The organism is Nostoc sp. FACHB-892 (assembly GCF_014698795.1).
GTDB lineage: Bacteria > Cyanobacteriota > Cyanobacteriia > Cyanobacteriales > Nostocaceae > Nostoc.
Window position 1 is genome coordinate 230,687 of sequence record NZ_JACJTR010000008.1, and the last position, 57,671, is coordinate 288,357.

Below are 57,671 nucleotides of genomic sequence, written 5' to 3' on the forward strand. Positions count from 1 at the left end.
AATTCTGGATACATTGTGGTATATTCGTAAGTCTCCCCCTCAATTGCCAAAGATAAACAGCGAGATACAATTTCCCGTTTTTGTTCATCACTTAAAGCAGCCGAATCTTCTACCACAAGTTCTGGATGCAGCAATTTAAAATGTGCAAAAGCGTGTTCGGTTTCTTGGTCTGCTGTTTCTTTAAAAAGTTTCGCCAAGTCTGTAAACCCGAGTTGACGCGCCACATCTGCAAAAAACAGATACTTGCGATTTGCCATCGATTCACCACCGAAAGCAGCTTCTAAGTTTTGAAGTGTAGTAAAGTTGGACAAATCCATAATTTTTGGATGCCTGCAAAGTGATGTTTATCATGAAAATACAGACTCTACAACCGGATAGATGAACCATTCTTTGTACAATTTTAGAAACGTTTTATACAAAGTTGATTGGCTCATATTTAGTAACCCGTTTTGTGAGCTGCTCTTGGACAATTATAAAACTGAAAACTTTTGCATCTGACAAATTTTATTCTGAATATACACTTGAGGTTTCTAGCAAAAAGGATGACTGATGACTGATAACCGTTAACCGTCAACAGTTAACGGTCGTAAAGAGTGTTTATACAATTTAGGCACGCATCAGCTGACTAACTTAAATTCTAATTAATCAGTAGGTTCGGTGAAAACAACCTCGTAGAGATGAAACTCGTTTTCAGCTAGACCTTGCCAATATTCAGCTAAGGGTGCATACTTTGGATCTTTGAGGAGTTCCTCGAAATCTGCAAAACTACGCCATTGACCATAGTTGACATTGTGTACGCCATCCAGGGAACGGTGAAAATTTCCAGATATAAGTCCTGGATTTTGTAATCCAAGTGGTAGGTATTCCCTCTCCAACTCCACCAAGCGTTGCTGATTTTCTGGCTTTACCCGGAATTCTGCAAGGTGAATCAAACCACCTTTGGTAATTTTAAGTGTGGCATCATCTGGCAGGGAAACGACGACTTCGTAGACATGGGACTCGTGGATCTGAAACTGAAAAACCTTTGCTCCTAGCTTTTGGATTTCGGAATTGTTTACAAATGCTTGGTAGTCTTCCTGAGTTTTCCACTGGGCATAGTTCATCACCCGCACGCCATCTATACTTTTGTGAATGCTGGATGAGATAAACCCAGGCTGCTGTTTTACCACTGTTGTGAGAAATTCCACAATGTTATCTATCAATTCCTGCTGACGTTCAGGTTCGACTGCAAAGATAACTATGACTGTAATTACATCGTTGTTCTTGGCTATAATAGGCATTTTGTAGACCTCTTAAAAGAATTTTATTTTGGATTTAGAGATGATTCTAAAAATGGGTAATCAGTGTATCCTGTTGCATCAGGAGCATAAAATGTCTTTGGATCTGGGGTGTTCAAATGTGTGTTAAGTTCTAAGCGTTTTGGTAAGTCAGGATTTGCAAGAAATAACTTGCCAAAGGAAACTAAATCTGCATTGTTGCTGGTCAGAATACTATCTCCTGTTGGGCGATCATAGCCACCATTGGTAACCAAAGTACCTTGGAATATTTTGCGGAAGTAAGGTGTTACGGGGTTCATAACTTCGCGGGTTGCTAAATCGACTTCATTCGGTTCCATCAGGTGAAGATAAGCAAGTCCAAAGGGGTTAAGAGCGTTGATGGCATAACTAAAAGTTTCTTGAGGGTTGGAGTCATGCATCCCGTAGAAAGTATTACTTGGTGAAAGTTTGATCCCAACACGGTTTGCACCCCAAACGCTAGCGACTGCTTCCACAACTTCTAAGAGGAATCGGCTGCGCTTTTCTATTGAACCGCCATACTCATCTGTGCGCTGGTTCGAGCCATCTTGGAGGAATTGATCGATTAAATAGCCAAATGCACCGTGAAGTTCAATCCCATCAAAACCAGCCGCCAAGGCATTTTCTGCACCTCTACGGAATTGCTCGACAATCTCGGAAATTTCTTGGGTTTCTAAAGCACGAGGAGTTTCCAACGATACTTTACCTATGGGTGTATGGAGTGAGCCAACTCCAGCGATCGCACTAGGAGCAACTGGTAACTCTCCATCTAATAAAGCCGAGTGAGAAACTCTCCCAGAATGCCAAAGTTGCAAAAAAATTCTGCCCCCTTGTTCATGTACTGCATTAGTTGTCAACTGCCATCCTGCCACTTGTTCTTCTGAGTAAATTCCTGGGCAGTTGATGTATCCTAAGCTTAGAGGTGAAACCATTGTACATTCAGTAACAACCAGCCCAGCACTGGCCCGTTGGGCGTAGTAAGTTGCCATCAGCGAGTTTGGGATGCTTGCAATTGCCCGCAAACGCGTCATCGGTGCCATTACGATCCGGTTTGGTAAGGTGTAAGGGCCAAGCTGAACTGGTGTAAAAAGATTTATATTGGAATTCATGGCTGAAATCTCATTAGTAGATTAACGGCGTTATACATTACTGGCTGAGGTTTTGAAACGGGGAATATTGGTTTTATGAGGAAAGCTTCAATCGCCTCATGCGATTCCACCGTTTACACGGATGTTTTGCCCAGTGATCCATCTGGCTTCGTCGCTAGCGAGGAACGCTACTACATCGGCAATTTCTTGCACATCTCCTAGTTTGCCAAAAGCAGCCATTTGGGCTAAACGATCTATCTGTTCTTGTGTTTTGCCTTCTCGAAACATTTCTGTATCGGTGGGGCCAGGAGAAATAACATTAACTGCGATCGCTTTTGAACCCAATTCTTTAGCTAGTACCCGTGTGATTTGTTCAACAGCACCCTTGGTTCCGACATAGGCACTATAAGTTGGCAGCATCATCGCCGTAGTTGATGAAGAAAAGTTGATAATCCGCCCCCCTTCTGCCATGTGTTGCGCGGCTTGTTGACAAGTAAAATAAGTGCCTTTGACGTTAATGGCAAAAATCGCATCGAAATCTTCTTCACTTACCTGACTAATTGGTTTATAGAGGGCGATTCCGGCATTGTTGATCAAAATATCGACTTTACCAAAACGCTCAAGTGTTTGCTCAAATAACCGTTGAATGTCGGGTACTTTGCTAACATCAGCTTGTACAGCGATCGCTTCTACTTCCAACTTTTCTATTTCTGCAACAACTTCCTGTGCTTTGCCTGCATTACCCGCATAGTTAACGACAATAGATGCGCCGTTACCAGCTAATTTTAGTGCGATCGCTCGTCCAATTCCCCGCGATGCACCAGTAATAATTGCAACTTTTCCGGCTATTGATGCCATAAATTAATCTGGTTTTATTTTGGTGAACCAAAGTCATTATCTGCTGTTAAGATACTGTATCAAGGTTAAATTTAGCGATCGCTGGTAAAATGCCAACTTCATGCAAGCGAAAATCCCGCCAGCGACTTCAAGTAATTGCCAGGCGGGAGAAATAGAAATATTTTGCAATATCTGAGGATAAGTACGCTCTCTTCACGGCAGATTAAAGTTTGACGCAGCTTGGCGAATCTTGTTGAATATGTTCAACCAAAAGCTGATCTAATTTATCAAATCTGCGTAGATTACATTATTTTAAGAAGAGATTTTCTCGACTTCCGCCAAATTGAAGATTTGATGGACTTAGCGGGCAGGTTGGACTAGGTAAGAGTGTTCCATTTAAAGTAAAAGTAGTTCCATTGGAATTCATCCCACTACCACTTATCCCTGGAGCTGAAACAAAATCTCCTATTACTTGACCGTTAAGTGCGATACTTACTAATGCTGAAGGGGGGGTGACTGCTCTCCAAGTTGCCTGATTGTTACCATTAGAAGTAGTATAAGTAGCGTTTTGCCCAAGAAAGCGTAAGGTACCATTGCTGTTAAATTGAAAACAAGCAGTAAAATTATCTCCTAGACTCGAATTAACGCTGACAGTGTAGCTTTTGCCCTCCACTCCAGCTTGTACTGGCGCAGCAAACAACATTATTTGCCCAAGTAAACAAGTTAAAAATAAACCACATTTAGATTGAATCATTCGCACTGACATAATTGGTTGCCTGTTTTACGTAATTAAGTAATTGCTTGCCTTTGCCCATTGGTGACAGCTTAAGCTAATACCAATTTAATGTGAAGTTGCATATATCTTGATCCCCCTAAATCCCCTTTCAAAAGGGGGACTTTGAGAGATTTTTCTGATTACCCCCTTATTAAGGGGAGCCAGCGCGGTCTTGGGGTCTCCCCAAGTGGAGCGACTGGCGTGGGCTAGAGGGGATCAAATTCTATGCAGCCTCATAAAAAATTGGTATAAGGTTATTAACCATTTGTTAATAAATAATGGCGCTTAAAATTTACTCATAACCGAGGTTGGAAACACAAATTTTCAGCCTACGATGTCTACGGACCCTATTTAAAAGCATCGCTCGTTTTTATCTTTTCTTTAAAGCTTAATTAAATACTCGATAACATGAATATTTATAGCCTAATTACGATTTACAAAACGAATTATATCATTATAAATACTTTTTTTGAGAGAGAAGAATAAGCGTCAAAGCGAAGTTTATTCCACATAAAGATGTGGAGCGGCTACTCTACGAGTTCTCCAACGTAGTACCCGTAGGGCACCAAAACTGCTATAGTTAACGCTCTTGAGTAGGTATTGGTACAAGACAAGATTGACAACTTATCCTCCACTCCCTTTAATTAATATTCTGGAACGATCGCAACACCATCCCTAAGATTAAGCAATCCTGAGATAATAACTTTATCTTCTGGCTGTAACCCTTCAATAACTTGATAATGATTATCTTTGATCTCGCCTAGCTTCACTCGCTTTTGCCGAGCTACTTGTTGGGATACACCTTGGGGAGATGTTTCTGTTTCAACAACATAAACAAAAGTGTCTCCCCCTATACGAGTCATTGCAGTTGTGGGGATTAAAATTCCGGGGCGCTGATTCCAGAATACTCTAGCCCTTACCAATTGATCTGCACGTAACTGACCGTTAGGGTTATCAAAAAGTGCTTTTATCAGTATTCCTTGTGTTTCATTACTAGCACTAGGTGCAATAAAAAATACTCTACTTCTACCTAGTTTTTGACCTTGTGCGTTCATAACTTCCACTGGCATTCCCTTACGCAATTGGGGCCCTTGCTGTAATGGCACAGAAATATTGACTTCTAAAGGTCGATTTTGCGTGATATTAACTAATGGTGTGGAAGTGTTAACTAAATCACCTACTTTCACAGCAATGTTGCCAACAGTGCCACTAAAGGGAGCGATCATTTTGTCAGACTGGAGATTCCCTTGTTGTGGAATATTTACATTAGCTTGTTGCAAAGTTTGTTCAGCCTGCAATATGTTGGCTCGTTGTGCTTGAATCCTGGAATCAATTGCATCAAGATTAGTTTTAGCATTGGCAAGCCGATCAGCAAACTGATTGCGAGTCTGTCGAGATACGGCTCCTTCTTCAGCTAGGGTAACAAACTTTTCGTAGTTCTGCTGGTACAATTGCACATTGGCAACAAAGGATGGTCGTTGTGCTTCTAGAGATTTGAGTATGGCGCGGGCATTTTCCAGTTGCACTAAAAATCCTTGAGGTATAGCATTGCTTCTACTAACACCTGCTTGTGAGATAGGATCTACTTGGAGAATTGCCGCTCCTGCTGCGACTCGATCTCCCGATTTGACAAATATCTGGGTAACTTGGCCCTGAATCCTCGGCTGGAGCGTGACTGAGCGCTGGGACTTGAGGCTAGCAATAAAATCTGAACTTTCCTCAATAATACCGCTTTGTACTGTTGATATTTTGACTCTTACCCCTTGAAGTTGAGCATTAGCAGTTGAAGGTGCTGAATTTTGTGGAGTCAACAAACGCCAAACTAAAACTGCTCCGCCCCCTAACAATAGTAATGCAGCTAAAACCCAAAGCCACCGCCGTTTTCCAGAAGGTGGCTCAAATGGTGTTTGTGGAGCTTTGTCTCCAAAATCAGTTTGAGGCTCAGGGGATGTCATGGCTTATGAGGAATTTAAGGAACAAATTAACTAGAATTAAATCAATATTTCATCTGTTGATATGAAAATTACTGATTTAGCATGAGGTTTTGTTGCAAATTATATGTTATCCCATCCAAATATATAATTTTGATGATTCCACCTAAATCTACCGAAAGGTCAATTCCTGCAAGATAATATAGGAATCTGCTCTGGCAAAATAACTTGTATTACCAACATCTTGCCATCCATAGAGAAAATGACGATATTTGTAACCAACAGCTTAACGTTGTTTATTAATATCACGATATTTGTAACTAACAGCTTGACGTTGCTTATTAACATTACGTCATTCATAGAAAACATCACGACGTTTGTGACCAACGGCTTGATGTTTCTTATTAACATTCCGCATTTTATAAAGAACATTACGATATTTGTCACAAATATAAAAATATTTGTAGATAACATTAAGACTGTGGTTAGTCAAAAAAGAGGAAAAGGAGCAGGGGACAGGGGGACAAGGGGACAAGGTGACTTTTGAGAACTCTTGCAACAAGTCTTTCCCCTTATCCCCAATTCTCCTTGTCCCCAAGTCCTCTTCCCAATGCCCCCTGCCCTTCAGTGAGACACAAATTCAGAATAATTACTTAATTTTTTACAAAATCTTCTCAGAAAAAACATGATTTTCTGCGAATTTTGCTGAACCATAATCCAGCCTTTTGAAGACAGAATAATACTACAACACTTTACAAGAAAAAAATTATGCCTCGTCAGAAGCGTGCATCTCGCGTTTTAGAAAAAGCTCAGTTAAGATTGTCTGGACTAAAAGCTATCGATCCACAAATAGATTTTGGGGATGCTAAAAACTTAAACAATCTCACACAACAAATTGACCAGTTACGTACTAAAATTGATAGTTATAACACTGCACTATCTGTGATTGATGCTTCCAAAACTGATATTGAACAGCTAGAAAAAAGCTTGGGCAGTTTGTGTGAAATGATGCTCTTGGCGGTAGCAGCAAAATACGGTAAAGACAGCAGTCAATATGAAATGGCTGGTGGTGTTCGCAAGAGCAATCGCATTCGCAAAAGCACAGTTACTCGTTTAAAATCTCTTGCATAAGCAGTCAATTTTTTTAACGTAGATGCAAAGCGGCTTTGCCAACGCGCACCATCTCGTAGAGAGAAAGCATAGTAGCGATGTCTACGACGGGCTGCGCCTACGCACTCATAGATAGCACTTTGGTTTAACTAACTGTAATAACAGTTCCTAGACTCTCATTCGCCAATCTATCAACCGCACACACGGCATAAGTTCCCGCTTGTTGGACGGTAGCGAAGGTTGTGCCAGCAGACAAAATTTGCTGAATTGTCCAAGTATCGCCAGTTTGCCGATAAAGTGTCCAAGAACGAACTGGCTGATTATCTCCAGGCTGCCAACTTAGTTTGCGGTTATTAACTTGTAGTTCAATAGGTGGAGAGGGCGGTTTTGTATCCTGCCAAGACAAAGTTGGAGCTAGCGCAGGTTTGTTATAAAGCAGACTTTGGAATTTATCAGCAATGCCTTGACTATTTTCCGTCAAAACACCGACATTAAAGAAGATATTCCCTAGTGACAACCTTCCAGCTTGGCTACGACTAATTTTCACCTGCTTTTCAATCTCATCACTCTCTCGACTTTTGTTGCTTGGTTCTGTCAGATTGTTACCAGCGTAAACGTGTCTTTGCTTTGTATTTATCTGTGTCCACCACTGTAGCAACACCGAATAACTTTGTTGTGGTTGGTCTGTACGCCAGTAAAGTTGAGGGGCAATATAATCAATCCAGCCTTCTTCTAACCATTTCTTCGCGTCAGCATACAGCACATTGTAAGCATCCAACCCAGTAATACCAGCTGGTTGTCCGGGGCGATAAATCCCAAAGGGACTGATACCAAATTTTACGTCGGATTTGGTTGTTTTAATTCCCTGCCAAAGGCGCTGTACCATTTTGTTAACATTGTCTCGTCGCCAGTCGCCAAGGCTGAGTGTACCACCAGCTGCTTTATATGCAGCATAAGTTTTGTCATCGGGGAAAGACTGTCCCTCGATGGGATATGGATAGAAATAATCATCTAAGTGAATGCCATCAACATCGTAGCGCTTCACTACATCAAGAATTACGTTGTAAGCTCTATCTTGAACTATTTTCAGTCCTGGATCCATCCAACGTTGAGTTTTCCACAAATAAACGCTTTCTGGATTGGTAGCTGCTATGTGGGGACGGACTGTTTTAGCTGGGTTGGTGGAAGTGCTAGCGCGGTAGGGATTAAACCAAGCATGAAGTTCAATATTGCGCTTGTGACATTCTGCGATCGCAAAGGCTAAAGGATCATAAAATGGTTCTGGTGCTTTCCCCTGAGTTCCTGTAATCCAGGCACTCCAAGGCTCTAATTGGGATTCATATAAAGCGTCTCCCTCTGGTCGCACCTGGAAGATGAGGGCATTGAAGTTTAGCGCTTGTAATTTACTAATAATCTCGCTGAGTTCAGCTTTTTGTTGGGCAACAGAAAGTCCTGCCTTGGAAGGCCAATTACTATACCACACTGACGCTACCCATGCCCCCCGAAATTCCCGACTATGATTTACCTTAACGCTACCGACAGGTGTGGGCGTTGGTGTCGGTGTTGGTGTGGGCGTTGGCGTTGGCGGCTGCACTAGGTAACTAGAGGTAATTTTTTCTGCCTCACCTAAATACACCAAAGCTTGATAAATAATCACTGCCACATCTGCACGGGTGGCTGCGACATTGGGACTGAGTAATTTTATATTGGGAAAACTAACCACTAATCCAGCTCTGGTGGCAATAGCTACCTGATTTATACCATACCCAGGAATTTGAACAGAATCTTGATAAATTTGTGGGAGTGCTGAGAGGAGGTCAGGTTTTACCTTGGTGGCAATTTCTAAGCCTGCTACCAAAGAAACTAAAACTTCTACCCTTGTAATTCGGTTAGCAAAACGGAAACTTTTATCAGGAAACCCGCTAATAAATGCTTTTTCGTAAGCGTTTTTAATGGCGGCGGCTGCCCAATAATCAGTTGGTACATCAACAAAGGGAATATACTGCCGTTTCTTGGTAACTGTCGGGAATGCCTTAGCGATGATGGCGGCAAATTCAGCGCGAGTGAGTGAGTTATCGGGACGATAAGTGCCGTTAGGCAATCCACTGACAATACCACGTTGGGCTAAGGCTGTAATAAATAAGCGTGCCCAATGGTTTTGAATATCCGAGAAGGGAATAGCAATTGATACCATTGTTGATTGCAGCTAGCTGGCCTTGATTTTAATTCCTTAGTTAATTTAGCAATATATCCGAGCGATCGCTGCTGCAATGTCTTAGTAAACTTTCACTACTTAAGTTTGTTTGGGCATTAGGCATGGGGCATTGGGCATTGGCAGTGGTTATTATTTTCCTTGCTCCCCCTGCTCCCTGCTCCCTGCCCCCTGCTCCCCTGCCTCTTCCCCCACTCCTATGTACTAAGTAGGATTTGCAGCTTGCTCAGGAGGATTTGAGGTAGAACGCGCGTTTAACGATAGCATGACGCGGGAAACGCCAGTGAAAATAACGCTGACACCAACTAGTGTGCCAAGAAGCCAGGGGGCATTGAAAGGCCACTGGAACCAAATCATTGCACCTAAGACTAGGGTAATAATGCCATCACCTAGTATCCATGTCCAGTTATTTTGCGGACGTAACTTGAATGCCAGAATTAACTCGAATGTACCTTCAGCCAGCAAAAAGCTGCCAAGCAACAAAGTTAGTGTGAGAATACCTGTATAAGGATAAACAAACAGCATTATACCTGTTGCAATATAAAGTCCGCTTAAGAGAAGTTTCCAAATAAAACCTCCTTGGTGGCGGGTTTGAGTAGCATAAACTAGTTTTGTAAATCCGGCGAAAATCAAAATTACTGCAATCCAAGTCTCGGTAAATAAGGTCGAGAGACTAGGCGCTGCGATCGCAACAACCCCAAAAATACTCAAAAGAACACCACTTATCAGTGACCCATTAACATCCTTCTTAATATCTCTAGAAACATCGGCTGTCATACAAATCTTTTCCCTATTTTTAAACTAAACTCTACATTTAGATTAGGGAATTTCTAAGTAACAGAGTATGAACCCTAAGATAGACTCATCAGTATTAACTTAATGCTGATCATTATTAAGAATTTACGACTATTGAAACACCAAACCAGTCATCTGATGAGATAACCCTCATAAGAGTTTTGCAAGATTGCTTAAGCGTTCATAAACAGCGATGAGACGATCTCCTTTAAGTTCAACAGAAGTATTTGGATAATTCTGAATGGCTCCAAGCAGTGTAACTTCACCATCTTGTTCAATAGATGAACTTAAAGCAGTTCGCAGCGCCTGCTGATCTAGTTGTCCTGCGGGAGGGTGAACTACTTGACCAATTTGATCAACTAAAACTGGCCCTGCCCAGCTAGACAGTAAGCTATTTAAAAAGGCAGGATCGGCCTTTATCGAAGCTTTCAACGCCTTACGAGCTACTGCGGGGTCTTGCTGTGCCGCTTGTAAATAAGCTCTTAATGTCGGGGTAGTCTTGCCAGTTTCTGCAAACTGAGTTAATTCTTCAACAGATATTTGCCCTTGAAAAGTACCATACCTTAAAATCACTTGTTCAGCAGCATTAGCATTAGTGCTTGAGAGAAGAACAATAGTACCTACGCCTAAAGCTACTGTTTGAGTGAGTAACTTACCGAATTTACTATTGTTTAATCGATTGATAAGTTGATAAATTTGCATTTTTTCTAACTTTAATAATGGTGCGGAGGATACATAGGCACAAAGTGCCTAAACGTTATATTATTCCACGAAATTTTTGCTACAGACACATGATTAGGGACGTACAACTAGACGTCCCTACAGCCAATTTGTTGCAAAGATTATTGGAAATGGTGTTATTAAGCCTTTTAGTTAGGCAAAGCTAATGAGGTAGTATTGGCTTATCTTCGTCTAAGGTTGGTGCTGGTATACCCAAATGCTTTCTTGCAGATTCTTCAGCTAGCTTTCGGTCTTGCTCGTTATCGAACTGGCTCTCATCTAACAAATGAGGATTTTTTACCGCTTCATCTCGGCTTGGTCGATAGCCATTTTTCCACTTGTACTTCAAGTCCATAATTTTAAAAGCAGATATACTGCAATTTGATTTCCTAGTTCTTCATAGTAGGCGCTTAACGGAACATGACACTCCTACTATAGGTTGAAGAGGCTCATTCTGAGGGTACAAATTTAATGTAATTTTTGAGCCAAGAATACTCTATTGAACAGAACTTGGTAGATTAACACGCCAAGAACAATTAATGAGTGGCGATCGCAAATATCGCAAATATATATATAATAACTCTTGCCATCATCTGCGATCGCTGCTGGGTGTCATATAAAATTTTACAGTTGCTAGATTCATCACCCTAAAGTTATAGAGACAGTTTGAATGTATAGCAATCCTATCTGAGTTGTGAAAAATATAGATAATGGAACGAACCGCCATCGCGCAGCGTCTCGTTAGAGAAGAACGCCTTCTCTGCGAGAGGCTTCCGCCAAGGCGTAGCGTCTCGTTAGAGAAAGACGCAAAGGGAAGAAAGAACAAAGAGACATATAATTTTCACAAATGATTTAGGACTGCTATAATTCAAAATTTATAAAAGTTCTGTCTAAAGAAGTAAGCCAAAACTGACTTTGCTATGCCTAAAAATTATGTATGCATAGAACAGTCACTCTCAACCAATATCTCTATAGATATAACTAAAAAAGCTAATTTTAGGATAACTCCATCTGTAGACTCACGCAATTAAAACAAAAAAGGTTAATACTGAAAAATAACTTTACCAGCATTCAACCTGGTTGTAATCAAAATTCCAGGCTAGGAAAAGCAAATAGAGAAAAGAGTGCAAACAATGACAATTTCTACAGACCGCGATCAACAGATTAAAAAGCTGCATGAATTAATCAAAGATATTGATTATGGTATGTTTACCACAGTCGATGATGATGGCAGTTTACATAGTTACCCGATGTCAAAAAGTGGTGAGATTAACTCTGAACCCACGCTCTGGTTCTTTACTTATGCTGGTTCTCATAAGGTGACTGAGATTGAACATCATGAGCAGGTAAATGTTAGTTTTTCGTCACCAGAACAGCAGCGATATGTTTCTATCTCAGGTATATCGCAACTCGTCAAAGACCGCAACAAAATGCGAGAGTTATGGAAGCCGGAACTTCAAACCTGGTTTCCTAAAGGACTGGACGAACCCGATATTGCTTTGCTTAAGGTGAATATTAACCAAATTAATTATTGGGATAGTGCATCCAGCTTCAAGCCACAAACAATTAATTTAAATAATTAGTCATTAGTAATTAGTAACTAGTAATTAAAAAAATCACTTGCTAGTTACTAATTATTTTCAAACGTGTAATTAGTAGGCGAAATTGGCAAACGTTAAATATTTTTAATTAAGAAAAATCAATGACAGATAAAAAGGATGATAATTATGCCCAAAAGTATCTACCTTTAGAGATAAAGCGGCGAAATTTTTTAAAAGGAATAGGCTTTATCGGTGCTGGCGCAGGGGCAATTTTTGCTGATCACATCCTCAATGCCAATTCTGAGGTGGAAGCGGCAGAAGTTCCAGCATTATCTGCAACTCCAGCCAACAGCACAAATACTGGTGAAATTCCTCTCCGTCCACTGGGAAAAACAGGGGTAAAAGTGTCGGCGATCGCACTTGGGGGTGCAACTTTAGGGCAAGCAAAGAGCAAAGAAGAAGCGATTCGCATCACCCACGAAGCTATTGACAACGGTATCACTTTCATGGATAACGCTTGGGAGTATAACAAGCATCGTAGTGAAGAGTGGATGGGAGAGGCGTTGCAAGGGCGACGAGACAAGGCTTTTTTGATGACGAAGGTTTGCACCCACGGACGCGATCGCAAAGTAGCAATGCAGCAACTTGAAGAATCCCTACGTCGTCTCAAAACCGACTACCTAGACTTGTGGCAAATCCACGAAGTTGTTTACGACAACGATCCAGAAAGGATTTTTCGTGCTAATGGGGCAATTGAAGCTCTGGATCAGGCAAAAAAAGAAGGTAAAGTCAGATTCGTTGGCTTTACGGGTCACAAAGACCCTGCTATTCATCTAAAAATGCTCTCCTATAATTACCCATTCGATGCAGTGCAATTGCCGCTTAATTGTTTTGATGCTAGTTTTAGAAGCTTTGAACGGCAAGTACTACCGGAACTCAATAAACGGGGAATTGCCGTAATTGCGATGAAAAGTCTCAGTGGGAATGCTGATGCAGTAAAAAAAGGTGTGGTAACTCCCCAAGAAGCCATCCGCTATGTCATGAGTTTACCGATCGCTACACTTGTTAGCGGTATTGATTCGCTGGAAGTACTGCGGCAAAATTTAGCGATCGCTCGTAGTTTTCAACCGATGCAGGCAAAAGAAATGCAAGCGTTACGCGATCGCTGCCTTCAATATGCTACCGATGGGCGTTTTGAACTCTTCAAAACCTCTATGAAGTTTGATGGCGATGAAGGCAGAATCCAGCATGGCTTTCCACCTCAAAGCCAAGTGCAAACATGAGATGAGGGGACAAGTAAACCCAATGCCCCCTGATTAACACTCACTCTCAGCAGGATGTTGGTCTAGATTCAGATAAGGTGCGAGTATCAGTTTTAATCGATTTTGAATTTGTATGTAGACGTTAGTAATGTGTCTACATATTGTTTACCTCATTTTTCATATTTTCACCGAGGTCTTATGAATTACCTTGTTGCAGTTTTACCAGATCGAATACAAGCAGAAGCCGCCTACTCTGCTCTAGAAAAAGCAGGTTTGCCAACTTCACAAATTAATATTTTGGGCAATGGTTATTTAAGTGCTGATGAATTTGGACTAATTGATCCCGACAAGCAAGCCCGCAAACAATCAACTCGGCTTTTATGGTGGCTTGTGCCCTTTGGATTTGTTGCAGGTGCTGCCTTCAACTATCTCACAGCAATTGAAATATTTCCCCAGATTACTCGATTTGGCAATGAAATTCTTGCTGGTATTTTAGGCGCGATATCTGCTGCGCTAGGCGCTACTTTAATCGGTCGAGGAGTTGGCTTAACAGTTGGCAGTGGCGATGCTTTACCCTATCGTAACCGTTTGAATGATGGCAAATACCTAATTGTAGTTACTGGAAATCGGAATTTAACACGCGAAGCTACGCGTATAGTGCGTCAATTTGAACCAGAGAATATTCAAGGCTATACAGACTATTCACAAAACAGTAAACTTATCGGAAATTAAGGCAATTTCTGTTAATAAATCTAACATCGCCGTTGGTTTCGACGTCTCGCAGAGAAGTCGAAACTCATCAACCTGGGTATATTCTTTATCAGAAATCACCTAAGTCAAAATTTGTGAGTTTTGAATATGCAATTTTTTGATTAAGTTTCAAAAAAAGCTAATCTAACTCAACACCTTGCAGAACGAGGCAGCATAAATTTCTCCCCCTCAGCTGCAAATCTACCACGAACCATCAGCACAGTTTCATCAAATAGGTGGGGGAATGATTGCACATCTTTGACATCGAGAAGTTCTGGACTAAAGTAAATCACGACTTCTTCAATGGGTTGAGGTATCTTAGCAAGAATATTGTTTAAAGAGCATATCTGCGGTGTAACTAGATCAAAAAGATGAAGTCGGGTATCTTCTATCTCCATGCAGGCGATTAAATCTAAATCTTCTGCGTAGTATAAAGTACGACTTCCTTCATTGACGCAGAACACAGGTTTTTCCTTGACTACGCCAACGATATTAGAAACAGGGGCGCGTGTTTCTAATAGTCTGTGTAGCAATGTGTAATCTTTGGTATCTGTAAAATTCAGTGTTCTGAAGCTATCAGTGCTACCTGTGGAGTTACACTTAACCTTGAAGATGTGTTCTTCGACAACACGAAAGCCAAAAGGTAAATAAAACTCTGGTTGTGGTGTTGTCAGTACTAAGGTTTCGTAAATGCGATCGCAATATCCTAGCACTTCCTCCATCACTTCGCGGTAATACCCTCTCCTGCGAAATTCTGCACGGGTAGCTACTCCATGAACTCCTCCGACAGTGAGCTTTTGTCCCATAATTTGCATGGGAATTTCTAACACTCCCACATGGGTAATAGCTATATCATCATGAAAGCGAATAAACGGAGTTGAAGCTGTTTCCCAAGATGCACCTAGTTTTCTTGCACATTCTGCTAAACTTCTGAGTCCGGGAAATGTGACTTCCATTAAATCAAAAAGTTTATCGCTTATGCTGGGTTCAGCAGAGAACGACTGTTTAAAACAATACTGGCTCATATTTAGAGTATTACTATTAATTACAGTCTATACTACAAAACTAATTCCAGCAAATTCAAAAAAGCGAACCAATATTTCTCAAGCCTGAGTCTCGTCAAATAATACTAAGCCATACTTCTCACCAGTAGGCAAAAAGCCAATTCCTCGATAAACGGCTTGGGCTGCTTGGTTATTATCACCTGTAAATAGGATGGCACGTTTTACTAAAAGCGATCGCGCATCTAACAACGAACCTGCTACTACACTTTTAGCATAGCCTTTACCCCGCAGCGCTGGCGGTGTCCACACTCCACCAATTTGCACAATATCAGGTAGACTGGCATTGAAAGCAGAGTAGGAAACTGGGGTATCTCCTGCCACTAAAACCCAATGCATAGCCATATCTTGACGCGCTTCAATTACCAGACGGCAATCAGGTCTTAAACTAAGAGTATCCGTTTTTCCTAAAGTTTCCACATTATAAGCAACGCACCATTCAGTGAGTAATTCCAACTCTTCTGGATATGGCAAACGACACTGCACCTTTGCCGATGCTAAAGCTTCAGGTATTTGTAAGTCTTGTAGCGCTAGAGAAAACAATATTTCAGGTTCATCAAGCTGAGTTGGTCGGTTGCTAAGTCCCAAAATGCTTTTTGTCGCTTCGACTTGTGCTGCTGGACCACTAATTCCAGAAATAGCACGTCCAGATTGTGCCACAACTGCTTGTACCACCTCTAGCAAATGTACAGGAGCTTGGACTACGAGCATCCCATTCCAAAAGTGGGCTGCAACTGCCACTATAGTTTCATCTATGTAGGCCGCTATATAAGTTCCTTGAAATCTTGCACCTTTATCAAGCAGTCCCGCAGCTCGCCAATTAGAGCGCAAAAACATAGAAGTATTAGCGTGTTGCAAGAGAAATGCTTCCAGCGATACTTCATCTCCAGGTTGCAGGGTTCTCAAAGTAAGCACAAAAAACTCCTGAGTGTCCAATTCAGTTTACCGAATTTTATCTTATTTACTCCTGGTAGATTAATAGATTATTGATACGTCTTTTTTGTAAAATAGGAGTGATTGTAAGGTGACGTAGTACATTTGAATTGAAAGTGTTAGCGCGATCGCCTTCTTTATCACTCCTATAAATCAGAATAATTTTTAATGAAGCGTCAGGCTATAGCGATTCTCAAAAGAAAAATGCTTAAGCTAACTTGTCGCTGCTGCTTTGTTTCCATTCTGGCTGCCATTTTTGCTGCCGTTACCGTTCACACTGGCAATGAATGACGGTTGCTGTGAACTGGGAACTGGTGACTCACCTCGCAGTTTCTTGTGGCGTTGGTTTTTAGGAACACCTCCCGCCATGCCATACTCCACACTGCTTTTACCATATTGAGTAGCAACACCCAACAGCATATGCTCTGCCATATCTGCCAACTCGCGCTCTGTTTCGAGCATTTCATGGTATAACTTATCGAGATTGGAAAGAGCAGTGTTGTATAAATGTTCTCTAGTTCGCATCGTCTCAATTAGGGTTGAGAAGGCTGGTAGGGTGAGTCCATTGCCAACATTTAAATTCGGATCAATTGAATTGATGCCAGCAGCACGACGCGCTGCTTTTTCTAATACCTGAGACGTTCTCTTTCTCCGAGCCATGATCTGAACCTTGTAATCCAATACGGTTAATATTCTTTACTCTAAAGAACTTTCGTATTGATCAGCTTGAGAGAACTCCGGCAATTATCCAATGGTTTTTGTTACATTGCAATGTTGTCATGAATGCGCGATATACCGAAATGAGAAAGCAATTAAGCTTTTGAGAAAGCAATATGTCTTTTTGCTTGCTAAATCTACCGAAATGAGAAAGCAATTAAGCATTTTGAGAAAGCAATATGTCTTTTTGCTTGCTGAATCTACTGAAATGAATGCGCGATATACCGAAATGAAAAAGCAATTAAGCTTTTGAGAAAGCAATATGTCTTTTTGCTTGCTGAATCTACTGAAATCAGAAAGCAATCAAGCATTTTGAGAAAGCAATATGGCTTTTTGCTTGCTGAATCTACTGAAATCAGAAAGCAATCAAGCATTTTGAGAAAGCAATATGTCTTTTTGCTTGCTAAATCTACTGAAATGAGAAAGCAATCAAGCATTTTGGGAAAGCAATATGCTTAACTGCTTATTGAAATAAACTTGAGCAGGTATTAAAAGCTTGACAAGCTTAAGTAAGATATTTTACTTTGAGGTGAGTATGTTAAAACTGATCAACGCATCTCAGCCGAACCTTGAAAACCGCATAATTCCGTTGAGATGCATTGAGTTTTTGAGCTAATTTGAGGCTGTTGAGGGCGAATTGTCTTTCTGCAATTGCGAATTATCTTGGTCAGCGAAGGTTTTGAACTCGATAGCATCATGGCTACAAAAGAGGCGTACTTCACTACTGTGGTCGAGCGATAACGCACGCAACTTATCTTGATTATAAAGTCGAGCCTTGCGGTCTACCTCCATGAACGATTGGTAGGCACGTAGAGCAGGTGTACAAACTCGTTTAGGAGAGCCGACTTCGTGTCGGTAAAAGTAAGCATCGCCTGCATGTAAGAGCCAGCCTTCAGATGTCTCAATAGCGATACCTGCATGACCCCGTGTGTGACCGACAAGCGGTATCAGGAGAATTTCGGGCGGTAGTCCTTCGAGGTTACGTACTGCCTCAAAGCCGAACCAAGGTTCACCACCAGCCGAATAATACTTCCAATTTTTTACTTCATCCCACTGCCCAGGGCGGTAACGTCGAGATGAGACAAAGCCGTGCCGTTCCTTGGCTGCTTCAATCTCACTAAGCATTACATGCACGGTTGCTTCGGGAAAATCTTCCAACCCGCCTGCATGGTCAAAATCAAGGTGAGTAAGCACTATGTGGCGAACATCACGCGGATTTAAACCAAGCCTCTCAATAGCCGCAACCGCCGTGTATTTTTCTTCAAATTTGATCCGATTCAAATTCATGAAGAAGGGGCTGAGTCTTGATAATGGCGCTTGAATATCGCGCTGACCAAAGCCTGTATCTATGAGAACGAGTCCCTGATTCGTCTCGATGAGCAGACAGTGACAGACGAGACAAGCTGTTAGTCCGCGACTGAAACCGTCGAAGAGTGCCCCACCAATGGGGCACATACAACCGCAATTAAGATGATGAATACGCATAAATAATTCTACCGAGCATTAATCTCTTTTAAAGATGAAAAAAGATGAATAATCACCATACTTAGGAGTGAACAAATTTATGTTTTCACAGAATTTGATTGCTGAGTTAGTTTTGCTGTCTGTGTCTAAAGTCTAGTGAAATCGATTTGCGGGTTTGACTTGTTTAGGTTGTAATTGTGAGAATGAGCCTGACTCGCTACGATCGCATTAGAAATTTATCGCATCTGAGTATGTCAAAGCAGGATGAGCCACTCACAGGAGAAGCGTTAATTAAGGAAGTCTGTCGGCGGATTCGGGTAGCCCGCAGCTATTGGGATGCTCACAACAATGCTGCCTGTCGGGGTGAGCGCGATCGGGCAATCTTCCTTTACAATACACTGAGCAAAGAACAAAAAGAGCAGATTCCGCAAGTGTTGCGAGTATGGCTGCGCTACCGTAGTGAGAAGTACTTTGGCGCACATCGAACACCGCCCAAATCGGCACGAAAATCAAAATAGTCCTTATTGGGTATGATATCTCAGTACATCACAGCTACAGCCAGTAAAAAAGGCTTTTCTTACTGGTTGTAAATCAAAAGCTTTACCCTAAAAATAAAATTTAATGGAAAAACAGCAACTCATAAAATTGCTAATTGGTGATTTGACTTGGCAACGATTGCTTAAATCTTTAATATTTATTTATATATTTTTTGGTGTATATGTATATTTTCGTGCAGATAGCATGATTTTTCTGTCTAAACCTTCTAGCTATCAGGATAATCCAGGAATTCTGAAGTTAAAAAGCGGAGAAAATACGAATATATCAGCTACATACTTATTGAACAATCAAGCTGATTATACTATTCTTTATTCTCATGGTAATTCTGAAGATTTAGGAGAGATAAAACAAATCCTAGAAAAATTAAACGCCTGGGGTTTTAGTGTCTTTGCTTATGATTATCGTGGTTATGGTACAAGTCAAGGAAAGCCGACAGAAAGTCACGCATATGAAGATATCAATAGCGCTTACAATTATTTAACGCAAAATTTAAAAATATCACCTGAAAGAATTATAGTTTTGGGGCGCTCGGTTGGCGGTGGTTCTGCGCTAAACCTGGCAATGCGGAAACCAGTAGCTGGTTTAATCCTTGAAAGTTCGTTTATTTCTGCTTTCCAAGTAATAGTACCATTTCGGATATTACCTTTTGATAAATTTCCCAATCTGGACAATATCAAAAAAGTCAAATGCCCAATATTGGTGATTCATGGAAAAGCAGATGATATCATTCCTTTTGCTCATGGAGAAAAGTTATTTAATGCTGCAATATCTCCAAAACTTTATTTGTGGGTTGAAGAGGCAAATCATAATGACTTATTCTGGATAGCTGAAGAAAAGTATCATAAAACTTTGCAAGAGTTTACTAAGCTTGTAAAAGCAAATCAGTAGTGGAGGGAGGCAATAGGCAATAGATTTTTTTGATGATATAGAACTCATATTTGATTTTTGAACAAAACTCAGTACACCTTTATTCCTTCTTCCCAGTCCCCAATCCCCAATAAAGAGTCCCTTACCTCTACGAGTGATTCAGAAATCAAATCGGATTAGGGACTTCCAGAAAATAAATTATCCATTTACTTAGATTATATTTTTCTTTCTCCCCCTGCCCCCTGCCTACACCACGATAGGATATTTTTTTAGTTGGAAGTCGCTTACTATATGTGTTTTCTAGTTAATTAATAGCCAGTTGTAGTGAAGCGATGACCGAGCGCTGTAAGTTGCCTGAAAAGATGTTCTACAGCGTTGAGTCAACAACTGGCGATTTGTGGAGGTACTGAGGCATAGGGTAAACCATTCCTCGTGTAACCTTTGGGCTGTTGCGTTCTCTTGATATCTCATTTAAACTGCTAAACAGAAACTTGTAATGCCAATTTGGCAGAATTTTTCTATCTTTAATTGAAGTGCCGCCCTCACTTCAACTTTTTATTAAAAGAGGGATAGAAAGAGTTGCTGGCAGTATGGGAAACGCTGCTGGCTCAATAGATAACTTTTAGCAAAGTTCGTTAAGCACGTACAATTTAGGTCGGTTGTTACGCACACCCGTCTGATTGTGATTAGCCATAATGTAGTGTAGTAGTGCAATCTATTGCACTGTTACAAAAGCTAAATACAGAGGTAAACTATGTTTCCTTTTTGGGGTAATACCTGTTATGGAAGCGAACCCATTTCGCGCAAAGCTGGCTTAGAACGGAAATTAAAATTCTTGATTTGGATGCGAGATGATTTAGAGTCCAGACTGGCTGGTATTAATGCTTCTATTGAAACCATTCGGCAGCAAATAGAACGCTCAGACTCAGCTGCTTAGAACTTAGTTCTTGCATTTGTACTTAGTTCACTTGTAACTCCTTTATGACTGGGCGCTGTAAATGGGCTGCTGCATCAGTGTTGTAGGTCTTTGTACAGCGCTCAGTCATTAACTGGCATACAAAATGAAAAAGGAAGCTCAGTCTTTTGTGCTGATAGCTGGTGGAACTAACCTTGAATAAATAATTCAAGCCAGAGGTAGAGTAAGCAAAGTTTATGAAAATCTTAAAGTTAGAGCCGTAATCCTCATTTAATACGCCAAAACTTATAGAAATGAAAAATATGATCTCAATTGGTTGGAATAGCTGGTTCAAACGACACCAAAAATCTATTCTACTCTTTGACTCAATTGCTGCCGCTAATGAGATTGCCTTTATGCTTAACGGTCAGTGGGATGGCTGCAATGGTGTGATAATAGATAAATGTGATGAGGTAGCTGTTAACACTGTTACCAAACTATTAGAAGCTGCATGGTGTTACCAAGGCGCATCAAAAGCTGTTTTAGACAGAGTAGCAACTGATGGCATTTTACGCCGTTATGCAATGGGAGAAAGAAATTTTATTAATGCTAATTTGAGGTGTGCAGTACTTGCATCCGCGAAACTGAGTGAAATTAACCTAAGTTATGCAAAGTTGAGTTGGGCAAACCTAAGCCAAGCCAATCTAAGTAAAGCTGATTTAACAGCAGCAGACCTAAATGAAGCTAATTTAAGCAGAACTGACCTGAGTAAGGCGTATCTAATGAGAGCAAACTTAACTAAGGCAGACCTGCAACTAGCAGATATGAGGGGAGTCAACTTAAGTAGCGCTAACTTAAGTGAAGTTAACCTAACTAATGCCGATTTAACAGGAGCTAATTTATCGCTAGCTGACCTCAGAGGCGCAAATTTTCACTGCTGCAATTTGAGTGGGGCCAACCTAACAGGTGCCAAATTAATTGAAAGTGACTTGGCTTTTGCTAGACAATAAGCACGCCTGGAGGTAATTGGACTTAGCTACGGTTCGCTCAAGCAAGTATAATTTACTTGGTTTGAAATATATTTTGTACCATTTTTTTGTCTGTATTCGCTGCTGTCTTATCTAACTCTGCAAGCTCACTGGCATCTAATTGCCAACCCAACGCACCAATATTTTCCCTCGCCTGTTCCACGCTCTTTGCTCCAGGGATAGGAATAGTTCCTTTACAGATGCACCAATTGATTGCGACCTGTGACATGGTTTTGTTTCTGGACTGTGCCACCTCACGCAAACATCCCAAAAGCGATCGCATTCCTGGTAATATTTGTCTAAACAACAAGCCTCGGATGCCTTTAGGAAAAGGCCCTTGCTCAGAGTATTTCCCTGTCAATAGCCCCAAAGCCAGAGGGCTGTAAGCAATTAATTTAATTCCCAACTCATCACAAAGGTCTTTGAGCTTTAATTGGGTGACAGGATATGTAGACAACAAAGAATATTGAACTTGCAGAGTAGTAATAGGAACGCCTCGTTCAGCAAACTTTTTCTGCACTTGCTTAAGCCGCTTAGGCCCATAATTGGATAATCCTACTCCTTTAACCAGTCCTTGCTCATACACATCGGCAAGACCATCTAACAGCCCTTCCTCTTGCCAAGGAGCATAGTTTGCTGTAGACCAATGCATCTGTACCAAATCTACGTTTCTTCCCAAGCGTTGGGCAGATGATTTACAAGCTCTTACCATTGATTGACGTGTCCATCTCCACGGGTAAGCAGCAAGCTTAGTCGCAATACAAATATTGTCTTTGCCTAAACCTACATATTCTCGGCTGAATTGTCCTAGAAGTAGCTCACTGCGACCATTCAATCTCCCGGTTCCGTAAGAATCACCTGTATCAAATAAAGTTACACCGTTGTTTACACAAAGGTTAAAGACGGCTTGCAACTGGTCATCCATACTTTCGTCATATCCCCAAAGCAGTTGGTTGCCCCAGGCCCAAGTCCCACAGCCCATACTTGGAAGGAAGAGTTTTTCGAGAGTCTGCATCTTTGCTCTCTGTAGATTGCCTTATTAATTATCAGGCATATATTAGGTATTAACGCACGAATAGCATAATTACCAAGCAAATGAAAATAATTTCCTAGCAATCGTGCAATATTGCATATTTTGTTTTAAAAATTTACAAAGGTTTGGAATATTCTCCAAAGTAGGCTTGCTACTTTACTTATTGGGCAAACAAAGCCCAAGCATATATATTTTTTTTAGTCGGTTGCTAGAAGCAGATGAAGCACCAACTATTAGGATATTGTCGAATTTGCTGCAAGGAGCCAAGCTTTTTGAGTCCATGCGTTATTAAAGAACACAACTTCTGGCACTTCTAATTCAAATGAATGAGGTGGTGATTGTAGCAATAAAAGCGAACCTTTGTCATGAGCCTCAACTAAGTTAACTATCCAGGGAAGAAAGTCTAAGATTTCTTTTGGTAGTACAGTTAATTCAAAATCCCACATCAAATTAAGACCTCGGCAGACTTGTCCTTTTCTGAACGTCGTAATTCTACCAGCACTCTTGTTAATAGCCAGTCGAAGAATGAATGGGCGGAATGGGAAAAATTCATCAGGTGCTGTATAAGCGTATACATTTATATAATTCAGTCTCTCCCTATGATCTATCCAAGATGCGATCGGTGAATTATTACTATAAGATGTACCAGTTATGCTGACCTGCATATTCATAGCAGCAACAAAGTTAGAGTAGAACTCACGCCTTAGTTCGCTAACAATATGTTTAGCTTCTGGGTTCATGATTACTACACCTATTACAGAAACGATATCTACGGGAAGTACGTTAACACAAGTTAACCGAAGCAAAAATAAAGCAGACACCTTGTCTGCCCTCAAGACTTGAGAGCTAATTTCTTAGCTTTAGACTTTAATAACGGCCAAAGGAACCACCATCACCACCTCGTCTACCGCCAGAGGAACCTCCGTCTGTCTTGGGTTTAGCTTTATTAACTTTTAAGCTCCGACCCATCCACTCAGCAGTATCAAGGGCTTCAATCGCTGCTGTTTCTTGTGCGTCTGATTCCATTTCTACAAAGCCGAAACCTCTCATCCGACCTGTTTCTCGGTCTATAGGCAATTGAACATTTTTTACCGTTCCGTATTCTGCAAAGACGTGCCGGAGGTCATCTTCTTTAACCTCATAAGATAGGTTGCCGACGTAAATTGACATAGAATCTCTCCAGAATCAGGGGTGTAGAGATTTAGATCCGGAGAGGTCTGTAATACAATTATATATAAAAACAAACTACACAGCCGAATTTCATCTTTCACGCATACTTTAACATAAATTGAGAAGTTATATTCATAAGCAACACTATACTTATTCTGTTGATCTAAATACTCAGACAGTAAACAAAACTAGTTTAAAATTAACCTACCAGCGATCGCGCTGAATTTGAGATCACTAAACAATTCAATTACTGAACTTATTTCTCTGCAAACAATACTATTAATTTGTAAATTTTATTCACTCAAAATTTTAAAAAAGGGCAATTAAATAAAACCAGTGCGATCGCTTGTAACGTAAAATTAGTTTCCATCCGGCATTTGCTAACACCTTGACAGCCATGTTTTGTGACTACCTCATCCAAATTCTCACTGCCCGTGTATACGATGTTGCCCAGGAAACACCACTAGAGTATGCCCCAAATTTGTCTGCGCGGCTGAATAATCAACTGTTGTTGAAACGTGAGGATATGCAGTCAGTATTTTCCTTTAAACTGCGGGGCGCTTATAACAAAATGGTGCAATTGCCACCAGATATATTGGCGCAGGGTGTAATCGCAGCATCTGCAGGAAACCATGCTCAAGGAGTCGCCCTTGCAGCCAATCGCTTGGGAACCAAAGCGATTATTGTTATGCCAATAACCACGCCCCAAGTCAAGGTGGACGCAGTTAGAATGAGGGGGGGAGCAGTCGTATTACATGGAAATACCTACGACGATGCTTATAGTTATGCCCGTGAATTAGAAATAGAAAAAGGTTTGACGTTTATTCATCCTTTTGATGATCCTCATGTCATTGCTGGACAGGGAACAATTGGGATGGAAATTTTACGGCAATATCAGCAACCCATTCATGCGATTTTTGTAGCGATTGGAGGGGGCGGATTAATTTCTGGGATTGGGGCTTATGTGAAACGCTTGCGTCCCGAAATCAAGATTATTGGCGTTGAACCAGTAGATGCTGATGCGATGTCTCAATCGCTAAAAGCTGGACATCGGGTACGCTTGTCCCAAGTAGGGTTATTTGCTGATGGTGTGGCGGTACGAGAAGTAGGTGAAGAAACCTTCCGTTTGTGTCAGCAGTATGTAGATGAAATCATTCTGGTAGATACAGACGATACTTGTGCTGCGATTAAAGACGTGTTTGAGGATACGCGATCAATTTTAGAACCAGCCGGTGCATTAGCGATCGCAGCGGCCAAAGCCTACGCAGAACGAGAGCAAATCGAGGGACAAACCTTAATTGCTGTAGCCTGTGGTGCAAACATGAATTTTGATCGCCTCCGCTTTGTGGCAGAACGTGCAGAGTTAGGCGAACGCCGCGAAGCAATCTTTGCAGTTACAATTCCTGAGGAACGGGGAAGTATTCGCCAGTTTTGTGAATGTATTGGCAACCGGAATCTTACCGAGTTTAATTATCGCATTGCAGATCAAAAGACAGCCCATATTTTTGTAGGTGTGCAAATTCAAAATCGTGCTGATGCTGCAAAAATGGTAGAAAACTTTGAAGCTCAAGGATTTGAAACTCTTGATTTAACGGACGACGAACTAACTAAATTACATCTGCGGCACATGGTGGGTGGGCATTCTCCTCTTGCTCACAATGAATTGCTCTACCGTTTTGAGTTTCCCGAACGTCCCGGCGCATTGATGAAGTTTGTTACTTCCATGAGTCCCAATTGGAATATTAGTCTTTTTCACTACCGCAACAACGGGTCAGACTACGGACGAATCGTTGTTGGTATCCAGGTTCCCCCCCACGAGATGGAAGAGTGGCAAGCTTTTCTCGATGACCTGGGCTATCGCTATTGGGATGAGAATAAGAACCCGGCATACAAGCTGTTTTTGGGATAGAGGAGTGGGGAAGAAGCAGGAGGGCAGGGGGAGCAGGAGGGAGAAGAATAACAATACCCAATGCCCCAATCCCCTACTCCCTACTCCCTACTCCCTAATTTAATGAAAACTACCTTCCAATATGATATTGGAGTCCCAAGTATAGAAGCCGATTTGGTTAGGAACCCTAGAGAATCTGCCTGTTCGATAGCCTCTAGATAATTCATTCAGCACCTTATTTTTGACCTCTCGAAGTTGCTGAGAATCTAGTTCTCCGTAAATTCCAGCGATGACTTCAGCAACGCTGAAAACTTTACCTGGATTTTCTTCCAACAGAGAGGTGAGAGCATCAATTAAGAATTGGCCCTCAAAGGCTTTGAGCATCGGTACTGCTTTTGTCGGGGGTGCGAAAGGCTTCTTATTTTTGTTTTTGATGCTCCTAGAAGCACCATTGCGCTTACTTGGGGCTACTAAACTTAAATCCAGAGTATAACAACCTGGCTCATCAGGAATAGTTACCCAGTAATTCCTTTCTCTGCCTTGGGTGAGGGAAGATTGAACCCTACCTTTAACTACTTTGAATAGATTGGAATCTAACTCTCCATAGAGCGATCGCACGATAAAATCGATATGACACACAGTCCCTATCTGCTCTTGCAATAGCTGTTTTATCGCTTCCATTCGGGAAACAGCGTGATTATACTGGGGTAGCATGGGGATTTCGGCTACCTTCGTTGAACTATCGTTGTTCTCTGGGGCGATCTTTGAATCTAGCGATGTAGTTGAATGTTGACTCTCTTTTGTATTAACAGCAGCAGAAAAGGAATTATCTATCTCAACCTTGTCTGAATCTGCGAGTTCTGACTGTACAGACTCCGCCAAGTTAATTTTGTTAATGTCATCAAGAGGTGATAAAAACCGCAGAGGGCCTTCTTGGGAAACATCTGAGGTTTCATCAGCCGCCGTCAGACTTGATATCTGATTGCTGTCATCTGAAAAAGACCAGTTAGACAACAACGCTTCTACATGATCCAGCTGCGATCGCGCCTGCACAAAGAGGCGTTCATACTCTTCTGTGAGGCGAGCATAATAGTCTCGTAATTCCAACAGTGGTGACAGGAAAGTGCCTGGAGGTGGTTCTAATTGTCCATTTTGAGTCATAAGGCTTCAATCAATTTAAATCGATGTCACTTTTGTAAGACATTGCTCTGGGTTTTGCTTTGTGAGATGTTGGCTGTGATTTCTTAGGCGGTTGGGGAGGGCGACATCTCTCACAATATAAGGGTCGAGGCCCGAAAGTCTCGCGCTTTGTCAGATCGTTACACTCTTTACAGACAAACTGGAAAACACGAGTATGAATCTGTCTTTTGTGCGCCCTGACAGTATATTCTCTAACATCAACGAATTTACTTGCCATAATCAGGATTGTGAATTGCTCTCGTATCTATGTCCTATCAATATAGCTATTCAAGCAAATCAAACTGCATCAGTGTGTGTTTATGTAGAAGTTTTATTCAAATTAGTGAATTTGACATCTAGCATAAAGTGCAGATGAGCAACTTGATAGTTAACTATTGACTATTCTCTGAGCATATAACTTGTTTATGAGCAAACACTAGTACTATTTCTTCGTCACAAGCGATTTTAATCCCCATCGTCAGATAAATTCGGGATAGGGAAGTGCATGATTATAAAAAGGCATCGAGAAAACCTACTCTTTTTAAAGATGGTATGAGAGACGCTCCGACGCCGTTGACGGTTGATGGTTAACAGTCTTTCGTGTTATCCCTCCTATAAAAGGGATAAGATGAGCTTAATCACTTCCATTATTTGTCAGATCAAGTTATTGTCAGTGTATCTAATTGCCCATTATCAAATTTCCGCGCTCCTAACCCGTCTCCCTTATGGTGAAAAGCTAATACTCAACGAAGCCTTCCCCGCATTTATCACAAAACGGTAGGGGTGGGTTCACGAGATATCCGTGAATGATTGAAGCATATTTGTGAACCCGCCCCTACAGCTTCTGGACTTGGGTTTCATAAATTTGGTGAGAAATCCGGGATTCCTATCTAGACAACAACCACTCCCTCTGAGAGGGAAGGTGTTTGAAAAGTTTTATTGTGTATATCAAAAGTTCTAGATCCTTCTTAATCCCTCTATAAATTGGAAGGCTTTGATTTTGATTTTGCTCTCAAATATGCATGGTTTGTCTATACACTTTTTGTCTGGCTTGAAGTAAAACAGTATAAATTTAATATACTTTGTAGCTTAATAAATGCTGTTTTTCAAATCAAATTGCTATGTTTTACCATAATATTCAATCCTAAATCATTCGTAAAAAAACCATTAAAAAGCTTAAAAGCACGTATTTTGAATCTAGATATTTTCTCAGATTTTAATTCGGATTGCTATATTAAAGTAGTCGAACTATGTCTGTACAAATACCTTTGTTAAAGGTATTACTTATTTATTGAATGTTATCTAGAAAAATTTTTTTGTGAAAATGTACAAAATCAAACTTGGGGTTTGAGCAAATTGTACAACCTTACAGGTAATGGGTAGCGGTTTCAGGAGGAGAAAATCTACTTATATATTTAGAGGATGTTTAAAAAGTTTTCTTCTCAGTAACAAAACGTTCTAGATTCCCCTAAATCCCCCAAATTATCGGGGGACTTTGATTCCGGTTGCCACCTTTTTAGGGGGATTAGGGGGATCAGTGCCTCTTTTAGTCTGCCCCAATGATGCTTCCTTTCTTGAAAAGATGAAAGAAGCATATCAGCGCGTGAAAACACGTAGTAACTACTAAACCTTAACCAATATGTTATGAAACCTTAACAGTTAGAAAAGTTTTTCTTAACATTACTCAAATATAGTTTTATTAAGATAACTCCAAATACAGTTCTCAACCTTAAGTTTTGACTTTTAATGGGCAAATAAAAGACACTTAAATCTCTGTTCATTTAATCTGAATTGGGAATGATAAATTTTCAAAGAGTGTGTTGTAAGTGTAACTAGATGTAGTTTTGAGATTTTTACCCCGACATCGAGTTCTCACATACCTTACTTTCACAAAATGAGCAAATTGAGTTAGTTTGTCTTAGCTTGTTTACAGTCAAAATTTTATTAGTATTTCAGTTTTGCAAGCTTTTCGGCTATATAAGCAAAGTAAGATAACGCAGACTAACCTTAAATCTCACCCTGCGAAGGTTAGCTCTTGTTTGTGTCGTTAAAGACTTTTAGTCAGATAGCAATTTGCACATTTGGAATGCTGCTTATTTGGAATGTTCCCAAAACTTTAACAGGTTTCAACAAGGAGAAAATTCTCATGGTTCTTTACGGCTATACCATTGGAGATGCGGATATCAATCCTAGCCAAGGTGGAGAACAATTCGCAGTTTACCGCTTTCCCATAAGCTCTCCTAATAGTACTCCCCAGAAAGTAGGCGAAATCAATGCTGCGAATATTCCAAACGCAGACCTAGAAGGTTTGGGAACTAACCCCACTACTGGAAGGGCAAGTGCAATTAACGAAGCACGTGCCTCTGGTTCTACAACAGCTGGTTCCGTTATTCGGATCAATAATGTAGATCAGCCTTTTGCTCCAGCTAGTGCGTCACCAACACCTACACCATCTGACGTACGTCGTTTTGGGTTTGACTCAGGTGCTGACTTTGGACGTGACTTTTCAGCAGCTGGTCAACCAATTGTTCTATACAACATTTCAGGGAATAATAGCGGCAGTAATGCAGGTAGCTCTCTTTATAAAGTTACTACAGCTAACCCTGGAACTATTAGCCTTGTAGACGGCTTTGGCGCACCTACTACTGCTGCACAAAGACAAGGAACTCAAGCTACCAACCCTGGAAAATTTGCCGATGGATTAGCTATCGACAATCTTAATCCTGGTCGTAGTCGCGCTCTTGCTAGCGATTTCAGCACTGCTGATGGAGATGGAGCGCAGCTTTACAAAGTAGATTTGCTCACTGGTGAGCTATCTGCGCCGATTGCTTTGAGAACTCCTTCAGGGCAAGCTTTGAATGTCAACGCCGATTCTGGGCTGGCATTTACTAACAGCGGTTCTCAAAGATTGTTGGCTTTCCTGGAAACTGGTGCTGTCTATGAGATCACAGGCTATCAAGATGAACTTGCTGCATCAGGTCTAAGTTTAGGTAGTGCTGGTGGTGCTAATGGTGCTCGCTTTGCAACCGCCACTTTACTTGGTACAGTCCCTTTACCAAGTGCTGCAAGTGGAGACATTGATTATGAAGGCTTTACGATTGTTAATGAATAACAGTCGTTAGGATACTCTTTCTTCAACTCTTGTAAAAGTAATTTTTATAAGAGTTGAAGAACGGAGCTGAAAATAAAAAAAGTTGTATTTACAAAACTATTTGTACTTTTTATAGAGACTAACTGGATTTTTATTTTTAATGTTAACAACTAGATGGTTATTATCCAAATTTTTTATTCCCTTTTATTGTAGAAATCTCAACAAGAACTTTTATGGAACGACTCATGGGATGGATATCCCCTTGCACGTAATCGTGTTTTAAGTCACATTGCCAGCCACCGGATTTCTAACCCTGTATACACTTTTGCTTCCTTTGTTGTTGAGAATGGTCGTCCAGGTGTCCAAAATGTATAGAGGGCAAAGGGCATTGCTGCAAGCGTTGCCTTGAGGACAATAGACTGCTTTTCACTTCCAATCTATTTTAAAGTGGGATAAATAAAATTCCAGAACTGCTTTTTCTTGCCATCCAACATTGAGGGCTACTGCCTCGAACAAATCAATTTTCAGGGTAAGCGCGTTTAATTGTGTCTTAAATAATATTAATAATTAAAGTGGCGTTACCCAATAACTAATGCCTCGAACAACTTGTTTCTTAAAACCAAATAGGGGTAAATTCTCTTCAGTTAAACCCACATAAGTCCAATGTGGAACATCATTGTATACAGTTTGAAACCAACCATTTTCATTAAGAGCTTTTCTTTGCTCTTGACTACCTACGCGTAAATCAATTGCTAATCCCCAGAGATGTTGTGAAGTTCCAGGAGGGGCGACCACACCGAGAATTTTTGTTTCTTTGCCCTGTTTAACTTTTGCCAAAACTTGATTGTTAGCATATTTATGCCAAAATCTTAAATTCGTCTTGAAAGTGCGAATACAATCACCAGAACCATAACCAGATTTTAGCGGTATTTTTTGTAGCGATCGCGCTTTATTTAAAGCATCAGATGCCGGCTTTTGTAAATAACAATCTTTAGTGCCATTAACATGACCCATTGTTAAAGTAGCTTGAAATTCTTGGGTTTCTTGTTCATTAGCAAAGATATATTTTGGCGGCAGTTTAATCTCGATATTTGGATTTACAAAAGCTGCACCATATGCTCGTAGTAAAATATATTCATAAGTACCAGTTTGGGGAACTGGTAACTTCCTCGCGATCGCAGATAAAAAACGCTGTAGATCATCTAATTCTGGGTTAGGAATAAATGGTTCTAATATTGTCTCTTTAGAGGTATCTGTACAAGCTAATAAATCATTACTCAAGCATCCATTTAATGGTTGTGCAGTTCTAGCTAATTTGTGTTGGCTAATCTCATTACTGGCTACTAAGATAAAAATCATCAAGATAACTATACTGATAAAAGTTGCCTTTCTGATAATTCTAGGAATGATTTTTTTATTTCTGATCGGGAGTTTCATTTTTAAATAATTGGTTAGTGTATTTAAGAATAAAAGCAAGAGATAAGTTTGTTATAATCTGTTGCTGATTAATTGCAAGCAAAAATGAGAGATAAGAGCAGATAATGCATAAGTTTTATATATGTTTCTATATAGCTTATGCAACCCAATTTAATATAAAACCGTAATAAATCAGCTTTTCTTCATAGCTAATCATGTCAAAAATAGCTGTAATAGATAAATAACAGCAGTGCCAGAATTATTAAAAAACATTGTACTTTTGACTTATTGCTCAAGTTTAAAATTAGAAACTTGTCTCTAATTCAGTACTAGTAAATTTGATAACTTTTTTATTAGAAAGTTACATCCATGAAACCACTGGAACAGTTAAAATTGAAAAGAACTCTAAGCTTGTTGATCCTGTAAGTATGACCATGCACAATTCCGTTGAATTCCAAGACGCTTTTGATGTCATAGTCGTCGGTGCAGGTCACTCCGGTTGCGAAGCAGCTCTCGCCTCTGCACGCCTCGGTTGTCGTACCCTGCTATTGACGCTCAACTTGGATAAAATCGCTTGGCAACCTTGTAACCCAGCAGTGGGTGGCCCGGCCAAATCCCAGTTGACCCATGAGGTAGATGCACTTGGCGGAGAAATTGGTAAAGTAGCAGACCGCACCTACTTACAAAAACGTATCCTCAACTCTTCACGGGGGCCTGCTGTTTGGGCATTACGCGCCCAGACTGATAAGCGCGAATATGCAGCAGTAATGAAGAATATTGTCGAGAACCAAGATAACTTGACAATCCGCGAAAGCATGGCAATAGATTTGGTGCTGGGTGCTAACGGTGAAGTCATCGGCGTTGAAACTTATTTTGGTGTAGGGTTCCAATGTAAAGCAGTTATCTTGACAACTGGCACTTTCCTGGGAGGCAAAATTTGGGTTGGTAATAAATCAATGCCAGCCGGACGCGCTGGAGAATTTGCGGCTGAAGGATTGACGCAAACCCTAAACCGCCTGGGATTTGAAACCGGAAGGCTCAAAACTGGAACCCCAGCCAGAGTAGACAAGCGATCGGTGGATTATAGTAAAATGCTCATCCAGCCAGGAGATGAAGATGTACGCTGGTTTAGTTTTGACCCAGAGGCGTGGATAGAACGGGAACAGATGCCTTGCTACATCACCCGCACAACCGCCGAAACCCATCGCCTAATTCGAGATAACTTGCACCTGTCACCAGTTTATGGCGGTTGGGTGGAAGCCAAAGGGCCGCGTTATTGCCCCAGTATTGAAGATAAAATTGTCCGCTTTGCCGATAAGGAAAGTCATCAAATCTTTATTGAACCAGAAGGACGGGATATACCCGAACTTTATATCCAAGGATTTTCTACAGGTTTACCAGAAAATTTGCAACTGCAATTATTGCGGACTCTCCCCGGTTTGGAAAAATGTGTGATGCTGCGTCCAGCGTATGCTGTGGAATATGACTATTTACCAGCAACACAGTGTTACCCCACACTGATGACTAAGAAGATTGCCGGACTATTTTGTGCTGGGCAAATTAATGGTACTACAGGTTATGAAGAAGCCGCAGCTCAAGGGCTGGTGGCGGGAATCAACGCAGCTCGATTTGCTCGCTCTCAAGAGATGATTGTTTTTGCCCGTGAGCAAAGTTACATTGGAACGCTAGTTGATGACCTATGTACAAAGGATTTACGCGAACCTTACCGGATGCTTACCAGTAGGTCAGAGTACCGATTGATATTGCGTTCTGACAATGCTGACCAACGCTTAACACCCTTGGGACGAGAAATTGGTTTAATTGACCATCGCCGCTGGGATCTGTTTACTCAAAAACAGGCGAATATAACCACAGAAAAACAAAGATTGCAAGCTACACGAGTCAAAGAACATGATGAAATTGGAATAGCGATCGCATCTAATACCCAACAAGCAATCAAAGGTTCAATTACCCTTAATGACTTGCTGCGCCGTCCGGGATTCCATTACGTTGACCTCGACAGGTTCGGACTGGGAAACGCCAACCTCAACCGCGCCGAGAAAGAAGGCGCAGAAATTGATATCAAGTATTCTGGCTATCTCGCTAGGCAACAAAATCAGATTGACCAAATTGCCCGCCAAGCGCATCGCCAGTTACCTGCGGATTTAGATTACACAAGAATTGATACTCTTTCCAAAGAGGCACGGGAAAAGCTAACTCACGTAAAACCACTCACTCTTGGTCAAGCTGCACGTATTGGGGGTGTAAACCCAGCCGATGTTAATGCTTTATTATTATATTTAGAATTGCGTAGAAGCAATAGCCAATCAGAGTTTCCGGCATTAGCTTAACACAAGCTTGATAAAGACTGAGTATAGTAGTAGAGAGGGGGATTGGTATGATAGATGACATGAATATTAGTAATGGCATCATTAACAATCCCCAGATTAAAGTTGACTTTAATACCAGCGCTCAAGCAGCTTGTCTCAATAAGACGGCGAATTGGATGTTTCATCTATAATCCTAATTCCCAGGCAGTAGGCGCGGCGTTTCCTCGTCCTAGCAACAACCCAGAAAGTCTATGTTACAAGAAGCCAGCACCCGTCTCATAGTACCAGAACCATCAGAAGACTTAATCGCCAACGAGCCTTGGTCGATAGAAAACTATGCTGATGGTCTAATGGATGAACTCTTTGCCGATATCGACTGCATTCTGGATGTTAGTGGAAATCTGTCTTCTCAAACCTTTAGGCACAGTAGGCAGAATAAATCCAATCAGTCTGTTGCTGGGGTTTCCCCCCAACCTCAACGCCACTCGCCTCCAGAATACGTGCCTATGGGAACAGTCACGTTCCCGCAGATGATTTTACCGACAGTTGCTCAAAATAACCACAAGCACTTGAGTACCGTTGTGTTTGACAGCGCCACCGTAAAAAGAGTTAGTAGAAAGCGTCAGAAAAGTAGTCGGAGTTTGGGCAAACTACTGATGGTAGGAACAACTCTAGGCGTGGCGATCGCTGGTATGGTCTACCTGGTACAGTCTAGAGTCATATATCTTGTAAATACCAACTTGACCCAGCCAGCTGTTTTAGTGCCGCAACCGCAGTCACAGTTGCCTGTAAAACCAGAAATTGAGGCAGAGTTAGTTGACTATATGCTCCAAGCACTGGCAGTTATAGATAAGCAAGAAGCCAAAAGCAATCAAAAATCTTTTAGTCCGGGATATTCCACTCAGGCAAAGACTAACCAAATAGCCCTTAGTAACCGACAAACAACTGGTAATCTACCACCACTTCTAGTTAACAATACACCACCAGCCCCTAACCGTTCTGGAAGCGTTGTTGAGCGGATCTACGTTCCTGTTTATCAAGCGCCGTCGCCAATGCGCTACGCCTTGCCAGCAATTCCTGGGACTCCCACACTTTTACCACAAGTTGCCAATGCATTGCAGGGATCTCAATCTAATGTGGTAAAAAGTGTCCTGAATACAGTGCAACAAGCTGCAAAGCCTGTAACCGTCAATATGTTAGCTTCGGCTGTAAGAGCCGAACTTAAACCTGTAGCTGCAAAAACTGCACCCATTACTGTACGCCAAACACCCAACCCTCTGCCTGCATTACCAGTAGTTCCATTGCGTGCGGCATTAGCCCCAGAGTCAGAACCAACTATTACTCATGAACAAGTATATCCACCAACTGCGATCGCAGTTGCTCCAAGTAATACCTTAGAGGGATTGCTAGAGTTGGGTAACAAATCTGCTGCTTTGTTTAAAATTGAGGGCGTGACTCGCCGAGTCAATATGGGTGAAAATATTGGCTCAAGTGGTTGGACACTAGTAGATGTCAGTAATGGCGAAGCTGTCATCCGGCGTAACGGCGAAGTGCGATCGATTTACGCAGGGCAGAAATTATAAAGGTTCTTTTGTCAGCAACTCTTCTACACACTAAACACCGGACTCTCTATTAGCTTCTTAATGGTGGGTTAATTTCAAAATGAATATGATGATCGTGACCAATCATTGGAGTACAAAGTCCCTCTTGAATTAGCTTTTTATCGTTGAAGAAAACCGCCCCAACCTTTACTAGCTTTTGCTTGCGAATAGACTTGAGAATAGCTCGCGTAGCATCTTGATCGTATTCAGAACTCGACCAAAAAATGCCGCCAAAAGTCCCATTTCTTTTGGGTAAGTAAACATCGCACATCATGCCAGTTTCATGTCCATGATGGTCGGGAGTATCGCCTCCATGAGGAAGGCTAACATCGTTAATTGCAAATGGAGCAGCTTTGGGATGAGTATTGCGATAACTATTTTGATAGTCTTGGGCAATTACTTTAATAACATCAGCTAACCAGTGTGTTCCAAAATCGTGGTTATCTTGGGTGTCTTCCAGTTCACCGTTAACGAAACCATTATCAGGGTCGCTTTTTGGCATCAACTCCCACCGTGGTGCATTAGCTGCTTGCAACCATCGATGAGTTATTCCACCAACATCAACTCGACCATCACCATTAATAGTAGTGCGACCTGCAATAATTGATTGAAATAATTTGATTGCGTCAAATAGTCCTCTGTCTCTGTCTGCACTGTTAGGATCGCCTACCCATTTGTAGCCTAGCTCATGCAATCGCGCCTTAATAGCCTTAACATCATCAGCTTTATTGACTCCGCCAATTCCTACGCTACCACCGAGTTTAATTACCTTTGCTCCTGGTAAGCTGGATGCTGTAGGCTGTTGAGTCTTCTCATTGTCTTTGTGATCGAAAGGAACAACAACTTTAATTTGGATCTCTAGGGTTTGATTGTCAACAGCAATTATCAAGCGGCGATCGCCTTGTTGTTTAAAGACGAAATCAAATTCCCATTTACCATCCTGACTAATTGCTACATTTGGAATTGGAAATTGATTGTCGATCATAATCGACAAAACTTTGCCACTGTCAGTTAAACGTGCTACGCCTTCAACCCTAAAATTTTGTCCTACTTCAACTTCTTTTGGCGCACGAATTAGCTGTAGTTGTTCCACTGAAACAGGAGTGATAACTCCACCTGCATTAGCCAGTAACTTTTGTGCCTCTGGAAGCAAGTCTACAACCTTACTGACATATTTAGGATCAGATGAATAGCCTTTAGCCTTGAGAAAGCCAAGGAAATTTTCTGGTGTGTTGGTGTGATCTTCTAAGCCTCTATAGGGAGTGCGAGTTAAAAATTTCCAATAACCAATAATAAAAGCGTCTATATCTATAAATTTACAAAACTCAACTTCTTCTGGCTCAGAAGGAACTTTGATTTTTAACGGTTCGGCAAACCCTTTCATATCAGGGTCTCGCCATTTTAATCCGGCAAAATTGTTAGCATTGACAGCTAGATCACTTTTAGCTCTAGTAGATTCTAGTAACCATTGAGCAAGAGTAACTTCTTTTAAAATTTGCCGATTTATTTCAGTAATTCTTGTAGGCTCAATACCAATCTTTGTAAAAATTAATCCTAAATCTTTATTAAAATAATTATTGACTAAATCATCTAATAATGACATATATTTGTCCTATTAAAAAGTTTTTGTAGATCCCTGGGTTCTTAGAGAAGCCAGGGATCATAAAATTAGTTAATCTTTTTCTACAACTTTGGCATGTTTAGCGAAAACAAAATGCCCATCTCGGTTTCCTTTACTTTTGTCAGACCACTTAACCCAATAATGGTTTTCCTCAAAACGGACATCTAAAATTGGATAATTTCCTGGAACAATATCGATTACAGAGTCTTTAGGTAGTTCTGATGACTGTTCTGTAGAAGGTTTTAAGAAAGTTTTTTCTGTAATTTCTAGACTGTACTTTTTATCAGGCTTAGGATCATCGTGATCGGACTCACCAATTAATCCATCTTTAATTGCTTCGGCCATCTTTTCAGCATCAAAGCGATCCATGTCTACTTTGGAATCACAAAAGCAGCACTCAATTAAAATAGCGGGCATTTGTGTATTTTTGATAACATAAAAACCTGTACTTTTAACTTTTCTATTATTGAAGCCAAGTTTAACAATCTCTTTTAAAACTGATTGAGCGATACCTTTTGATGTATTGCTAATGGCGAAAATTTCTGCGCCATTAGCTATAGTGTTGAACTTATTAAAGTGAATCGAAATAAAGACATTAACGTTATTAGCATTTGCTTTATTGACTCGTTGTCTCAGAGAATCATTTACACCACTAGCACTTGTGGGAGTGCAATCAATAACCGTATGACCTGCTGCTTTTAGTTTTTGTATCAGTTTTGTACCAACTGCTTTTGTTAAAACATCTTCTTGTTGGATACCTGTTGCCCCTGTATCGTGAGGAGGGCAATTGTGTCCTATATCAATACCAAATTTCATAGCGTTAATGTCCTTTTTATAACTTGAGAGGTACGGGTTAACTCACTATACTGTATTAATTATTAACTGAGCGCGGCGAGGAGTCCCCCACCATACCCTATGTTAGTGGCGGGAGGAAGCCGCTCCGTTACTGGGGACTCAGTACTTGGAAACATCCCAAAATTTGGGAGGGGTCAGAGCAACTACCATAATTTTTCGTTTTATAACCTAATAAAGAGTCTCTAATCGCCAATCCCCAGTCCCTTTTAATGATGTTCAATCTGTAATTTTACTGGAAAGTTGGCTGGAACGCACTTATGCGGAAATTGCGGTGCAGATAGGTTATAAACACGACTACATAAAATAAGTCAGTTCTCAGTTGTGGCGAGAACTTTCTCAGGTAGTCGGTGAAGAAGTTTGTAAAAAAAATATCCAATCTGTTTTGCGTCGCTACCAGCAGTCTCAAAGTGACGGGCTACGCTTACGCAGTTGGGAGGTACAAAACCTAGCGATCGCCATTATACCTACTTATCTGGTAATTAAAGATCATTATGAATCTTATATTTTAATTTCTACACCTCCTATCATCGATTCTGTTTCTGTTCTTCCTAAATTTATAAACAAGTTTTACTAGCTAAATTCCTGATAAGAGGGGAGAAAATTTTTCTTTTCTTGATATATAGATAATACTTAGGGTGGCATCCTCCCGACGCTCACCTCACCCGACGCTCACCTTTGCCAGAGCGCGGGACTTTCCGCCTAATAGTTAAAAATGCGTAGGCGTAGCCCGCCAAAGACATCGCTTAATAAATATTTCGCCAAGCTTTTACCGTCCCTTTGCCAATTTCGCTATCCACAGTTTGACCTCCTTCCAAGACTAGTCTGATGTTTAAGTTCTCATCTGGAGCATTTTTCAAAGCGGTGGCTAGTTCTTGACTGACAGCAAATGTGCCGGTTGAACCGTCTAATTGAAAAACCTTTTCCCTGACCTTGAGCAAAAGTTTATCAACTTTCTTGGTAGTAACAAACCTAATAAAGTCAGGTCTGGGATACACACGACCTGCTGTGTAGAAAGAAGACCTTGCTTCACCCGAATTTACTGTTACGAGGACTCGAATGCTTGAAGGAGTCCATAAACTAAGAACTTGCTTTGAACCCTCACGGTACAAATAGCCACCTAAAGAGTTCCGGTCGAAAACCCCAATAAACTCTCCTTCAAAAGGGTCAACGATTCTCACAGTTTTCGACCAAGGCACATTAATGTCGGGGGACAGTCCTGCTGATTTGACCACTGGCAAATCGCTTGATGCTTGGGCAAGACTAGCTACTTCTTGAATAGTGAGAGCAGGACAAACTTGCGGTGAAAGCACAGCCAAGCTAGTCCCTAAAAGAAGAACTGGAATTGTCTGCGATAAGTTCATATAAGTCAGGGGTACAATCTTCAAAAAGAGTAATTGGACAGCCTTTATTAGTCATCCCCCGCAAGACTTTTGTTTACTATAAAGCTTTGATAATTGAGTAACTTCTAGTGTCTTGGGGCAATGTCTTTTAACTCGCCACATCCTTTACGTTCGCGCAGCGTGTCGGAGACAGAAGCTTTGCGTAGCTCACTCTCAATAATACACAAGTACTAATATCTACAAATACTTAAGTAATATCATTTAATATTGCTAAAGGATTTGAGCTTTTTGTATAATCCTTAGTAAATAGAATTTTATTTTTGACATACAGATAAAAGCAGACATTCCCAAACTAGCCTTGGTTGAGCGTAAGAAAGCAAGTATTTACGAGATTGTTCTAGCTGGTTAATGATGCTGGGTTGATGCCACTGCTGCCAGTAGAATTGCTGAAGATAATCAACTAACCACAGTTGGGCTTCTGTATCTAAATCCTTATCAATTTTCTTAGCTAACTCCAAGGCTTTGCGGTAGGAAGCAGGGGCTTTTTTCAGGTCTTCGAGTAACTCAGGGGGAATAGCTTGTAATTGTTCGTAAGATGCGATCGCAGTTCCAGCACTGCCAGCTGCTATGCTCAATACTGCCTGATTTTGCAAAATTTCCTGATGACCAGTTTGTGTAAGTACAACAGCCAAAGACTGTGCATCTAAACGATAAAAAGGAATGCGTTGACAGCGTGACACTAAAGTTGGTAAAACAGACTCCGGTGTAGGTGCAATTAAAATTAACGTCGCCTGTCCTGGTTCTTCTAAGGTTTTAAGTAAAGCATTCGCTGCTGCTTCTGCCATTGTTTGGGCTTCCTCTAGCACCACCACATTCCTTGGTGCTTCCAAGGGTGGCCGACTTAGAAACTCAGCAATTTCCCGAATTTGCTCTAGCCGAATTACGGGTGGAGCCTTACGCTTAAGCCCTTTTTCTGTTGCTTCTACTGGTGTTAATCGTTGCCCCTGGTATTGGTATGTTGGTTGCACCCATAGTAAAGCTGGGTGGTTACCCTGACGCAAACGGTTTTGTAAAGCCGTAGTAACTCCCATTTCACTAGAAAATAGCAATTCTACAAAACACCTGGCGGCTAAACTCCTTCCTACACCATCTGGCCCCACAAATAGATAGGCTGGAGCAACCCGCTTTTGTCTAACAGCTTGAGTGAGTAATTCTATAGCTTGCTGTTGTCCTACAACTGGTGCAAATGGTGTCCCGATAACTTTGGAATTTAATGCCATATTTTTAGCTTTTAGCTAATACATAATCTTTTTTCAGTTTCTGTACTTATCTTTTTAATATATAAATACTTTCTACCAATAGCGATCGCCTTTTTCGCTTCATCATTTTGCCTCATAATTAGCTAGTACAGCATGGCATAAATAAGCAGACCATTGAAAAGCCCTAAAGTGCTTATTCTATAATACTTCTGACTTTTGACTTCCGCCTTGCGGTACTAGGAGGCTGGAAAATCTAAACTTTGCTGAAAAGAGATTAATATTTCATTCAATGCAGCCATGTCAATTAAAAATGCATCATGTCCGTGGGTTGACTTCAGCCACGCCAATTGAGCATTAGGGATTAAATTTGCTAATTCTTGTTGTTCTACTGGAGGATAGAGAATGTCAGAATCAATTGCGACAACTAAAGACGGTTGCTGGATACTTTGCAAAATAGATTCATAATCCGATAAATTAGGATTTGTGCGATCGCGTGCAACATCGTGGCGATCCATTACATGGGTGAGGGTAATGTAAGTGTTGGCATCAAATCGTTCTGTCAGCTTTTGACCTTGATGCTGTAAGTAACTGGCTATAGCAAACTGCTCAGATGCATCATAGTGCCGCCCAAAGCGGATTGTAAAACTATCCCAAGAACGGTAAGTAGACATCGCCATCATCCGCGCAACAGCTAGTCCTTGGTTCGGGGGCGCATCCAGCGTGTAGTTCCCTCCTTGCCAGTTTGGATCGGCGTAAATTGCCTGTCTTTGGGTTTCACTTAATCCAATACACCAAGCTGAATGTCTGCCAGAAACAGCAATGGGTGCGATCGCTTTCACCTTTTCTGGATATAATAACGCCCACTCCAGTGCTTGCATTCCACCAAGTGATCCGCCAATTACTAACCGCAGAGATTGAACACCCAGGTATTCTAGTAGTACAGCTTGCAGGTGAACCATATCTCGGATTGTAATCTCAGGAAAGGATACGCCATAAGGTTTTCCCGTTATCGGATTGATACTAGTTGGCCCGGTTGTGCCGTAACAACTTCCCAAGATGTTGCTGCACACAATAAAATCATGTTCTGGATTGAAAGCTTTCCCTAAACCAAACAAGGGTTCCCACCAATCATCGGCATCAGCCGAACCAGTTAAGGCATGACAAATCAGTACCCCATTATCGGCTTGAGCATTTAACTGTCCCCAGGTGCGATAAGCAACTTGAACCCCAGTTAATGTTTCGCCCCCTTCAAGTTGAAATGGCACTGTCAGTTGGTAAAACTGGGTTTGCGGTGAGATGAAGTCTGAGTAGAGCATGGGGAGTGGCGAGTTGGGAGTTAAGAGTTAAGAGTTAGGAGTTAAGAGTTAGGAGTTAAGAGTTAGGAGTGGAGGAGAAGAATTAATAAGCAATGCCCCATGCCCCATTCCCCATTTCCCATTTATTAACTCCTAACTAGCCGGAATGCCTGCTCAAAATCCTCTTTAATATCGTCGATATGCTCAATTCCCACCGATACCCGCACCAAATCGGGTGTCACACCTGCCGAAAGCTGTTCGTCATCACTTAGCTGTTGATGGGTTGTGGAAGCGGGATGAATAACGAGGGTTTTAGCATCACCAACATTTGCTAAATGACTCGCCAATTTCACATGATTGATAAAAGCTTTACCTGCCTCCAATCCACCTTTGATGCCAAAGTTTAAAACTCCCCCAAAGCCATGCCGGAGATATTTTTTCGCTCGTTCATGATATGGATGATTGGCAAGCCCCGGATAATTAACCCATAATACTTGCTCTTGCTGCTCTAACCACCGAGCCAACTCTAAGGCATTGCTGATATGCCGATCTACACGAAGCGAGAGAGTCTCTAATCCTTGCAGTAAAAGAAAGGCATTAAATGGACTCAAGGATGGGCCAAAATCCCGTAACCCTTCTACCCTGGCGCGAATAATAAAGGCAATGTTACCAAATGTTCCACTAAGGCCAAACACTTCTTGAAAATTCAATCCATGATAACCGGGCGCTGGCTCGGTAAATAGGGGGAATTTGCCGTTACCCCAGTCAAATTTACCCGAATCGACAATTACGCCACCAATAGAAGTACCATGTCCACCAATCCATTTAGTTGCAGATTCCACTACAATATCTGCACCATGTTCGATGGGTCGAGCTAGATACCCACCAGCACCGAAGGTATTATCCACAATTAAAGGTATACCGTTTTCGTGAGCAATGTGAGCTAAAGCGGCAAAGTCGGGAATGTTGAATTGAGGATTACCAATGGTTTCAACGTATAATGCTTTGGTGCGATCGTCGATCGCCTGACGGAAACTTTCTGGATCATCTCCCTCGATAAATTTGACGTTAATGCCTAAACGTGGTAAGGATACTTTAAATTGGTTATATGTTCCCCCATACAAAAAACTAGTGGAAACAATATTATCCCCAGCCTGAGCGATCGTACTGATTGCCAAGAATTGTGCCGCCTGTCCACTAGCTGTTGCTAATGCTGCTACACCCCCTTCTAGAGCAGCAATTCGCTTTTCAAATACATCCGTCGTCGGGTTCATGATTCGGGTGTAAATGTTGCCAAATTCCTGGAGAGCAAACAACCGCGCTCCATGTTCGGCGTCGTCAAAAACGTAGGAAGTCGTTTGATAAATTGGTACAGCACGAGCATTAGTTCCGGGAGCCGGTTCTTGTCCAGCATGAACTTGCAAGGTTTCAAAACGATATTGTTCAGACATAAGCAGTTATTTAAGTTTCCAATTATACAAGCAAGTAATATACTATTTGAGGGTTCTGTTAGATTAATCAACGGTAACTCGTTAGGTTTACCGTATTTTACAGCTATTTTTAGTAAATTAAGCTGATGCGCGCCTAAATTGTATAAACACTCTTTACGGTAGTTAACTGTTAACGGTTATCAGTCATCAGTCATCCGTCATCAGCCTTCATGTAAATGTTCCAGTTAAATGCGTAACAGCTTAAACATACTGTAAGGGCGCACAGCTAGCTATGCACCCCTACCAAGGATTGTGGTTCAAAATAGATTAAAAAGGCTGTAATCTAAAACATTTTTGATAGAAATAGGACTTACACATTGACAAGAAATACCAAATATGGATTAAGGTTAAAAACCATATCTTTCGTAAGGGCACAGCAATACTGTACCCCTACAGCATCGTCTATTTCCGTAGTTTACCGCCGTAGGCATCGCAGGATAATTAAGAAAAGCCTGAAAACTTTCTATTTTAGGTAATGCATATCACGATGCATTTGTACAGTGCGTAAGTCCTAAGAAAGAATTTTATCTCTGCAAAAACTGTTCAAGTAAATTAGGGAACCAACATTGAAGGAGCATTAATCATCCCTGCCTCTTGAATTGTTGAAAAAGCAGTTTCTCCGATGATTCGATGAGCCGCAGCCGTCGGATGAATACCATCCCAGAACAAAAACTGGTCTGGGTTACCACAGGTGCGACCGTTAGACAGGCATGGACTGATAACATTGGTAAAGTTAAAAGTTGCCGGATTTGCGATCGCATCTCGATATAGTGTGTTGGCATCTAATATCACAATCTCAAGATCGGAATGCTGTTGACTTAGTACTTTAAGCGATCGCCTCAAGCCTTGATTATGTGCTTGTGTTAATGCACTAAGATTCACAGAATTCGTACTGTTTTTAGTGGCAGGTAACTGTCCTAAATCTGGTAAATTTGCTACCAAAATCTTTTTAGCACCCACATCAGTTAGAGAGTTGATTGCCGTTGTCACATTTTTAACAGGAATAGTTGCACTACTTACCCCTTGCAAGTAATCATTTGCTCCTGCCCATAGCACATACAAAGCATCAGGATTTGTCTGTTGATGTGTCTGTGTAAACGACTGTACTTGATTTAGCAAACTAGGTACATAGTTGTTGCCAACACTGCCAGTAGTCGAGCCTCCGTAAGCAAAATTGTTAGTTTGCTTGGAGGACAAATGAAGAGATTCGGCAAGGTACTCAATCCAAACTCGACCATTCGAGTAACGTCCCTGAAAGTAAGTTGGGTTCGGTGGATACATTCCTCCTGTCGCCCGAAATACCATCCCTGTATCCGAAAGACTGTCTCCAAATACGTAAATTTCTCTGATGGAATAAGTTTTATCCATAAATTTTGCCGCTACAACCATGATAAAAATTAGGAGAGCAAGTCCCGTTCTTAAAAACCACTGTTTTCTTTGCATTAAACTTTTCTGCAAACCCTAAAGACTACAGCTATTGATGATTATTCTTGTGAGTAAAGATTGAGCTTGCAATTGAACACTTCTCTAAGTTAACAAGCTAGCTTGAGGGCTGGTGAGCAAAACCGGACACTCTCAGGTGTGGATTTTGCCTATTGTATTAATACAACGCTGTTGTGTTTTGCCCGCAATGCGTAAGCGTAGCCCGTCGTAGACATCTGTTTATGGTTGCATAAAAGCGATCGCAGCAATTTCTGTAATGCTTGGGGAACTCAAAAGGCGAATTAAAAATTGCATAAATGTTTAACTTGCCTCAGTTAAGTAATTAGGAATTTCAGCCAATTTTTTCTGCGTTTGAATTTAAAAGAGTCTCTATTGCTCCTTGTGTTCTTCAATTAGCTCACCCTTTTGGGTGAGTCATATATCAACCGATCAGATGACCTGACTGAAGGAAGCTGAGATTAATAATAAAGAGGAATGTATTAATAAAGAACACCGATCGCGTTTTACCAAAGAATAACCTTATGAAACTTGTTACCTTAATAAATTCCGGACTGATTTTTGCTTTTATTACTTTTGTACCTGGAATCGCTGGCGCTCAAACAGCTACTAACAACACTAGTGAAATAGCTATTAACTCTAACAATTTATCCACTAGTTCTACTTCTGTTAGTTACCTTGAGCCTTTCAATCTAGTTACTTTTGCTTATCAGGGAGGTTTAAAGCAACACGGGATTCCTAGTGGAGAAACATTAGTATATCAAACTCTGAATAGAAATATTATTGCAAAAGATTTGGTAAAGGCTGCTGTTAACGCAGATAAATTACCATCACAAGTTTTAAATGATCAAAATTATCTAAGTGCTGTTAATTTACAACTCAACGCATTACCTGATTATGCTGCTGCTGATTGATTTGGTTTTTCCATATCTTTATTAGAAAGCGGAATTTTTCATTGTTATAGTATATTCGTACGCTTGTTAACAATATAAATCAAAGCATTTTACACTCAGCAATTGCGGAGATTGCTGTGTATAAAAGAAAGTTTGATATTGAAAAAGAATTTTTATATTTTGAGAGAAGTTGTGCCGCTAAATTGCATTTCTAGTGTGCGAAAGGCATAGAAAATTGTATAATCGACAGCCTATCCACCACAAATTTCGTTTTCTATAGAGAATGACAGAAGTAATTAGATCCGGGAGCTTAAATAACATCGAGTCCATTGAGTTTGAAAAGCGGTGCTTGCACAAAGCCAGAGAAACAGGCGATCGCAATGGCGAAGTCACTTGTTTAAGAAGTTTAGGCAATGCTTACGACTCACTAGGCGAGTACCATTTGGCAATTGAGTTTTATCAGCAGTGGTTGGATATAGCAAGAGAAATAGGCGATGGCGCAGGCGTTGCCAAATCTTTATCTGGGTTGGGCAACGCCTACCAATCACTGGGTAAATACCAGCGAGCGATTGAATTTTATCACCAGTGGTTGAGTATCACTAGAAAAATAGGCGATCGCACCGGGGAAGGTATTTGCTTGGGAAGTTTGGGTAATACTTATGAATACCTGGGCAAGTATGAGCAAGCAATTGAGTTTTATCAGCAGTGGTTGAGTATCAGTAAGAAAATAGGCGATTTGACTGGCGAATGCATTTCCCTGGGAAGTTTAGGTAATACTTATGAATCGTTGGGACATTACCAGATGGCAATTGAGTTTTACCAGCAATGGTTAGAACTGGCAACATCCATCTGCGATGCCTACGGCGGGCAAAGTCAACGCAATGGGAAAGCCATGGCCTTAAGTGGGTTGGGCAATGCTTATAAGGCTCTGGGACAGTACCAAAAGGCGGTTGAGTTTCATCAGTATTCATTAGAAATCAGAAGGAATCTTGATGACCAAAATGCAGAAGCAAACGCCTGGTTTAATTTAGGTCTGGTGTTAGAAAAAATTAATCGGGAATCAGAAGCGATGGATGCCTTTTGTCATGCCCGCGAAATTTATCAGGCAATGAAACTTGATGCAAGTTTGCAAGATTGTAACCATGCGATTGAGCTTCTTTCTCAGAACGTTGCAAGCGCAGGATCTCGTTTCTGGTTTGGGAGATGGTTAAGTCATTTGTCGCAGTTGTTCAAAACTGGTGCTAACCAGTAACTCTCACTACTGATTCAGGTAATATCAGAATGTTTTAAAAGGCTTTGGCAATTTCTATTCGCCAAAACACATGAAAATCGACTTTTAGAATATCCTCTGAATTAAGTACCAGCAGATTTAGTTGATATTCATGATCAGGGTGTGGAACCAGATTCAGAATTGGTGTAATCAAGCGGACATGATGTGACTAATGGATAGATCCTAGGTCGGTTGGGATTCGAGCAAGGTCAACGTTTCGAGTCCGCTAACTAACCTTTTGAGGAATTATTCTAAATTAGCAGAACGTTGAAACACTACTGAAAGATTATTAGCTGGCATTTGGTAAGTTTGTTTCAAGATGAGATTTTGGGCGCTAGCTACTGCAACAACATCATCCAAGTTACGTATACCCCACTCTGGGTTTTGGGCACGTAAAGATTTGTCAAAAGCCGCATTACTCGGTGCTGTATGTTCTCCACCTTGTTTAAATGGCCCATACAAATAGAGGATGCCTCCTGCTTTTAAAATCCGACCTGCCCCTGCCATTAACCCCAGACAAGCTGACCAAGGTGAAATGTGAATCATATTGATGTTGACGATCGCAATAATTGGCGAGGTATTCAGCCACTGGGTTACTGCCCCCTCTTCCACTGCCCAAACTGGTTCTCTAACATCAAGCTCAAGCGGTGGATAGATATTATTACATTTAAAGTGTTCAGTCCATGCAATAATGCTGGCTCTTCTTTGTGGATCTATATCTGTTGGTAACCACATACAATCTCTAAGTCTGGATGCAAAAAAAACTGCGTGTTCACCAGTACCACTGGCGATTTCTAAAATCGTCCCATTCCCAGGCAATACTTGTGAAAGTACTTCTAGAATTGGTTCACGATTGCGATCGGTTGCTGGTGCGTATTGTCGTGCGTCTTGTAATGTCATCCGTATCGTTTTTAAATACCTGATTTCACTCTAACAATTTAGTCGGGGCACGGTATGCCGTGCCCCGACACCTTGTGATATAGTGCTGTACCCCATCTTAGTGGGAACCGTTATATTTTTTTCTGAGATAAATCCATCAAATTTGCCAGCTTGTAAACTACCCGCGCCCCGACATTACCATCCCACTCAGCATCACCAACTTCGCAAATATCAAAGCCAATAATTTTTCTCCCACTATTTACTAATTCCCGGAACAGACAAAATGCTTGCTCTAATTCCAACCCACCTGGAACAGGAGTACCTGTACTGGAACAAAGTTTTGGATCTAAACCATCTGCATCAAAGCTAATGTAAACAGACTCAGGTAAATGACTGATAATTTCTCGGCATAAATCAATCCAAGTTGTTCCAGAGTAAAGCTTTTGTTTAATGGCTGGGTCGTAATATGCAATAATGCGATCGCTAGATTGGTCAATCATTTCTATTTCGTCATGACTAATATCACGCAAAGCCACTTGCACTAGCTTAGAAATTTGCGGTATTTTCATCGCATTAAACATAATCGACGCATGAGAAAACTCAAATCCCTCATAGGCATCGCGTAAATCTGCGTGGGCATCAATGTGCAAAATGCCATAGTTTGCGTACTTAGCCGCTAAGGCTTGGAAATAACCTAACGGCGAACTGTGATCCCCACCAATCACTGCAACTCGCTTACCCTTGTTAATTGCTTCTTGACAATTTTCAAACAGCCATTGATTTACCTGTTGGCAAACTTGATTAATTTCTGCGAGGACAGATGTTAAATCTGGTGTATCTGAAAGTTGTTTACCTTGGGCTAATCGCTCAATAATTTGTGCTGCTAAGGCGCGGTAGTATGTATTTTTTTCTAAAATATCTTGGGGAATTTCTACCATGAAAATTCCCTGCTTCCAACCATCAGGGTTATCGAAATCGAATAAATCTAATTGAGTTGAAGCATCGAGAATTCGTTGTGGGCCGTTAGCTGTGCCTGCACCGTATGAAACAGTGACTTCCCACGGCACACCAAAGACAATCAGGTTTGCAGACTCATAATCGCAAGGCAAACCTAAGAGGTTGCCATTTACTTCACCTATGCCGCTAGGATTGTAGTCTTGTAATTGATTACTCATCGATTATCTTCTCGATTTACGTGGATAGACAGCACGCCGCCTAGTGGACATCTGCATTGTAATAAAAATTTTTCACAGACGGTAAACTATAGTGCTTTTATTACTTGGTCGTAATTGCGGCGATACACCTGTTGGGCGTACTCTTGCTACTCTTTGTTTGACGAGTGGAGCGATGTCTACGACGAGCTACGCCTACGCTCTTTTCACTCGACAATTTGAGTTAAAAAGTGGAGCGATCGCATGATTGCTCAATCTTACGACTTAGGAGACAGTTCAAAAGCCATCTGTGAACGATAAAAACAGACATCGAATTCCACGAAAAAATTCATGCGTCCTAGAAGTAATGGCACATCATCAGTAAAACTCCAAGCAAATACCAAGCGAACTGGTGCAAAACTGGCTATTTGAGCAGATAAAATTAACCCTTTTGCTTCAACTGGTGCTAAATTTCCAGCCAGTTGTACTGAGGTTGTTAGTTCTTCCCATACCGCCCCTAACTGAATACCTACACTGTAAGGTAAAACATTAATACTAGCTCCAGTATCTAATAAACTCGAAACGTTAACCACAGAATTTTTGTAGCTTAACGTCAAAGGTAATATTGGTACTGCATCAATATCCCCAAACACATCACGGCTTTCAACGAAGATAAATCCTTGTGAATTAAGCATCGTTTACCTGTTTGTCTTGTTCTAGCAGTGCAGCTAGTTTATTAGCAGCTTCATGAGAATTATAGGGAGACCACACATGATAAGTGACTCCTGGCTGTAACGATAATGCTTCTTCTTCGGTCGCCAGTTCTTGAACTAAAAACTGCATGACCTTGAGTTTATCTGCACGAGATAGCTTGTGCAAGGTTGGGAATAAATCTGCTGCGCTCATATCAAGTTGAAGATAACGGCTAAATACTTTTTATATTTTTACAACTACTATAAGGTGACTACAAAGTTTGTGGCGTTGGCCTAGCCCGCCGCAGGCATCGCTATTGGTCAATTCTCAAAAAATACAATAGCGATCGCCCTTTTTGCTCGACAGTTCGTGCTAAAAGGTGCAAGCTTCAAGTTCTGAGGTGGAGCGATAGCTCTTTTTACTCGACAATTGGTGTAAAAAAGTGCAAGCTTCGAGTTCAAAGGTGGAGCGATCGCTCTTTTTACTCGATAATTGGTGTAAAAAGGTGCAAGCTTCAAGTTCTTAGGTAGAGCGATGTCTACGACGGGCTACGCCTACGCCTTTTTTGCTCGACAGTTTGTGTAAAAAAGTGCAAGCTTCGAGTTCAAAGGTGGAATGCTCGCTCTTTTAACTCGACAATTCGTGTAAAAAGGTTGAATGGTGAGGCTTTGAGGTCGAGCGTAGACGGGCAGGAGTCTGCAATGATGTCTACGACGAGCTACGCTAACGCACATTGCCTGAATGCAATCCTTGATACAGGGTACATTATTAATTAGGTCAATTTTTCTGCTGCGCGTTTCAGCAGCAACTCGTCGTCAGGCATCGCCTCTATAAAACCCGAAATGACTAACGAAGAACTGCTGCAAATTATTGAACCAGCTGCCAAAGATAAGGTGACAAAATTAGACCTTTCTGGCAAAGGCTTAACAAGGCTGCCACCGGAAATTGGCCAACTCACCAACCTGCAATCCCTCTACCTCAGCAATAATCAACTCAGCACTCTGCCACCGGAAATTGGCCAACTCACCAACCTGGGATGGCTCGACCTGGGCAGTAATCAACTCAGCACTCTGCCACCGGAAATTGTCCAACTCACCAACCTGCAATTGCTCGGCCTCCACAATAATCAACTGAGCAGTCTGCTACCGGAAATATTCCAACTCACCAACCTGCAATACCTCGACCTCAGCAGTAATCAACTCAGCACTCTGCCACCGGAAATTGTCCAACTCACCAACCTGCAATACCTTGACCTCCGCAGTAATCAACTCAGCACTCTGCCACCAGAAATTGTCCAACTCACCAACCTGCAATCCCTCGACCTCCGCAGTAATCAACTCAGCACTCTGCCACCGGAAATTGTTCAACTCACCAACCTACAATCCCTCGACCTCCGCAGTAATCAACTCAGCACTCTGCCACCGGAAATTGCCCAACTCACCAACCTGCAATCCCTTCACCTCAGCAGTAATCAACTCAGCACTCTGCCACCGGAAATTGTCCAACTCACCAACCTGCAATCCCTCCACCTCAGCAGTAATCAACTCAGCACTCTGCCACCGGAAATTGTCCAACTCATCAACCTACAATCCCTCCATCTCAGCAGTAATCAACTCAGCACTCTGCCACCGGAAATTGTCCAACTTACCAACCTGCAATTCCTCCACCTCCGCAGTAATCAACTCAGCACTCTGCCAAGGGAAATCAGGCAACTATCAAACCTGAAAAAGCTGGATCTTCGTAGAAATCCAGTCCCCATTCCACCAGAGATTTTGGGGTCGAAGACTTACTACGAAGATCCGGGTGATATGAATGAAATTCTCGATTTCTATTTCCGGGTGCAAGACCCAGCCGAAACAGAACCCTTCTACGAAGCAAAATTCTTGATTATTGGCGAAGGAGGAGCCGGTAAAACCTCTTTAGCCAATAAAATCAAAGACGAAAACTATAAACTCCAGCCAAAAGAGAAATCAACCCAAGGCATTGACGTGATCCGGTGGGACTTTACACTGCCCAATGGCAAAGATTTTCGCGTCAACATCTGGGATTTTGGTGGTCAAGAAATCTACCATCAAACCCATCAGTTTTTCCTCAGCAAGCGTTCTCTCTATGCTTTAGTTGCCGACACTCGCAAAGAAAATACTGACTTTTATTGGTGGCTGAAGGTTGTCGAACTCTTGAGCGACAAGAGTCCAGTTCTCATCATCAAAAACGAAAAACAAGACCGTCAGTGCGAAGTTGATGGAGGCCAGTTACGAGGAGAATTTAATAACCTCAAGGAAATTTTGCCAACCAATTTAGCCGATAATCGCGGTTTAGCGGAAATTAAAAAGGCTATTCAGTTCTACATCAGTAACCTTGACCACGTTGGTACACCTCTACCAAAACTCTGGGTAAGAGTCAGAAACGCCCTAGAGAACAATTCCCGAAATTACATCAGCGTTGAAGAATACTTTAACCTTTGCCGAGTCAATAATTTAACTGACCGTAAAGATATGCTGCGCTTGAGTAACTATCTCCACGACCTGGGCGTTTGCCTCCACTTTCAAGACGATTCTGCACTCAAACACTACGTCATCCTCAAACCGGAATGGGCGACAACTGCCGTTTACAAAGTTTTGGATAATCAAACTGTCAAGGAAAATTTAGGTCGTTTTACCAAAGACGATCTCAAAAATATTTGGAAAAGCAGCGAATATGCAGATATGCGAGATGAACTCCTGCAATTAATGATGCAGTTCAAGCTTTGCTACGAAATCCGCGATCGCCATGACAATTATATTGCACCTCAATTGCTATCTATTGAAAAACCTGATTATACCTGGGGCGATCGCCACAACCTCATCCTGCGCTACACCTATACATTCATGCCCAAAGGCATCCTCACCCGCTTTATTGTCGAGACGCACCCTTGGATTGAACAGCAAAAACTCGTTTGGAAAAGCGGTGTTGTTCTCAACAAAGACCAAACTCGTGCTGAAATCATTGAAAACTACAATCAACGGGAAATTAAAATCCGTGTAGCCGGAAACCGTACAAAAGAATTGATGGCAGTCATTACCCATGAACTCGAAAAAATCCACAACTCTTACGAACGTTTGCAATATCAAACTTTAGTCCCTTGTAACTGCGAGACTTGCAAAAATCTGCCCACACCTTATTCCTATTCTCTAGAGAAACTCGACAAACGCTTGAGCGATCGCCGTTACCAAATTGAGTGCGAAAACAGCTATGAAATGGTAGATGTCCGCAGGTTAATCGATGATGTTATATTCCAACCCGATAGAGCAGATGGGGAAATCAACCCCAAAGTTACACCGTTGCAAAACGAACTAGAGCAACAAAGAGAGGAATCATTAAAACATCGCCTAAAAGATAGCAATCAAAAGGAAGTGTTTATCTCCTACACTTGGCGAGATCAACAAAGTAAACCACTTGTAGAAAAAATAGAGCAAGCATTTCAAGCCAAAGGCATCAAAATTATTCGTGATACCAATGCAATTGGCTATAAAGAAAGATTTAAAGAATTCATGCAGCGTTTGAGCCGTGGTATCTGTGTAATTTTAGTAATTAGCGACCAGTACTTGAAGTCAGAGAATTGTATGTATGAATTGGTTGAAATCGCTAAAGATAAAGACTTTTATAAACGAATATTTCCGATTATCTTAGCAGATGCCAAGATTTTTAAATCTATTGAAAGAGTTAAATATATTAAGTATTGGGAAGAAGAGATTGAAGAATTAAATAAAGCTATGAAAGAAGTTATGGCAGATAATTTGCAGGGGATTCGAGAAGATATTGACCAATACAGAGAGATACGTAATATGATCGCTACACTTACCGACTTGCTCAGAGACATGAATACTCTAACTGAAGATATTCACAGCGAATCAGAATTTGAGTCATTGCTGAATGCGATCGCAGTCCGTTTAGATGAGTAAAACTAGGCTATGGATGAGTGTCAAAAATAATTTCAGTTTTTTGGCAATCACCTTTAAGCAGGTTAAACTGAGCAATTGAAGTTAAGAATGGATTTATATGCGTTTACCAATTGCAATTAGTGCCATTTTAGTCGCGTCTTTGGGTTTGAGTACACCTGTAATATCTCAACCTCCTATACAGGTAGCCCAAAAACCAGCGTCTAATAATTTTGCCTTAGAACAATTTAAAATTAATTATCGATTATGGAAACAGAAAAAAATCTCTAATTATCGCTATGAATTTACTAGAAGTTGCAATTGTGTCCCCAAAGCCACAGAACCAGCAATTATTGAAGTACGTAACGGAGTCACAACTTCTATTACTTATAAATCTGCTAAAATCCCGGTAGATAAAGCATTATTTCAAAAATATAAGACAATTCCTAAGCTCTTTAATATCATTAGAAATGCGTTCATTCAAAGAGCAGCAAACGTGACTGTACAATATGACCCAATACTTGGCTATCCCACTCAAATTAGCATTGATTATGATAAACAAAGAACTGATGATACAATATTCTTTACAATTAGTAATCTGCAAAATATCGAGTAAATATAGCTGACGATAGTATGCATATAATAGAAAATTCCTAAGTTTTGGAAAAAGGCTTATTCAGCCATTCGATATCTAAAAGTTGGGGCAGCAAAATCAAAAATATCTAAATATAACAACCTGTCTTTAACAGGCTGGTTGAAAAGTTTTTTGCTGTGATCCCTCTTTTGTCACTCTGGGGAAATAAAAATTGGGGCTAAATGATGAAACCTAGATTTAGTCGAAAGGTTAGCGATCGCAAGCTAATAGAAACCTTCCAGGAAAGCTCTACAGTTAAAATCCTATCTGGGCAAGGGTTACAAATTATTCTCTGCCGAAAGTGACAAAAGAGGGGTGATACCATTTCACGAAAAATCTGATACAGATGTTACCCCCGAAAGCTTTGCTGCATCTAAGTTTTTTAATTGCGTTAGCGTAGCGAGGCGTAGCCCATTGCGAGTTGTGAATCGGTATGACTTCAGGCACTTTTAGAGGATGTTTGAAAAGTTCTCTTGTCGGTATGAAAGATTTTAGATCCCCCTAAATCCCCCGATAAATTGGGGAACTTTGAGAGCTTTTTGCTCCCCTTAAAAAGGGGGGTTGGGGGGATCAAAAGTGCCTAAAGTCACAGCGAAATACTTTTCAAACAACCTCTTAGATCCCCCTTAATCCCACTTAAAGAAGGTGAACCTGAATAAAAGTCTCCTTCCTTTTTAAGGCAGATTTTAGAGGGATCTAAAACTTTAAACTGAGCCGTGAAGTTTTCTTAGGGGTGATTTATCGGATTGTCAAAAACAGCATCATCAATTTATGGTAAATTCACCGAAACGTTGCTAAAACTTGAAATTTTATGAGAAAAATTATTATTGGGGTGATGGGGCCTGGAAAAAATGCGACAGCAAATGATTTGCAAAATGCTTATACACTAGGTCAATTTATTGCTAAACAAGGATGGATTTTACTCACAGGCGGTAAAAATGTAGGTGTAATGGATACAGTCAGTAAAGGTGCAAAATCTGGTGACGGTTTAACTATTGGTATTCTTCCCAGTGATAATCAAGAGAGTATTTCCTCTTCAGTAGATATTGCTATTTTCACAGACATGGGGAATGCTAGAAATAATATTAATGTTCTCAGTAGTGATGTGGTAATTGCCTGCGGTATGGGTGCAGGAACTGCTTCAGAAATTGCCTTAGCTCTGAAAGCAAGTAAGCAAGTAATTTTGTTGACTAACGATGAAGAAAGTAAGGTTTTCTTCAAAAAGTTATCGCCAGAAAATGTTTATATTGTGGAGAGTGTGGATCAAGCGATCGCTACTGCCAAAACAATCTTATACTGACTAGTAATTTGTAATATTTAAATCCCGTTAGTTAAGCTGATTGAATTGGCTCTCTAGAGCGCATCCAGTAATAACCCATACTTCTCTTCTTAGACTGCGTCCGAAGCGTAGCTATACCGCAGGCTTTACGATAACGCCCAGTACAAGTGCCCAATTCAAAGCGTCAGTGTTTCCCAATCTAAATCTGATGCTACTTGAGCAAGTTTATCCAAATCAGTTAGGTTATCTAAATAGGGCAAGCAGCCTAAAACTGGCGTGTTAGTAAGTGATTGAATCAATCGCTGTGGTGTCCAATCGGCTATTTCTGCATCGGTTCGGGGTTGTATGCAGTTTAGAACAATGCCTTTGAGATTGACACGTGATTGTCTGGCTAATGCTACATTCGCCACTGCTTGAGCGATCGCACCTAATCTAACTGGCACTACCAATACCGTTGGTAAACGCCATTCTCCCGCTAAATCAGCTACGGTTAATTCCTCAGTTACTGGCGAACCTAAACCTCCTAAGGCTTCTATAAGTAGAAAATCACGTTGCGATCGCAGTTTAGACAAAGCTTGCCAAACTACTGCTAAATCTACTTGGCGATTTTCCCGTGCTGCTGCTATGGGAGGCGCTAAAGGTGCTTGAAAGTACAAAGGCGTAATTTCTTCTGAGGATTGTTCTAATGCAAATAGCTTTTCATACCACTCGCGATCGCCAATCCCAGATTGAATCGGTTTCATAATTCCCCAGCTACGCTGCGGGTAATATTTTTGCCAATAGGCTGCTAAGGCTGTTGTTAAAACAGTTTTACCAGCTTCGGTATCAGTTCCAGTAATCAGTAGTGTGTTTAACATTAATTTCTTTGGCCAGAAAATGGTTGTGTTCCATCAGCCGGCGGAAAAGTTGGCGTTTCACCAGTTGTCGGAATTGGAAAGGGTGTCTCTGTCGGAATTGGCAAGGGTGTTTCTGTTGGAATTTGAAAAGGTGTCTCTGTCGGAATCGGCAGTGGTGTTTCTGTTGGAATTGGAAAGGGTGTTTCTGTTGGAACTGAGAAGGGTGTCTCTGTTGGAATTGGTAGAGGTGTTTCTGTTGGAATTGAAAAGGGTGTTTCTGTCGGAATTGGTTTGACTGGTTTTTCTAATGCAACATTGAGATTGTAATTGCTTTCGGTAACTCCTGAAACCAGTGTTAACTCAATACTATATCTACCAGTAGCCAGCAACGTGCCTTCATAAGATGTTACTTGCTGTCTACTATTATCAATTGGTTGTTGATCGGGACTGAAGACTGTTAGCAAAACGCTGCTTCCTGGGTCAAGAAACGCAGTTAAATTGTCACCTTCCTCCCCAAAAAAAGTATACCGGATGATTTGATTTGTTTTGAGGGTATCTGTAACCGTGGCCGGGTTAGTTGTTCTTAGATTAAGCCGCCTACTAGATACAGTAGGTTCCTCATTGATGGGTGTAGGTGTAGATGTGAATGTAGTACCACCAGAAATAACTGGTGAAGGGAAGTTTTGTGGAAGCGTCCCATCTGTTGCTGTTTTCGGCTGACTGCGGATTGAACTTACCAGCGCCCAAGAACCAAATCCTGCAATGATTATTACAGCAGTAGCAATTGCCGCGATCGCTAACGGATTATCCAACAGTGAACTAGTGGGAGTTGGTGTAATTACAGGATCGGGTTGTTTCTTGGGCGAAGCTGCTGGTGGTACTGAGTCAGGACGGCGACCAACAGCCATTGTCTGTAAGTTAGACGCATTCAGGGGAGGAAGACTGACTTGCTCTGAAGGTTGTAATGCTTGAGATACAGTAGCAGCACTTTGGTAGCGATCGCTTGGTATATGATTCAACATTCGATTCAACACCATAGCAAATCGCGGATTAACTGTTACCCACCGTTGCCAATTCCAAGTTAGTTGGTTTTCGTCAAATAAATCGCTTGGCTCTTTACCAGTAAGTAAAACAATTGCTGTTACTGCTAATGCATACAAGTCACTACTAGGATAAGCTCCTCCTGTTTGCATTTGTTCGCTAGGAGAGTAGCCTAATTTTCCCACAGTGGTTTCTGGCATTACACTCTCTGGCGATCGCAAACGTGTTGCC

At 41.2% G+C, this 57,671-nt stretch carries 56 protein-coding genes and 1 pseudogene (2 of these 57 running past the window's edge); 23 read left to right on the forward strand and 34 right to left on the reverse strand.

Features of this window, described 5'->3' with window-relative positions; all coding sequences use genetic code 11:
• From H6G96_RS13740 to H6G96_RS13765, 6 genes are all read right to left on the reverse strand, one after another.
• Window positions 1–317, reverse strand: partial view of a rubrerythrin family protein gene (locus H6G96_RS13740; protein WP_190911967.1) — the start only. 418 nt of this gene lie to the left of the window's left edge; the window shows 317 of its 735 coding nt (coding positions 1–317); it begins with the start codon at window positions 315–317; its stop codon lies off the left edge, out of view.
• A 324-nt stretch (window positions 318–641) separates the two neighbouring features.
• The gene (locus H6G96_RS13745; RefSeq protein ID WP_190911968.1) at window positions 642–1,280 is read right to left on the reverse strand and encodes an antibiotic biosynthesis monooxygenase; all 639 of its coding nucleotides are present in this window, start codon (window positions 1,278–1,280) and stop codon (window positions 642–644) included.
• Between the two features lie 23 nt (window positions 1,281–1,303).
• Window positions 1,304–2,404 (reverse strand): alkene reductase, encoded by a 1,101-nt coding sequence (locus H6G96_RS13750; protein WP_190911969.1) that lies wholly within the window; start codon window positions 2,402–2,404, stop codon window positions 1,304–1,306.
• Window positions 2,405–2,500: 96 nt separating this feature from the next.
• On the reverse strand, window positions 2,501–3,241 hold the full coding sequence (locus H6G96_RS13755) for an SDR family oxidoreductase (protein WP_190911970.1): 741 nt from the start codon (window positions 3,239–3,241) through the stop codon (window positions 2,501–2,503).
• A 286-nt stretch (window positions 3,242–3,527) separates the two neighbouring features.
• Window positions 3,528–3,986 carry a hypothetical protein gene (locus tag H6G96_RS13760; RefSeq protein WP_190911971.1) on the reverse strand — a complete coding sequence of 153 codons (459 nt, stop codon included), beginning with the start codon at window positions 3,984–3,986 and terminating at the stop codon, window positions 3,528–3,530.
• 653 nt (window positions 3,987–4,639) lie between these two features.
• Window positions 4,640–5,950, reverse strand: coding sequence for an efflux RND transporter periplasmic adaptor subunit (locus H6G96_RS13765; protein WP_190911972.1), 1,311 nt, complete (start codon window positions 5,948–5,950; stop codon window positions 4,640–4,642).
• 744 nt (window positions 5,951–6,694) lie between these two features.
• Here H6G96_RS13765 and H6G96_RS13770 point away from each other — a divergent pair.
• Window positions 6,695–7,057, forward strand: coding sequence for a hypothetical protein (locus tag H6G96_RS13770; RefSeq protein WP_190911973.1), 363 nt, complete (start codon window positions 6,695–6,697; stop codon window positions 7,055–7,057).
• Between the two features lie 124 nt (window positions 7,058–7,181).
• Here H6G96_RS13770 and H6G96_RS13775 read toward each other — a convergent pair whose 3' ends face one another.
• The 4 genes from H6G96_RS13775 to H6G96_RS13790 all read right to left on the reverse strand — a co-directional run bounded on the left by H6G96_RS13775 (window position 7,182) and on the right by H6G96_RS13790 (window position 11,118).
• Window positions 7,182–9,230, reverse strand: coding sequence for a family 10 glycosylhydrolase (locus H6G96_RS13775; protein ID WP_190911974.1), 2,049 nt, complete (start codon window positions 9,228–9,230; stop codon window positions 7,182–7,184).
• Between the two features lie 222 nt (window positions 9,231–9,452).
• Window positions 9,453–10,025: an HdeD family acid-resistance protein gene (locus H6G96_RS13780; protein WP_190729399.1), complete on the reverse strand. Its 573-nt coding sequence runs from the start codon at window positions 10,023–10,025 to the stop codon at window positions 9,453–9,455.
• Between the two features lie 168 nt (window positions 10,026–10,193).
• The gene (locus H6G96_RS13785) at window positions 10,194–10,745 is read right to left on the reverse strand and encodes an alpha/beta hydrolase (protein ID WP_190911975.1); all 552 of its coding nucleotides are present in this window, start codon (window positions 10,743–10,745) and stop codon (window positions 10,194–10,196) included.
• A gap of 181 nt (window positions 10,746–10,926) precedes the next feature.
• Window positions 10,927–11,118, reverse strand: a complete 192-nt coding sequence (locus H6G96_RS13790; RefSeq protein ID WP_190911976.1) for a bromodomain-containing protein — start codon at window positions 11,116–11,118, stop codon at window positions 10,927–10,929.
• 778 nt (window positions 11,119–11,896) lie between these two features.
• Here H6G96_RS13790 and H6G96_RS13795 point away from each other — a divergent pair.
• The 3 genes from H6G96_RS13795 to H6G96_RS13805 all read left to right on the forward strand — a co-directional run bounded on the left by H6G96_RS13795 (window position 11,897) and on the right by H6G96_RS13805 (window position 14,298).
• Window positions 11,897–12,346: a pyridoxamine 5'-phosphate oxidase family protein gene (locus H6G96_RS13795; protein WP_190911977.1), complete on the forward strand. Its 450-nt coding sequence runs from the start codon at window positions 11,897–11,899 to the stop codon at window positions 12,344–12,346.
• Between the two features lie 119 nt (window positions 12,347–12,465).
• The gene (locus H6G96_RS13800) at window positions 12,466–13,587 is read left to right on the forward strand and encodes an aldo/keto reductase (protein ID WP_190911978.1); all 1,122 of its coding nucleotides are present in this window, start codon (window positions 12,466–12,468) and stop codon (window positions 13,585–13,587) included.
• Window positions 13,588–13,764: 177 nt separating this feature from the next.
• The gene (locus H6G96_RS13805) at window positions 13,765–14,298 is read left to right on the forward strand and encodes a hypothetical protein (protein ID WP_190911979.1); all 534 of its coding nucleotides are present in this window, start codon (window positions 13,765–13,767) and stop codon (window positions 14,296–14,298) included.
• A 167-nt stretch (window positions 14,299–14,465) separates the two neighbouring features.
• On the opposite strand, the gene H6G96_RS13810 is transcribed toward H6G96_RS13805, so the two are convergent.
• The 3 genes from H6G96_RS13810 to H6G96_RS13820 form a co-directional block, all read right to left on the reverse strand.
• Window positions 14,466–15,341: a GNAT family N-acetyltransferase gene (locus H6G96_RS13810; RefSeq protein ID WP_190911980.1), complete on the reverse strand. Its 876-nt coding sequence runs from the start codon at window positions 15,339–15,341 to the stop codon at window positions 14,466–14,468.
• A gap of 78 nt (window positions 15,342–15,419) precedes the next feature.
• Window positions 15,420–16,292, reverse strand: a complete 873-nt coding sequence (locus H6G96_RS13815; protein WP_190911981.1) for a GNAT family N-acetyltransferase — start codon at window positions 16,290–16,292, stop codon at window positions 15,420–15,422.
• A 231-nt stretch (window positions 16,293–16,523) separates the two neighbouring features.
• Window positions 16,524–16,970, reverse strand: a complete 447-nt coding sequence (locus H6G96_RS13820; protein WP_190911982.1) for a hypothetical protein — start codon at window positions 16,968–16,970, stop codon at window positions 16,524–16,526.
• Between the two features lie 306 nt (window positions 16,971–17,276).
• Here H6G96_RS13820 and H6G96_RS13825 point away from each other — a divergent pair, with 306 nt between their 5' ends.
• Window positions 17,277–17,486: a hypothetical protein gene (locus tag H6G96_RS13825; protein WP_242063276.1), complete on the forward strand. Its 210-nt coding sequence runs from the start codon at window positions 17,277–17,279 to the stop codon at window positions 17,484–17,486.
• A 153-nt stretch (window positions 17,487–17,639) separates the two neighbouring features.
• Here H6G96_RS13825 and H6G96_RS13830 read toward each other — a convergent pair whose 3' ends face one another.
• On the reverse strand, window positions 17,640–18,482 hold the full coding sequence (locus H6G96_RS13830; protein ID WP_242063277.1) for an MBL fold metallo-hydrolase: 843 nt from the start codon (window positions 18,480–18,482) through the stop codon (window positions 17,640–17,642).
• Window positions 18,483–18,742: 260 nt separating this feature from the next.
• On the opposite strand from H6G96_RS13830, the gene H6G96_RS13835 reads away from it, so the two are divergent.
• A complete protein-coding gene (locus tag H6G96_RS13835; RefSeq protein ID WP_190912035.1) occupies window positions 18,743–19,009 on the forward strand; it encodes a Precorrin-3B methylase in 267 nt (88 codons plus the stop codon).
• Window positions 19,010–19,112: 103 nt separating this feature from the next.
• Window positions 19,113–19,937 carry an alpha/beta hydrolase gene (locus H6G96_RS13840; protein ID WP_190911984.1) on the forward strand — a complete coding sequence of 275 codons (825 nt, stop codon included), beginning with the start codon at window positions 19,113–19,115 and terminating at the stop codon, window positions 19,935–19,937.
• Window positions 19,938–20,216: 279 nt separating this feature from the next.
• Here the strand turns inward: H6G96_RS13840 and H6G96_RS13845 are convergent, their stop codons facing one another.
• The gene (locus tag H6G96_RS13845) at window positions 20,217–20,387 is read right to left on the reverse strand and encodes a hypothetical protein (RefSeq protein ID WP_190911985.1); all 171 of its coding nucleotides are present in this window, start codon (window positions 20,385–20,387) and stop codon (window positions 20,217–20,219) included.
• Window positions 20,388–20,670: 283 nt separating this feature from the next.
• On the opposite strand from H6G96_RS13845, the gene H6G96_RS13850 reads away from it, so the two are divergent.
• Complete coding sequence (locus H6G96_RS13850) at window positions 20,671–20,853, forward strand: hypothetical protein (protein WP_190729411.1); 183 nt, start codon at window positions 20,671–20,673, stop codon at window positions 20,851–20,853.
• A 272-nt stretch (window positions 20,854–21,125) separates the two neighbouring features.
• Window positions 21,126–21,821 carry a pentapeptide repeat-containing protein gene (locus H6G96_RS13855; protein WP_190911986.1) on the forward strand — a complete coding sequence of 232 codons (696 nt, stop codon included), beginning with the start codon at window positions 21,126–21,128 and terminating at the stop codon, window positions 21,819–21,821.
• 52 nt (window positions 21,822–21,873) lie between these two features.
• Here the strand turns inward: H6G96_RS13855 and H6G96_RS13860 are convergent, their stop codons facing one another.
• The 3 genes from H6G96_RS13860 to H6G96_RS13870 all read right to left on the reverse strand — a co-directional run bounded on the left by H6G96_RS13860 (window position 21,874) and on the right by H6G96_RS13870 (window position 24,042).
• Window positions 21,874–22,854, reverse strand: coding sequence for an aldo/keto reductase (locus H6G96_RS13860; protein WP_190911987.1), 981 nt, complete (start codon window positions 22,852–22,854; stop codon window positions 21,874–21,876).
• Between the two features lie 251 nt (window positions 22,855–23,105).
• Window positions 23,106–23,693: a hypothetical protein gene (locus H6G96_RS13865; RefSeq protein ID WP_347242230.1), complete on the reverse strand. Its 588-nt coding sequence runs from the start codon at window positions 23,691–23,693 to the stop codon at window positions 23,106–23,108.
• Between the two features lie 46 nt (window positions 23,694–23,739).
• Window positions 23,740–24,042: an RNA-binding protein gene (locus H6G96_RS13870; protein ID WP_190911988.1), complete on the reverse strand. Its 303-nt coding sequence runs from the start codon at window positions 24,040–24,042 to the stop codon at window positions 23,740–23,742.
• 397 nt (window positions 24,043–24,439) lie between these two features.
• Here H6G96_RS13870 and ilvA point away from each other — a divergent pair, with 397 nt between their 5' ends.
• The gene (gene ilvA, locus H6G96_RS13875; RefSeq protein ID WP_190911989.1) at window positions 24,440–25,951 is read left to right on the forward strand and encodes a threonine ammonia-lyase, biosynthetic; all 1,512 of its coding nucleotides are present in this window, start codon (window positions 24,440–24,442) and stop codon (window positions 25,949–25,951) included.
• 99 nt (window positions 25,952–26,050) lie between these two features.
• Here ilvA and H6G96_RS13880 read toward each other — a convergent pair whose 3' ends face one another.
• Window positions 26,051–27,091, reverse strand: coding sequence for a hypothetical protein (locus H6G96_RS13880; protein ID WP_190911990.1), 1,041 nt, complete (start codon window positions 27,089–27,091; stop codon window positions 26,051–26,053).
• Between the two features lie 10 nt (window positions 27,092–27,101).
• Window positions 27,102–27,347 carry a hypothetical protein gene (locus H6G96_RS13885; RefSeq protein ID WP_190911991.1) on the reverse strand — a complete coding sequence of 82 codons (246 nt, stop codon included), beginning with the start codon at window positions 27,345–27,347 and terminating at the stop codon, window positions 27,102–27,104.
• Between the two features lie 1,908 nt (window positions 27,348–29,255).
• Between H6G96_RS13885 and H6G96_RS13890 the strand changes: the two genes are divergently transcribed.
• Both H6G96_RS13890 and H6G96_RS42830 read left to right on the forward strand, forming a co-directional pair.
• Window positions 29,256–30,221 (forward strand): hypothetical protein, encoded by a 966-nt coding sequence (locus H6G96_RS13890; protein WP_190912037.1) that lies wholly within the window; start codon window positions 29,256–29,258, stop codon window positions 30,219–30,221.
• A gap of 219 nt (window positions 30,222–30,440) precedes the next feature.
• Window positions 30,441–30,575, forward strand: a pseudogene (locus H6G96_RS42830) (hypothetical protein); the annotation flags it as partial.
• Window positions 30,576–30,767: 192 nt separating this feature from the next.
• On the opposite strand, the gene H6G96_RS13895 reads toward H6G96_RS42830, so the two are convergent.
• On the reverse strand, window positions 30,768–31,637 hold the full coding sequence (locus H6G96_RS13895) for a D-alanyl-D-alanine carboxypeptidase family protein (protein WP_190911992.1): 870 nt from the start codon (window positions 31,635–31,637) through the stop codon (window positions 30,768–30,770).
• Between the two features lie 407 nt (window positions 31,638–32,044).
• Between H6G96_RS13895 and mnmG the strand changes: the two genes are divergently transcribed.
• From mnmG to H6G96_RS13905, 3 genes are read left to right on the forward strand one after another with little or no spacing between them, the layout of a single operon-like run.
• Window positions 32,045–33,967 carry a tRNA uridine-5-carboxymethylaminomethyl(34) synthesis enzyme MnmG gene (gene mnmG, locus H6G96_RS13900; protein ID WP_190912038.1) on the forward strand — a complete coding sequence of 641 codons (1,923 nt, stop codon included), beginning with the start codon at window positions 32,045–32,047 and terminating at the stop codon, window positions 33,965–33,967.
• A gap of 47 nt (window positions 33,968–34,014) precedes the next feature.
• Window positions 34,015–34,137 (forward strand): hypothetical protein, encoded by a 123-nt coding sequence (locus H6G96_RS42370; protein ID WP_277932917.1) that lies wholly within the window; start codon window positions 34,015–34,017, stop codon window positions 34,135–34,137.
• Window positions 34,138–34,197: 60 nt separating this feature from the next.
• Window positions 34,198–35,529, forward strand: coding sequence for a hypothetical protein (locus H6G96_RS13905; RefSeq protein ID WP_190911993.1), 1,332 nt, complete (start codon window positions 34,198–34,200; stop codon window positions 35,527–35,529).
• A 49-nt stretch (window positions 35,530–35,578) separates the two neighbouring features.
• Here H6G96_RS13905 and H6G96_RS13910 read toward each other — a convergent pair whose 3' ends face one another.
• A complete protein-coding gene (locus H6G96_RS13910; protein ID WP_190911994.1) occupies window positions 35,579–37,150 on the reverse strand; it encodes a glucosaminidase domain-containing protein in 1,572 nt (523 codons plus the stop codon).
• Window positions 37,151–37,219: 69 nt separating this feature from the next.
• Complete coding sequence (locus H6G96_RS13915; RefSeq protein WP_190911995.1) at window positions 37,220–37,984, reverse strand: N-acetylmuramoyl-L-alanine amidase; 765 nt, start codon at window positions 37,982–37,984, stop codon at window positions 37,220–37,222.
• Between the two features lie 358 nt (window positions 37,985–38,342).
• On the opposite strand from H6G96_RS13915, the gene H6G96_RS13920 reads away from it, so the two are divergent.
• Window positions 38,343–38,597 carry a hypothetical protein gene (locus H6G96_RS13920; protein ID WP_190911996.1) on the forward strand — a complete coding sequence of 85 codons (255 nt, stop codon included), beginning with the start codon at window positions 38,343–38,345 and terminating at the stop codon, window positions 38,595–38,597.
• A 169-nt stretch (window positions 38,598–38,766) separates the two neighbouring features.
• On the opposite strand, the gene H6G96_RS13925 is transcribed toward H6G96_RS13920, so the two are convergent.
• The 5 genes from H6G96_RS13925 to H6G96_RS13945 all read right to left on the reverse strand — a co-directional run bounded on the left by H6G96_RS13925 (window position 38,767) and on the right by H6G96_RS13945 (window position 44,850).
• A complete protein-coding gene (locus H6G96_RS13925; RefSeq protein WP_190911997.1) occupies window positions 38,767–39,384 on the reverse strand; it encodes a hypothetical protein in 618 nt (205 codons plus the stop codon).
• A 293-nt stretch (window positions 39,385–39,677) separates the two neighbouring features.
• Window positions 39,678–40,643 carry a DNA polymerase III subunit delta' gene (locus H6G96_RS13930; RefSeq protein WP_190911998.1) on the reverse strand — a complete coding sequence of 322 codons (966 nt, stop codon included), beginning with the start codon at window positions 40,641–40,643 and terminating at the stop codon, window positions 39,678–39,680.
• 215 nt (window positions 40,644–40,858) lie between these two features.
• Window positions 40,859–41,938 carry a homoserine O-acetyltransferase gene (gene metX, locus H6G96_RS13935; protein ID WP_190911999.1) on the reverse strand — a complete coding sequence of 360 codons (1,080 nt, stop codon included), beginning with the start codon at window positions 41,936–41,938 and terminating at the stop codon, window positions 40,859–40,861.
• A gap of 125 nt (window positions 41,939–42,063) precedes the next feature.
• Window positions 42,064–43,368 (reverse strand): O-acetylhomoserine aminocarboxypropyltransferase/cysteine synthase, encoded by a 1,305-nt coding sequence (locus tag H6G96_RS13940; protein ID WP_190912000.1) that lies wholly within the window; start codon window positions 43,366–43,368, stop codon window positions 42,064–42,066.
• 591 nt (window positions 43,369–43,959) lie between these two features.
• A complete protein-coding gene (locus H6G96_RS13945; protein WP_190912001.1) occupies window positions 43,960–44,850 on the reverse strand; it encodes an SGNH/GDSL hydrolase family protein in 891 nt (296 codons plus the stop codon).
• A gap of 521 nt (window positions 44,851–45,371) precedes the next feature.
• Here H6G96_RS13945 and H6G96_RS13950 point away from each other — a divergent pair.
• Together H6G96_RS13950 and H6G96_RS13955 are read left to right on the forward strand one after the other, a co-directional pair.
• Window positions 45,372–45,761, forward strand: coding sequence for a hypothetical protein (locus H6G96_RS13950; RefSeq protein WP_190912002.1), 390 nt, complete (start codon window positions 45,372–45,374; stop codon window positions 45,759–45,761).
• A 262-nt stretch (window positions 45,762–46,023) separates the two neighbouring features.
• The gene (locus H6G96_RS13955) at window positions 46,024–46,992 is read left to right on the forward strand and encodes a tetratricopeptide repeat protein (RefSeq protein ID WP_190912003.1); all 969 of its coding nucleotides are present in this window, start codon (window positions 46,024–46,026) and stop codon (window positions 46,990–46,992) included.
• 264 nt (window positions 46,993–47,256) lie between these two features.
• On the opposite strand, the gene H6G96_RS13960 is transcribed toward H6G96_RS13955, so the two are convergent.
• Window positions 47,257–47,910 (reverse strand): DUF938 domain-containing protein, encoded by a 654-nt coding sequence (locus H6G96_RS13960; RefSeq protein ID WP_190912004.1) that lies wholly within the window; start codon window positions 47,908–47,910, stop codon window positions 47,257–47,259.
• Window positions 47,911–48,020: 110 nt separating this feature from the next.
• Complete coding sequence (speB, locus tag H6G96_RS13965; protein WP_190912005.1) at window positions 48,021–49,064, reverse strand: agmatinase SpeB; 1,044 nt, start codon at window positions 49,062–49,064, stop codon at window positions 48,021–48,023.
• A gap of 91 nt (window positions 49,065–49,155) precedes the next feature.
• Between speB and H6G96_RS13970 the strand changes: the two genes are divergently transcribed.
• The gene (locus H6G96_RS13970) at window positions 49,156–49,308 is read left to right on the forward strand and encodes a hypothetical protein (protein WP_190912006.1); all 153 of its coding nucleotides are present in this window, start codon (window positions 49,156–49,158) and stop codon (window positions 49,306–49,308) included.
• Between the two features lie 10 nt (window positions 49,309–49,318).
• Here the strand turns inward: H6G96_RS13970 and H6G96_RS13975 are convergent, their stop codons facing one another.
• Window positions 49,319–49,735, reverse strand: coding sequence for a retroviral-like aspartic protease (locus H6G96_RS13975; RefSeq protein WP_190912007.1), 417 nt, complete (start codon window positions 49,733–49,735; stop codon window positions 49,319–49,321).
• On the reverse strand, window positions 49,728–49,946 hold the full coding sequence (locus H6G96_RS13980; protein WP_012412269.1) for a hypothetical protein: 219 nt from the start codon (window positions 49,944–49,946) through the stop codon (window positions 49,728–49,730). Before H6G96_RS13980 ends, H6G96_RS13975 begins: the two co-directional genes overlap by 8 nt.
• A gap of 629 nt (window positions 49,947–50,575) precedes the next feature.
• On the opposite strand from H6G96_RS13980, the gene H6G96_RS13985 reads away from it, so the two are divergent.
• The 4 genes from H6G96_RS13985 to H6G96_RS13995 all read left to right on the forward strand — a co-directional run bounded on the left by H6G96_RS13985 (window position 50,576) and on the right by H6G96_RS13995 (window position 55,584).
• Window positions 50,576–53,674, forward strand: coding sequence for a COR domain-containing protein (locus tag H6G96_RS13985; protein WP_190912008.1), 3,099 nt, complete (start codon window positions 50,576–50,578; stop codon window positions 53,672–53,674).
• A gap of 97 nt (window positions 53,675–53,771) precedes the next feature.
• Window positions 53,772–54,266, forward strand: coding sequence for a DUF6174 domain-containing protein (locus H6G96_RS13990; RefSeq protein ID WP_190912009.1), 495 nt, complete (start codon window positions 53,772–53,774; stop codon window positions 54,264–54,266).
• 200 nt (window positions 54,267–54,466) lie between these two features.
• Window positions 54,467–54,589 carry a hypothetical protein gene (locus tag H6G96_RS42375; RefSeq protein WP_277932918.1) on the forward strand — a complete coding sequence of 41 codons (123 nt, stop codon included), beginning with the start codon at window positions 54,467–54,469 and terminating at the stop codon, window positions 54,587–54,589.
• Window positions 54,590–55,095: 506 nt separating this feature from the next.
• Entirely contained in the window at window positions 55,096–55,584 is a 489-nt protein-coding gene (locus H6G96_RS13995) for a TIGR00725 family protein (RefSeq protein ID WP_190912010.1), read from the forward strand.
• A 155-nt stretch (window positions 55,585–55,739) separates the two neighbouring features.
• On the opposite strand, the gene bioD is transcribed toward H6G96_RS13995, so the two are convergent.
• On the reverse strand, window positions 55,740–56,420 hold the full coding sequence (gene bioD, locus H6G96_RS14000) for a dethiobiotin synthase (protein ID WP_190912011.1): 681 nt from the start codon (window positions 56,418–56,420) through the stop codon (window positions 55,740–55,742).
• Window positions 56,420–57,671 carry the 3' portion of a serine/threonine-protein kinase gene (locus H6G96_RS14005; RefSeq protein WP_190912012.1) on the reverse strand. Its footprint extends 515 nt past the window's final position, so only the last 1,252 of its 1,767 coding nucleotides appear in the window; the start codon falls outside the window, past its right edge — the gene reads right to left on this strand; the stop codon is at window positions 56,420–56,422. Before H6G96_RS14005 ends, bioD begins: the two co-directional genes overlap by 1 nt.

Coding starts and splice junctions, on each gene's coding strand:
- H6G96_RS13860 (WP_190911987.1), bottom strand. CDS start 22,854: ATGCAGACTCTCGAAAAACTCTTCCTTCCAAGTATGGGCTGTGGGACT.
- H6G96_RS13945 (WP_190912001.1), bottom strand. CDS start 44,850: ATGCAAAGAAAACAGTGGTTTTTAAGAACGGGACTTGCTCTCCTAATT.
- H6G96_RS13960 (WP_190912004.1), bottom strand. CDS start 47,910: ATGACATTACAAGACGCACGACAATACGCACCAGCAACCGATCGCAAT.
- mnmG (WP_190912038.1), top strand. CDS start 32,045: ATGACCATGCACAATTCCGTTGAATTCCAAGACGCTTTTGATGTCATA.
- H6G96_RS13755 (WP_190911970.1), bottom strand. CDS start 3,241: ATGGCATCAATAGCCGGAAAAGTTGCAATTATTACTGGTGCATCGCGG.
- H6G96_RS13955 (WP_190912003.1), top strand. CDS start 46,024: ATGACAGAAGTAATTAGATCCGGGAGCTTAAATAACATCGAGTCCATT.
- H6G96_RS13770 (WP_190911973.1), top strand. CDS start 6,695: ATGCCTCGTCAGAAGCGTGCATCTCGCGTTTTAGAAAAAGCTCAGTTA.
- H6G96_RS13835 (WP_190912035.1), top strand. CDS start 18,743: ATGTCAAAGCAGGATGAGCCACTCACAGGAGAAGCGTTAATTAAGGAA.
- H6G96_RS13995 (WP_190912010.1), top strand. CDS start 55,096: ATGAGAAAAATTATTATTGGGGTGATGGGGCCTGGAAAAAATGCGACA.
- H6G96_RS13910 (WP_190911994.1), bottom strand. CDS start 37,150: ATGTCATTATTAGATGATTTAGTCAATAATTATTTTAATAAAGATTTA.
- H6G96_RS13745 (WP_190911968.1), bottom strand. CDS start 1,280: ATGCCTATTATAGCCAAGAACAACGATGTAATTACAGTCATAGTTATC.
- H6G96_RS13940 (WP_190912000.1), bottom strand. CDS start 43,368: ATGTCTGAACAATATCGTTTTGAAACCTTGCAAGTTCATGCTGGACAA.
- H6G96_RS13895 (WP_190911992.1), bottom strand. CDS start 31,637: ATGAAACTCCCGATCAGAAATAAAAAAATCATTCCTAGAATTATCAGA.
- H6G96_RS13850 (WP_190729411.1), top strand. CDS start 20,671: ATGTTTCCTTTTTGGGGTAATACCTGTTATGGAAGCGAACCCATTTCG.
- H6G96_RS42375 (WP_277932918.1), top strand. CDS start 54,467: ATGATGAAACCTAGATTTAGTCGAAAGGTTAGCGATCGCAAGCTAATA.
- H6G96_RS13800 (WP_190911978.1), top strand. CDS start 12,466: ATGACAGATAAAAAGGATGATAATTATGCCCAAAAGTATCTACCTTTA.
- H6G96_RS13855 (WP_190911986.1), top strand. CDS start 21,126: ATGAAAAATATGATCTCAATTGGTTGGAATAGCTGGTTCAAACGACAC.
- H6G96_RS13870 (WP_190911988.1), bottom strand. CDS start 24,042: ATGTCAATTTACGTCGGCAACCTATCTTATGAGGTTAAAGAAGATGAC.
- H6G96_RS13765 (WP_190911972.1), bottom strand. CDS start 5,950: ATGACATCCCCTGAGCCTCAAACTGATTTTGGAGACAAAGCTCCACAA.
- H6G96_RS13795 (WP_190911977.1), top strand. CDS start 11,897: ATGACAATTTCTACAGACCGCGATCAACAGATTAAAAAGCTGCATGAA.
- H6G96_RS13790 (WP_190911976.1), bottom strand. CDS start 11,118: ATGGACTTGAAGTACAAGTGGAAAAATGGCTATCGACCAAGCCGAGAT.
- H6G96_RS13830 (WP_242063277.1), bottom strand. CDS start 18,482: ATGTGCCCCATTGGTGGGGCACTCTTCGACGGTTTCAGTCGCGGACTA.
- H6G96_RS13775 (WP_190911974.1), bottom strand. CDS start 9,230: ATGGTATCAATTGCTATTCCCTTCTCGGATATTCAAAACCATTGGGCA.
- H6G96_RS13880 (WP_190911990.1), bottom strand. CDS start 27,091: ATGACTCAAAATGGACAATTAGAACCACCTCCAGGCACTTTCCTGTCA.
- H6G96_RS13925 (WP_190911997.1), bottom strand. CDS start 39,384: ATGAACTTATCGCAGACAATTCCAGTTCTTCTTTTAGGGACTAGCTTG.
- H6G96_RS13930 (WP_190911998.1), bottom strand. CDS start 40,643: ATGGCATTAAATTCCAAAGTTATCGGGACACCATTTGCACCAGTTGTA.
- H6G96_RS13780 (WP_190729399.1), bottom strand. CDS start 10,025: ATGACAGCCGATGTTTCTAGAGATATTAAGAAGGATGTTAATGGGTCA.
- speB (WP_190912005.1), bottom strand. CDS start 49,064: ATGAGTAATCAATTACAAGACTACAATCCTAGCGGCATAGGTGAAGTA.
- H6G96_RS13760 (WP_190911971.1), bottom strand. CDS start 3,986: ATGTCAGTGCGAATGATTCAATCTAAATGTGGTTTATTTTTAACTTGT.
- H6G96_RS13990 (WP_190912009.1), top strand. CDS start 53,772: ATGCGTTTACCAATTGCAATTAGTGCCATTTTAGTCGCGTCTTTGGGT.
- H6G96_RS13785 (WP_190911975.1), bottom strand. CDS start 10,745: ATGCAAATTTATCAACTTATCAATCGATTAAACAATAGTAAATTCGGT.
- H6G96_RS13820 (WP_190911982.1), bottom strand. CDS start 16,970: ATGGCTCGGAGAAAGAGAACGTCTCAGGTATTAGAAAAAGCAGCGCGT.
- H6G96_RS13980 (WP_012412269.1), bottom strand. CDS start 49,946: ATGAGCGCAGCAGATTTATTCCCAACCTTGCACAAGCTATCTCGTGCA.
- metX (WP_190911999.1), bottom strand. CDS start 41,938: ATGCTCTACTCAGACTTCATCTCACCGCAAACCCAGTTTTACCAACTG.
- H6G96_RS13810 (WP_190911980.1), bottom strand. CDS start 15,341: ATGAGCCAGTATTGTTTTAAACAGTCGTTCTCTGCTGAACCCAGCATA.
- H6G96_RS13750 (WP_190911969.1), bottom strand. CDS start 2,404: ATGAATTCCAATATAAATCTTTTTACACCAGTTCAGCTTGGCCCTTAC.
- H6G96_RS42370 (WP_277932917.1), top strand. CDS start 34,015: ATGATAGATGACATGAATATTAGTAATGGCATCATTAACAATCCCCAG.
- H6G96_RS13975 (WP_190912007.1), bottom strand. CDS start 49,735: ATGCTTAATTCACAAGGATTTATCTTCGTTGAAAGCCGTGATGTGTTT.
- ilvA (WP_190911989.1), top strand. CDS start 24,440: ATGTTTTGTGACTACCTCATCCAAATTCTCACTGCCCGTGTATACGAT.
- H6G96_RS13805 (WP_190911979.1), top strand. CDS start 13,765: ATGAATTACCTTGTTGCAGTTTTACCAGATCGAATACAAGCAGAAGCC.
- H6G96_RS13905 (WP_190911993.1), top strand. CDS start 34,198: ATGTTACAAGAAGCCAGCACCCGTCTCATAGTACCAGAACCATCAGAA.
- H6G96_RS13985 (WP_190912008.1), top strand. CDS start 50,576: ATGACTAACGAAGAACTGCTGCAAATTATTGAACCAGCTGCCAAAGAT.
- bioD (WP_190912011.1), bottom strand. CDS start 56,420: ATGTTAAACACACTACTGATTACTGGAACTGATACCGAAGCTGGTAAA.
- H6G96_RS13885 (WP_190911991.1), bottom strand. CDS start 27,347: ATGGCAAGTAAATTCGTTGATGTTAGAGAATATACTGTCAGGGCGCAC.
- H6G96_RS13950 (WP_190912002.1), top strand. CDS start 45,372: ATGAAACTTGTTACCTTAATAAATTCCGGACTGATTTTTGCTTTTATT.
- H6G96_RS13845 (WP_190911985.1), bottom strand. CDS start 20,387: ATGAGATATCAAGAGAACGCAACAGCCCAAAGGTTACACGAGGAATGG.
- H6G96_RS13840 (WP_190911984.1), top strand. CDS start 19,113: ATGGAAAAACAGCAACTCATAAAATTGCTAATTGGTGATTTGACTTGG.
- H6G96_RS13890 (WP_190912037.1), top strand. CDS start 29,256: ATGGTTCTTTACGGCTATACCATTGGAGATGCGGATATCAATCCTAGC.
- H6G96_RS13915 (WP_190911995.1), bottom strand. CDS start 37,984: ATGAAATTTGGTATTGATATAGGACACAATTGCCCTCCTCACGATACA.